Source organism: Pseudomonas sp. JL2 (assembly GCF_031570495.1).
In the GTDB taxonomy this organism is placed as follows: domain Bacteria; phylum Pseudomonadota; class Gammaproteobacteria; order Pseudomonadales; family Pseudomonadaceae; genus Aquipseudomonas; species Aquipseudomonas rhizophila.
Map to the genome: position 1 here is coordinate 56,998 of NZ_JAKUDH010000008.1, position 57,671 is coordinate 114,668.

General features: G+C 61.0%; 50 protein-coding genes (2 of these 50 only partly in view). 28 read left to right on the forward strand and 22 right to left on the reverse strand.

The annotated features are described in order from the left end of the window. The 3 genes from choV to MKS85_RS12870 form a co-directional block, all read right to left on the reverse strand. Positions 1-171: the start of a choline ABC transporter ATP-binding protein gene (gene choV / locus MKS85_RS12860; protein ID WP_047230365.1), read on the reverse strand. Its footprint begins 1,008 nt before the window's first position; 171 of the gene's 1,179 nt are visible here — the first part of the coding sequence; its start codon is at positions 169-171; the stop codon falls past the left edge of the window. Beyond that, on the reverse strand, positions 168-1,013 hold the full coding sequence (choW, locus tag MKS85_RS12865) for a choline ABC transporter permease subunit (protein ID WP_047230366.1): 846 nt from the start codon (positions 1,011-1,013) through the stop codon (positions 168-170). The genes choV and choW overlap by 4 nt, the downstream gene beginning before the upstream one ends. Positions 1,014-1,079: 66 nt before the next feature. After that, complete coding sequence (locus MKS85_RS12870; RefSeq protein WP_047230367.1) at positions 1,080-2,027, reverse strand: choline ABC transporter substrate-binding protein; 948 nt, start codon at positions 2,025-2,027, stop codon at positions 1,080-1,082. Between the two features lie 422 nt (positions 2,028-2,449). On the opposite strand from MKS85_RS12870, the gene MKS85_RS12875 reads away from it, so the two are divergent. Both MKS85_RS12875 and MKS85_RS12880 read left to right on the forward strand, forming a co-directional pair. Then, positions 2,450-3,826 carry an L-serine ammonia-lyase gene (locus MKS85_RS12875; RefSeq protein ID WP_047230368.1) on the forward strand — a complete coding sequence of 459 codons (1,377 nt, stop codon included), beginning with the start codon at positions 2,450-2,452 and terminating at the stop codon, positions 3,824-3,826. 447 nt (positions 3,827-4,273) lie between these two features. Then, positions 4,274-5,377: a GlxA family transcriptional regulator gene (locus MKS85_RS12880; protein WP_047230369.1), complete on the forward strand. Its 1,104-nt coding sequence runs from the start codon at positions 4,274-4,276 to the stop codon at positions 5,375-5,377. Positions 5,378-5,473: 96 nt separating this feature from the next. Here the strand turns inward: MKS85_RS12880 and MKS85_RS12885 are convergent, their stop codons facing one another. The 6 genes from MKS85_RS12885 to choX all read right to left on the reverse strand — a co-directional run bounded on the left by MKS85_RS12885 (position 5,474) and on the right by choX (position 10,952). Continuing rightward, the gene (locus MKS85_RS12885; protein WP_139048980.1) at positions 5,474-5,737 is read right to left on the reverse strand and encodes a hypothetical protein; all 264 of its coding nucleotides are present in this window, start codon (positions 5,735-5,737) and stop codon (positions 5,474-5,476) included. 379 nt (positions 5,738-6,116) lie between these two features. Further along, positions 6,117-7,280, reverse strand: coding sequence for a gamma-butyrobetaine dioxygenase (locus MKS85_RS12890; protein WP_188251831.1), 1,164 nt, complete (start codon positions 7,278-7,280; stop codon positions 6,117-6,119). Between the two features lie 20 nt (positions 7,281-7,300). Beyond that, positions 7,301-7,777, reverse strand: coding sequence for a thioesterase family protein (locus MKS85_RS12895; protein ID WP_047230372.1), 477 nt, complete (start codon positions 7,775-7,777; stop codon positions 7,301-7,303). Positions 7,778-7,939: 162 nt separating this feature from the next. Continuing rightward, positions 7,940-8,905 (reverse strand): L-carnitine dehydrogenase, encoded by a 966-nt coding sequence (locus MKS85_RS12900; RefSeq protein ID WP_188251830.1) that lies wholly within the window; start codon positions 8,903-8,905, stop codon positions 7,940-7,942. Positions 8,906-9,047: 142 nt separating this feature from the next. Then, positions 9,048-9,935 (reverse strand): 3-keto-5-aminohexanoate cleavage protein, encoded by an 888-nt coding sequence (locus MKS85_RS12905; protein ID WP_076383396.1) that lies wholly within the window; start codon positions 9,933-9,935, stop codon positions 9,048-9,050. A gap of 72 nt (positions 9,936-10,007) precedes the next feature. Further along, a complete protein-coding gene (choX, locus tag MKS85_RS12910) occupies positions 10,008-10,952 on the reverse strand; it encodes a choline ABC transporter substrate-binding protein (RefSeq protein ID WP_047230375.1) in 945 nt (314 codons plus the stop codon). A gap of 168 nt (positions 10,953-11,120) precedes the next feature. Here choX and MKS85_RS12915 point away from each other — a divergent pair, with 168 nt between their 5' ends. Next, positions 11,121-12,080, forward strand: coding sequence for a GlxA family transcriptional regulator (locus MKS85_RS12915; protein ID WP_188251829.1), 960 nt, complete (start codon positions 11,121-11,123; stop codon positions 12,078-12,080). A gap of 68 nt (positions 12,081-12,148) precedes the next feature. Continuing rightward, positions 12,149-13,327, forward strand: a complete 1,179-nt coding sequence (locus MKS85_RS12920; RefSeq protein ID WP_139048987.1) for an AAA family ATPase — start codon at positions 12,149-12,151, stop codon at positions 13,325-13,327. Between the two features lie 174 nt (positions 13,328-13,501). Here the strand turns inward: MKS85_RS12920 and MKS85_RS12925 are convergent, their stop codons facing one another. Continuing rightward, positions 13,502-13,918, reverse strand: coding sequence for a DUF3010 family protein (locus MKS85_RS12925; RefSeq protein ID WP_139048988.1), 417 nt, complete (start codon positions 13,916-13,918; stop codon positions 13,502-13,504). Positions 13,919-13,975: 57 nt separating this feature from the next. Beyond that, entirely contained in the window at positions 13,976-14,377 is a 402-nt protein-coding gene (locus MKS85_RS12930) for a lysozyme inhibitor LprI family protein (RefSeq protein WP_139048989.1), read from the reverse strand. A 235-nt stretch (positions 14,378-14,612) separates the two neighbouring features. Here MKS85_RS12930 and MKS85_RS12935 point away from each other — a divergent pair, with 235 nt between their 5' ends. From MKS85_RS12935 to MKS85_RS12980, 10 genes are all read left to right on the forward strand, one after another. Then, positions 14,613-15,590: a dipeptidase gene (locus MKS85_RS12935; protein WP_047230381.1), complete on the forward strand. Its 978-nt coding sequence runs from the start codon at positions 14,613-14,615 to the stop codon at positions 15,588-15,590. A gap of 78 nt (positions 15,591-15,668) precedes the next feature. Continuing rightward, complete coding sequence (locus tag MKS85_RS12940; protein ID WP_030139308.1) at positions 15,669-16,199, forward strand: DUF5943 domain-containing protein; 531 nt, start codon at positions 15,669-15,671, stop codon at positions 16,197-16,199. A gap of 15 nt (positions 16,200-16,214) precedes the next feature. Further along, a complete protein-coding gene (dgcA, locus tag MKS85_RS12945; RefSeq protein WP_047230382.1) occupies positions 16,215-18,275 on the forward strand; it encodes a dimethylglycine demethylation protein DgcA in 2,061 nt (686 codons plus the stop codon). Positions 18,276-18,435: 160 nt separating this feature from the next. Further along, a complete protein-coding gene (gene dgcB, locus MKS85_RS12950) occupies positions 18,436-20,400 on the forward strand; it encodes a dimethylglycine demethylation protein DgcB (protein WP_188251828.1) in 1,965 nt (654 codons plus the stop codon). Then, a complete protein-coding gene (locus MKS85_RS12955; protein WP_188251827.1) occupies positions 20,400-21,620 on the forward strand; it encodes an electron transfer flavoprotein subunit alpha/FixB family protein in 1,221 nt (406 codons plus the stop codon). The genes dgcB and MKS85_RS12955 overlap by 1 nt, the downstream gene beginning before the upstream one ends. 15 nt (positions 21,621-21,635) lie before the next feature. Next, on the forward strand, positions 21,636-22,406 hold the full coding sequence (locus MKS85_RS12960; protein ID WP_047230385.1) for an electron transfer flavoprotein subunit beta: 771 nt from the start codon (positions 21,636-21,638) through the stop codon (positions 22,404-22,406). Between the two features lie 329 nt (positions 22,407-22,735). Further along, the gene (locus MKS85_RS12965; RefSeq protein WP_188251826.1) at positions 22,736-23,302 is read left to right on the forward strand and encodes a GNAT family N-acetyltransferase; all 567 of its coding nucleotides are present in this window, start codon (positions 22,736-22,738) and stop codon (positions 23,300-23,302) included. A gap of 1,287 nt (positions 23,303-24,589) precedes the next feature. Then, positions 24,590-28,042 carry a GMC oxidoreductase gene (locus MKS85_RS12970; protein WP_107323023.1) on the forward strand — a complete coding sequence of 1,151 codons (3,453 nt, stop codon included), beginning with the start codon at positions 24,590-24,592 and terminating at the stop codon, positions 28,040-28,042. A 163-nt stretch (positions 28,043-28,205) separates the two neighbouring features. After that, positions 28,206-30,074, forward strand: a complete 1,869-nt coding sequence (locus MKS85_RS12975; RefSeq protein ID WP_188251825.1) for a hypothetical protein — start codon at positions 28,206-28,208, stop codon at positions 30,072-30,074. A 27-nt stretch (positions 30,075-30,101) separates the two neighbouring features. Beyond that, positions 30,102-31,346: a metallophosphoesterase gene (locus MKS85_RS12980; RefSeq protein ID WP_188251824.1), complete on the forward strand. Its 1,245-nt coding sequence runs from the start codon at positions 30,102-30,104 to the stop codon at positions 31,344-31,346. A 102-nt stretch (positions 31,347-31,448) separates the two neighbouring features. Here MKS85_RS12980 and gbcA read toward each other — a convergent pair whose 3' ends face one another. Then, positions 31,449-32,744 carry a glycine-betaine demethylase subunit GbcA gene (gene gbcA, locus MKS85_RS12985; RefSeq protein ID WP_188251823.1) on the reverse strand — a complete coding sequence of 432 codons (1,296 nt, stop codon included), beginning with the start codon at positions 32,742-32,744 and terminating at the stop codon, positions 31,449-31,451. Positions 32,745-33,026: 282 nt separating this feature from the next. On the opposite strand from gbcA, the gene gbcB reads away from it, so the two are divergent. After that, the gene (gene gbcB / locus MKS85_RS12990) at positions 33,027-34,127 is read left to right on the forward strand and encodes a glycine-betaine demethylase subunit GbcB (RefSeq protein WP_047228148.1); all 1,101 of its coding nucleotides are present in this window, start codon (positions 33,027-33,029) and stop codon (positions 34,125-34,127) included. 172 nt (positions 34,128-34,299) lie between these two features. Here the strand turns inward: gbcB and MKS85_RS12995 are convergent, their stop codons facing one another. Together MKS85_RS12995 and MKS85_RS13000 are read right to left on the reverse strand one after the other, a co-directional pair. Beyond that, positions 34,300-34,833, reverse strand: coding sequence for an REP-associated tyrosine transposase (locus tag MKS85_RS12995; protein ID WP_160894082.1), 534 nt, complete (start codon positions 34,831-34,833; stop codon positions 34,300-34,302). A 236-nt stretch (positions 34,834-35,069) separates the two neighbouring features. After that, positions 35,070-36,110 carry a low specificity L-threonine aldolase gene (locus MKS85_RS13000; RefSeq protein ID WP_047228147.1) on the reverse strand — a complete coding sequence of 347 codons (1,041 nt, stop codon included), beginning with the start codon at positions 36,108-36,110 and terminating at the stop codon, positions 35,070-35,072. 196 nt (positions 36,111-36,306) lie between these two features. Here MKS85_RS13000 and MKS85_RS13005 point away from each other — a divergent pair, with 196 nt between their 5' ends. The 8 genes from MKS85_RS13005 (at position 36,307) to fdhA (ending at position 46,318) form a co-directional block, all read left to right on the forward strand. Further along, on the forward strand, positions 36,307-37,011 hold the full coding sequence (locus MKS85_RS13005) for a TraX family protein (protein WP_188251822.1): 705 nt from the start codon (positions 36,307-36,309) through the stop codon (positions 37,009-37,011). A 217-nt stretch (positions 37,012-37,228) separates the two neighbouring features. Further along, on the forward strand, positions 37,229-38,482 hold the full coding sequence (glyA, locus tag MKS85_RS13010) for a serine hydroxymethyltransferase (protein WP_047228145.1): 1,254 nt from the start codon (positions 37,229-37,231) through the stop codon (positions 38,480-38,482). A gap of 21 nt (positions 38,483-38,503) precedes the next feature. Continuing rightward, positions 38,504-39,754 carry a sarcosine oxidase subunit beta gene (locus tag MKS85_RS13015; RefSeq protein WP_003177603.1) on the forward strand — a complete coding sequence of 417 codons (1,251 nt, stop codon included), beginning with the start codon at positions 38,504-38,506 and terminating at the stop codon, positions 39,752-39,754. 14 nt (positions 39,755-39,768) lie between these two features. After that, positions 39,769-40,098: a sarcosine oxidase subunit delta gene (locus MKS85_RS13020; protein ID WP_003206305.1), complete on the forward strand. Its 330-nt coding sequence runs from the start codon at positions 39,769-39,771 to the stop codon at positions 40,096-40,098. Continuing rightward, positions 40,095-43,112, forward strand: a complete 3,018-nt coding sequence (locus MKS85_RS13025) for a sarcosine oxidase subunit alpha (protein ID WP_047228144.1) — start codon at positions 40,095-40,097, stop codon at positions 43,110-43,112. Before MKS85_RS13020 ends, MKS85_RS13025 begins: the two co-directional genes overlap by 4 nt. A gap of 164 nt (positions 43,113-43,276) precedes the next feature. Further along, complete coding sequence (locus MKS85_RS13030; RefSeq protein WP_076383401.1) at positions 43,277-43,909, forward strand: sarcosine oxidase subunit gamma; 633 nt, start codon at positions 43,277-43,279, stop codon at positions 43,907-43,909. 126 nt (positions 43,910-44,035) lie between these two features. Further along, positions 44,036-44,893, forward strand: a complete 858-nt coding sequence (gene purU / locus MKS85_RS13035; RefSeq protein ID WP_135847526.1) for a formyltetrahydrofolate deformylase — start codon at positions 44,036-44,038, stop codon at positions 44,891-44,893. A 225-nt stretch (positions 44,894-45,118) separates the two neighbouring features. Then, positions 45,119-46,318, forward strand: a complete 1,200-nt coding sequence (fdhA, locus tag MKS85_RS13040) for a formaldehyde dehydrogenase, glutathione-independent (protein ID WP_047228141.1) — start codon at positions 45,119-45,121, stop codon at positions 46,316-46,318. A 93-nt stretch (positions 46,319-46,411) separates the two neighbouring features. Here fdhA and MKS85_RS13045 read toward each other — a convergent pair whose 3' ends face one another. The 3 genes from MKS85_RS13045 to MKS85_RS13055 all read right to left on the reverse strand — a co-directional run bounded on the left by MKS85_RS13045 (position 46,412) and on the right by MKS85_RS13055 (position 47,621). Further along, entirely contained in the window at positions 46,412-46,630 is a 219-nt protein-coding gene (locus tag MKS85_RS13045; protein ID WP_139048996.1) for a hypothetical protein, read from the reverse strand. A 78-nt stretch (positions 46,631-46,708) separates the two neighbouring features. After that, on the reverse strand, positions 46,709-46,912 hold the full coding sequence (locus MKS85_RS13050; protein ID WP_139048997.1) for a cold-shock protein: 204 nt from the start codon (positions 46,910-46,912) through the stop codon (positions 46,709-46,711). Positions 46,913-47,198: 286 nt separating this feature from the next. Then, positions 47,199-47,621: a DUF3757 domain-containing protein gene (locus MKS85_RS13055; protein WP_188251821.1), complete on the reverse strand. Its 423-nt coding sequence runs from the start codon at positions 47,619-47,621 to the stop codon at positions 47,199-47,201. Positions 47,622-47,935: 314 nt separating this feature from the next. Here MKS85_RS13055 and MKS85_RS13060 point away from each other — a divergent pair, with 314 nt between their 5' ends. Next, entirely contained in the window at positions 47,936-48,517 is a 582-nt protein-coding gene (locus MKS85_RS13060) for a DUF2780 domain-containing protein (protein ID WP_310662949.1), read from the forward strand. Here MKS85_RS13060 and MKS85_RS13065 read toward each other — a convergent pair whose 3' ends face one another. Then, on the reverse strand, positions 48,518-49,405 hold the full coding sequence (locus tag MKS85_RS13065; RefSeq protein ID WP_139049000.1) for an acyltransferase: 888 nt from the start codon (positions 49,403-49,405) through the stop codon (positions 48,518-48,520). A gap of 276 nt (positions 49,406-49,681) precedes the next feature. On the opposite strand from MKS85_RS13065, the gene MKS85_RS13070 reads away from it, so the two are divergent. The 4 genes from MKS85_RS13070 to creD all read left to right on the forward strand — a co-directional run bounded on the left by MKS85_RS13070 (position 49,682) and on the right by creD (position 53,954). Further along, positions 49,682-50,185 (forward strand): ATP-dependent zinc protease, encoded by a 504-nt coding sequence (locus MKS85_RS13070; RefSeq protein ID WP_047228137.1) that lies wholly within the window; start codon positions 49,682-49,684, stop codon positions 50,183-50,185. Between the two features lie 69 nt (positions 50,186-50,254). After that, a complete protein-coding gene (creB, locus tag MKS85_RS13075) occupies positions 50,255-50,935 on the forward strand; it encodes a two-component system response regulator CreB (protein WP_076383405.1) in 681 nt (226 codons plus the stop codon). Beyond that, on the forward strand, positions 50,935-52,353 hold the full coding sequence (gene creC / locus MKS85_RS13080; RefSeq protein ID WP_139049001.1) for a two-component system sensor histidine kinase CreC: 1,419 nt from the start codon (positions 50,935-50,937) through the stop codon (positions 52,351-52,353). Before creB ends, creC begins: the two co-directional genes overlap by 1 nt. Before the next feature lie 227 nt (positions 52,354-52,580). Then, positions 52,581-53,954, forward strand: a complete 1,374-nt coding sequence (gene creD / locus MKS85_RS13085; protein ID WP_188251820.1) for a cell envelope integrity protein CreD — start codon at positions 52,581-52,583, stop codon at positions 53,952-53,954. Between the two features lie 183 nt (positions 53,955-54,137). Here creD and MKS85_RS13090 read toward each other — a convergent pair whose 3' ends face one another. From MKS85_RS13090 to MKS85_RS13105, 4 genes are all read right to left on the reverse strand, one after another. Then, positions 54,138-54,767 carry a glutathione S-transferase gene (locus MKS85_RS13090; protein ID WP_076383408.1) on the reverse strand — a complete coding sequence of 210 codons (630 nt, stop codon included), beginning with the start codon at positions 54,765-54,767 and terminating at the stop codon, positions 54,138-54,140. 188 nt (positions 54,768-54,955) lie between these two features. Beyond that, a complete protein-coding gene (locus MKS85_RS13095) occupies positions 54,956-55,135 on the reverse strand; it encodes a hypothetical protein (RefSeq protein ID WP_076383409.1) in 180 nt (59 codons plus the stop codon). Beyond that, the gene (locus MKS85_RS13100) at positions 55,132-56,262 is read right to left on the reverse strand and encodes a PepSY domain-containing protein (protein ID WP_076383410.1); all 1,131 of its coding nucleotides are present in this window, start codon (positions 56,260-56,262) and stop codon (positions 55,132-55,134) included. The genes MKS85_RS13095 and MKS85_RS13100 overlap by 4 nt, the downstream gene beginning before the upstream one ends. Before the next feature lie 63 nt (positions 56,263-56,325). Further along, positions 56,326-57,671, reverse strand: partial view of a TonB-dependent siderophore receptor gene (locus tag MKS85_RS13105; RefSeq protein WP_188251819.1) — the 3' portion only. It continues 1,093 nt past the right edge of the window; 1,346 of the gene's 2,439 nt are visible here — the last part of the coding sequence; its start codon lies off the right edge, out of view; the stop codon is at positions 56,326-56,328.

Sequence of the window (57,671 nt, forward strand, 5' to 3'; positions counted from 1 at the left end):
TACGCAGATTTCGCCTTTTTCAATGTCCAGGCTGGCCTTTTCCACACCGACGATTTGCCCGGTTTTCTTCAGGATTTCGTTGCGTGTCATGCCTTGGTCGAGCAGCTTGAGGGCTTCACGTGGATCTTTGGAGAAGATCACGTCGACCTCTTCGAAGCGGATTATGCTCATGCGTCACCCCCTACTTTGGCGTCGGGTTGCTTGCAGATTCGGTCGAGCATGATTGCCAGCAATACGATCGCCAGGCCTGCTTCGAAGCCCAGGGCGATATCAGCGGTGTTCAGTGCGTTGACCACGGGTTTGCCCAGGCCGTCGGCACCCACCAGCGCGGCGATGACCACCATCGACAACGACAGCATGATGCATTGGGTGATACCGGCCGCGATGCTGGGCATCGCATGGGGCAGTTCGATACGGGACAGCAGTTGGCGACGGGAGCAGCCGAAGGCTTTGCCGGCGTCCATCAGTTCGTCCGGAACGTCGCGGATACCCAGGTAGGTCAAGCGGATGGGCGCGGCAATCGCGAACACTACCGTCGAGATCAGACCGGGGACCACACCCAGCCCGAAAAGGGTCAGGGTAGGAATGAGGTAAACGAAGGTCGGTACGGTCTGCATCAGATCGAGCACCGGACGCATCATGGTGTAGAACAGCGGCTTGTGCGCGGCAACAATGCCCAGCGGCACGCCGATCAAGACACAGACCAGGGTCGCGAACAGCACCTGGGCCAGGGTTTCCATGGTTTCCTGCCAGTAACCCAGGTTCAGGATAAGCAGAAAGGCTGCGATAACGAAGACCGTCAGGCCCCACTTGCGCTGGATAAAATGCGCCAGTAGAGCGATGAGGCCGATCAAGACAAGCGGGTTGAACCAGGTCAGCGCAAACGTCACGCCGTGAATCATCGTTTCCAGTGACAAGGCGATGGCATCGAATGTGTTGGCGCCGTGTTGCGTCAACCAATCGACAAAGCCCGCAATGTACTGGCCCAAGGGTATTTTCTGATCAATCAGCATGGTAGTGAACATCCGCATGCAAGGAATAAACAGCCCGGACGAGCGAACCCGCCCGGCATAAAAGCATTACTGCGCAAGCTTGGCTTTCACGGCTTCCAGGCCGGGTTTACCGTCAATGGTGGTCACGCCAGCGAGCCAGGTATCGAGTACCTGTGGGTTTTTCTTCAGCCAGGCCTTGGCGGCTGCGTCAGGCTTCATCTTGTCGTCAAGCACGTTGCCCATCAGCGTGCTTTCCATGTCCAGGGTGAAGGTCAGGTTTTTCAACAACTGACCTACGTTGCTGCATTCCTGGACGTAGCCTTTGCGGGTATTGGTGTAGATGGTTGCCTGGCCGAAATTCGGACCGAAGTACTCGTCACCACCGGTGAGGTACTTCATTTTGAAGCGGGTGTTCATCGGATGAGGTTCCCAGCCCAGGAACACCACGGCGGTGCTGCGGCGCTCGGCGCGATCGACCTGTGACAACATGCCGGCTTCGCTGGACTCGACGATCTTGAAGCCGGCGTCCTTCAGGCCGAAGGCATTCTTGTCGATCATGCTCTGGATCAGACGGTTGCCGTCGTTACCCGGTTCGATGCCATAGATCTTGCCGTCCAGTTCCTTCTTGAACTTGGCGATGTCGGCGAAATCCTTCAGCCCTTTGTTATAGAGCTCTTCGGGCACCGCCAGGGTGTACTTGGCGTTCTCCAGGTTGGCCCGCACCGTATCCACGGTGCCGGCTTCGCGGTAGGCCTTGATGTCGTTTTCCATCGTCGGCATCCAGTTGCCGAGGAACACATCCATGTTCTTGCCGTCGGCCAGGGACTTGTAGGTCACCGGTACGGAAATCATGGTGGTCTTGGTTTTGTAGCCCAGGGCCTCAAGTACCACGCTGGTGGTGGCGGTGGTCACGGTGATGTCGGTCCAGCCGACATCGGAGAAGTTGACGGTGCTGCACTGCGCGGGTTCAGCAGCGTTGGCCAGCATCGGAAGACTCAGCATGGCGGCCAACAACAACGGCGTGGAACCTTTCATGGGTGGACTCCTGGTGTTTTATCGGCGGTGTCCGGTCAGGACCACCGCGCTTATTGGGGTTGCGGTTGGTGGCGCGTGGGCACTCTTCGACACGCGGCCTTGCAAACGAGCCGTAACCGATCATGTACCAGTGCAAATCTGTCGCCTACAGGGTGCGTCGTATCCAGTACAGGGAGGGTCGCATCCAGTGTCAGTGACGTCGTTTACAGATTTTTTTCACCCTTGGCTGGCCTCTGATACGCAAAAAACGTCGTAAAACCGGGGCAAAGGGCGGGCGACGTCGGTGGGCATGATTGCGTCGGTGTCAGACGTCGAACGCCCTGGCAAAAGCCGGATGATGCGGGCATCCCGGCGTTGAGCGTAGCAGCTCCGCCACCGGGCGCTCCTGCGCCCGGATGTGCCTGTTCTGGAGGTTCTCGGCAATGGCAATCAGCGTGTTCGACCTGTTCAAAATTGGTATCGGCCCGTCCAGTTCCCACACCGTGGGCCCCATGCGCGCTGCGGCGCTGTTCGTTGAAGCGATGCGGGCGAAGTCGCTGCTGCGCGATGTGCGTCGGGTCGAGGTGCAATTGTTCGGTTCGTTGTCAGCAACAGGCATCGGCCATGGCAGTGACAACGCGGTGATCATGGGCTTGATGGGCGAGTGGCCAGACGCAATCGATCCGTCGCAGATTGGCCCGCGCATCGAGTTGTTGCGCCAAACCCAGACCCTGCTGCTGGACGGTCGCCTGCCGGTGCCTTTCGTCTGGTCCCGGGATATGCGCCTGCTTGACGAAAACCTGCCGTTCCACCCCAACGCGATGACGCTGGTGGCCGAGGGTGACCACGGCGAGTTGCACCGCGACACCTATTATTCAGTCGGCGGTGGCTTCGTCGTCGATCAGGCCCAGGCGTCCAGCGGCGTGGTGGATCTGGACGTCACTGAACTGCCTTACGATTTTTCCAGTGCCGAAGAACTGCTCCAGTTGTGTAGCACCCACAACCTTCGGGTGGCCGAGCTCATGATGGCCAACGAAAAGGTCTGGCGCTCGGAGGAGGAGATCCGCAGCGGCCTGATGAAACTCTGGCGGGCGATGCAGGATTGCGTCGAGCAGGGTCTCAAGCATGAGGGCATCTTGCCCGGCGGTTTGAATGTGCGCCGGCGAGCGGCCAAGTTACACCGCAGCCTGCAAGAGCTGAACAAGCCCAATGTCATCGGCTCGACGCTCAGCGCCATGGAATGGGTCAACCTGTTCGCCCTGGCGGTCAATGAAGAAAACGCCGCCGGTGGGCGCATGGTCACGGCCCCGACCAATGGTGCGGCGGGGATCATTCCGGCGGTGCTGCATTACTTCATGAAATTCAGCGAAGCGGTCACCGATGCCAACGTCGTGGATTACTTCCTCGGCGCGGCGGCGGTGGGCATCCTGTGTAAAAAGAACGCCTCTATTTCCGGTGCCGAAGTCGGTTGCCAAGGGGAGGTGGGCTCGGCCTGCGCCATGGCGGCGGCCGGCCTGGCGGAGATCCTCGGTGCGACGCCTGAGCAACTGTGCAACGCGGCGGAAATCGGCCTGGAGCACAACCTTGGCCTGACCTGCGATCCGGTGGGCGGCCTGGTGCAGGTGCCGTGTATCGAGCGCAACGCGATAGCCGCGGTGAAAGCCATCAACGCCGCGCAGATGGCGCTGCGCGGAGACGGCCAGCACTTCATCTCTCTGGACCGGGTGATCCGCACCATGCGCGATACCGGCGCCGACATGCATGACAAATATAAAGAGACCTCGCGCGGTGGACTGGCGGTCAGTGCGGTGGAGTGCTGATCGCCTCCCCCGAGGCGATCGCATATCGCTCACAAAATGCCCACCGATCCACAAACGCGCCACCTTTTAGCGCGTCGCAAACAGACATGACACCGTTTGTCGGACCCACCGCTGTTCGTCCCTCGACCGTTCGTCATTCGCACCTGTGGTGATACCGGTTGCGCAAGTGGCGCAGCCCAGTTCCCACAAGTGCTACCGTTCTGCTCACGGCCAACGGTGGCGGGTGCCTGCCGCCCCTGATGGCACCTATAACCCACACTCATCGCGTGCCTTATTTAGACTGGCCGCGATGTCGTTTTCAGGATTTATTGAACACGCATTCAATTTAGGCATGGCAATTGCTCTATCGATGCAAAGCCCGTCTCTTGCGTAGAGACCGAGGGCAACAACCAATAAAAAGAGCCTCCGCCTGAGGCCATCACTTGCTTTGTGTGAGGAGATACCGCGATGACGACGTCCAACTCAGGGGCTCAACCCCAGAACCGTGCGCCTCAATCCATCGGCTTTTTGCTGCTGGACAATTTCACGCTCATTTCCCTGGCGTCCGCGGTGGAGCCGCTGCGAATGGCCAACCAGCTGTCCGGTCGTGAGCTGTATCGCTGGACCACCCTCACCGTTGATGGCGGCCAGGTCTGGGCCAGTGATGGCTTGCAAATCACGCCGGACGCGGCCATGCACAAAGCGCCGCCCATCGACACCGTCATTGTGTGTGGCGGCGTGGGCATTCAGCGCACCGTCACCCGTGAACACGTGTCATGGCTGCAGAGCCAGGCCCGTCAGTCCCGGCGCCTCGGCGCGGTCTGCACCGGCAGTTGGGCCTTGGCCTGCGCGGGTCTGCTGGATGGCTTCGATTGCAGTGTGCACTGGGAATGTCTGGCGGCAATGCAGGAAGCCTTTCCGCGGGTATCGATGAGCACCCGTCTGTTCACCCTCGACCGCAACCGCTTCACCAGTTCCGGCGGCACCGCGCCACTGGACATGATGCTGCACCTGATCAGCCGCGATCACGGCCGCGAGTTGTCGGCAGCGATCTCCGAAATGTTTGTCTATGAGCGCATTCGCAACGAGCAGGATCACCAGCGCGTGCCACTCAAGCACATGCTGGGCACCAATCAGCCGAAGTTGCAGGAAATCGTCGCGCTGATGGAGGCCAATCTCGAAGAGCCGATCGACCTGGACGAACTGGCGGTGTACGTCGCCGTCTCCCGGCGCCAGTTGGAGCGCTTGTTCCAGAAATACCTGCATTGCTCGCCGTCGCGCTATTACCTCAAGCTGCGGCTGATCCGGGCGCGGCAACTGCTCAAGCAGACGCCGATGTCGATCATCGAAGTGGCGTCGGTGTGCGGTTTCGTTTCCACGCCGCACTTCTCCAAGTGCTACCGCGAATACTTCGGCATTCCACCGCGCGACGAGCGCGTCGGCTCCAACACCGCGCAGCAGGTGGCGATGATGCCGCTGCCACAGGCGCTGGTGCTGTCGCCATTGTCCGGCCCGCTGTCAGCGTTGAGCCAGGCACGTAATGAGTCGACGTTTGCCAGTGTGAGGCTCTAAGACCGAGGCGCCGTCAATCGCGAGCAGGCTCGCTCCCACAGGTTCTGTGATCGACACCGAATCACTGTGGGAGCGAGCCTGCTCGCGATAGGTTTTTCAGACGTTCTGGTTTTTCTGATACTCCGCCAAAGCCGGCAGCAGCTGCAGATCAATCGCCCGACGCACAGCGGGCAGGATGGTGGCGCTGCTGGTGTACATATTCCTGACCATCATGCGCAACTCATTGGCGCGGGCCGTGTCCAGCCCGCGCACCGCACACTCGCAGGCCTGCTCGGCAGTGGAGCCGCTGGGTATTTGCAGCCCCAGGGCCTTGAGCTGGCCCAGCAGGTCTTCCTGGTCGATCAAATCGGCGTGCATCATGACGCTTTTCCTTGTTCAGGGATTGGGGTCGTGACTCGATTCTGGTAGCCGGTCGAAGCGGCGGCAAGGGCAAACTGTCGGCATGGCCCGGATACCTATGAGCAGGTCGTTTTCGGCTAACTCCGGCTGTCCCGGACTGGGCACACTGGCCCCAAGCTGAATCACGACGGTTTGGTCACCCTCGCGCAACAGCTCCTCCAGTAACGCAACTGCCCCGATCCAGTCACGGCTTGATCGGGGATTTTTTTGCCTGGGTGAATCAGAGGGTGATGGGGTGTTGGACAGACCGCTATCGCGAGCAGGCTCGCTCCCACAGGTCTTGTGCACGACACAGAACCCCTGTGGGAGCGAGCCTGCTCGCGATGAACGATGACGCGGTCTACCTTTGCAGTACCAGAATCTTCGACAGCAACTCATCGCGATCCACATAGCACCCTTGGAAATGCCGGGCTCCGGTGGCGGGGTCGAAGGCATTGCGGGCGTGCAGGGTACGGCGGTTGTCGAAACACCACAGTTGGCCGGGTTCAAGCCTTTGCATCAGGCGGAACTGCGGCTCGCGAGTCAGCGCTATGAAGCGGCGGTAGGCACGGTAGAGCCTGGGCATCTGCTCGACCGAGGTGTCGAACGGCCCGCGCAGAAAGTTCGCCATGCGGATCTCCGAGACCTGTCCCAGGGCATCCAGCGCGATAATGGGCGCCAGGCAGCGGTAATCACTGTGGCGGTCCTTGTTGCGAAACTCCACCGGGATTTCACACAGCGCGGCAAAGGCCTCGGGGTCTTCCTGGCGCAGCGCCTCGGCGATGGCGAAACCGTCGACAAATAGGCTCTCGCCGCCGTCGGCGTCATTCACCAGGCAATGCAGAAACTGTAATCCTGGTTGCAGCTCCCGGGTGGGCAGGTCGCTGTGCAGTGGCAGGTTGAAAGCGGTGTAGGCGTTACTGTCGGCATCGGCCTTGGATTGCACGTTGAACAGCACGCCGAAGTTGCTCTGGCGGATGAACGAAATCTGCTGGGCGATCAGTTTCAGCGAGCCGGGTTCGGTGGGTACGCCGCGCACTTGGGTCAGGCCGATGTCGCGCACCGCCAGCAACCATTGCAACAACGTATCGGTGCCGTCCATCAACGCCTGGTAATCGAACACCGGCAGTTGCAGGTCGTGCCGCCAGAGCTGGCGCTTGGGCTTGCTCGCCAGGCGTTCAGCCCTGGACTGATCATCGTAGGCATGGGCACGCAGCCAGCCTGGGTCGAAACGGCTTTGGTGGCCGTCCTGCCAATCCACGCACAGGCAGCCTTCACTGTCGAGGCGGGTCGCGCCGGGGGCCAGGTCTTCAGGTACATCGACGATTTCCAGCACCTGCTCGCGGGTCACGGTGTAGACGCATTGCGGGCAGGGGCAGTTGTCCCGCAGCCACTGATGATGGAAGGGGCTGATCCGACCGTCGGCCCAGGTGACCTGCACCCGGTCGGCCAAGGGCGTCACTGCGGTCAATGCACAGATCAGGGGGTAACGGCGGAAGTCGGCAAAAGCGGCGGCGGTGTTCATGGCGATCTCCTGTTCGGGTTTTATCGGGCCGGCGGCAATGCGATGACCCGGCCGATATAGGCCGGCGGCGACAGGTCGGATTGCTCCGTGAGCAGGGCTTTGAGCTTGCCCAGGGTCTGTTCCGTGAAGGGCGCCGAGCGCGGGCCAGCCAGGTCGACGTGCAGCAGCATCTGCTCGTTTCCGGCCAGTTCCTTATCGCCGCCGACCAGGTGCAGGCTGTGGTAGAGATGCAGGCGTTTGGCGTCGTGGCCGATGATCTGTGTACGCACCTCGACCTGGGCGTCGAGCTTCACTTCGTGCAGGTAGTTCAAGTGCAGTTCGAGGGTGAACAGCGAGTGGCCGCTGGCTTCGCGGTTCTGGCTGTCCATGCCCAGGTGATCCATCAGTGCGTCGGTCGCGTAGCTGAAGATCAACAGGTAATAGGCATCGCGCAGATGGCCGTTGTAATCGACCCATTCGGGGAGGATGCGGGTTTGGTAGGTGGTGAGGGTGGGCATGTTTCTGGTTCCGACAGTTGTGGTGACTGGGCTGGCGTTATCGCGAGCAGGCTCGCTCCCACAATGAACTTCTGGGTGAGACAGATCGCATTCACACCTCAAATCCTGTGGGAGCGAGCCTGCTCGCGATGGGGCCAGACCTGCTGATCCAAAAGCCAAGGTTTACTCGCTGAAGGCCATCCCATGCTTTTCTTTGGTGGTCTTCACCGCTTCCAGCACTGCCAGCAGGCAATCATCACGATAGCGCTCCAGGGCCGAGATGCTGCGGCTGCCCAGTTGTTCGCTCGTGCCGTCCACCACATCGTCGATCAGCTTGTCGGTCAGCTCCGGCGCCGGCAGGTAGGTCCACGGCAACTGCAACGCAGGGCCGAATTGAGCCATGAAATGGCGCATTCCGGCATCGCCACCGGCCAGTGTGTAAGTCAGGAACGTGCCCATGAACGACCAGCGCAAGCCGGCGCCAAAACGGATGGCATCGTCGATTTCGCCGGTGGTAGCCACACCGTCGTTGACCAGGTGCAGGGCTTCGCGCCAGAGCGCTTCGAGCAACCGGTCGGCAATGAAACCGGGCACTTCCTTGCGTACATGCAGTGGGCGCATGCCGAGGGATTCGTACACCTGCATCGCGGCCTGTATCGCTTCGGGCGCGGTGTTTTTGCCGCCGACGACTTCCACCAGCGGCAGCAGGTAGACCGGGTTGAACGGGTGCCCGACCACGCAGCGTTCCGGGTGGGTGGAACCTTCATAGAACTCGCTTGGCAGCAGTCCAGATGTGCTGGAACCAATCAGCGCATTGGGCTTGGCAGCGGCGCTGATCTGGCCGTGTAGCTCGAGCTTCAGCTCCAGGCGCTCGGGGGCGCTTTCCTGGATGAAATCGGCGTCGCGCACGCATTCTTCGATGGTCGCGACAAAGCGCAGCCGATCCTGGGAGGCACCGGGTGCCAGGCCTTGTTTCTCCAGTGCGCCCCAAGCGTTGGCCACGCGTTTGCGCAGCGCTGCCTCGGCACCCGGCGCCGGGTCCCAGGCCACGACGTCCAGGCCATGGGCCAGGGCGCGACTGACCCAGCCGCTGCCGATAACACCGCTGCCCAGGGCGGCGAAGGTCTTGATGTCGGTGATAAAGCTCATGGTGATTTCCTGAAAAGGGTTCGCTGATCTAAATGTGGGAGCGAGCCTGCTCGCGATGGCGCTGTGTCAGTCGGCACATCAGTCGCCTGTTTCACCGCTATCGCGAGCAGGCTCGCTCCCACAGGGGAAGGTGTCGGTGGGTTTAGCCGCGGGTGGTCAGCCCCATCTTCTTGCGCCCCTCAGCCGGCGTGAGCACGCGCGCGCCGAGGCGGCTGAGGATTTCGCTGGCGCGTTCCACCAGTTGGCCATTGGTGGCAAGCACGCCTTTGTCCAGCCACAGGTTGTCTTCCAGGCCGACCCGCACGTTGCCCCCCAGCAGCACCGCCTGGGCGGCCATCGGCATTTGCATGCGGCCGATGCCGAAGCCGGCCCACACCGCGTCCGCCGGCAAGTTGTCGACCATGGCTTTCATGGTGGTGGTGTCGGCCGGCGCTCCCCATGGGATGCCCAGGCAAAGCTGGAACAGCGGGTTGTCCAACAGGCCTTCCTTGATCATCTGCTTGGCGAACCACAGGTGGCCGGTGTCGAAGATCTCCAGCTCGGCCTTGACCCCCAGTTCGGTGATGCGCTTGGCCCCGGCCCGCAGTTGCGCCGGGGTGGAAACGTAAATGGTGTCGCCGTCGCCGAAGTTCAGGGTGCCGCAATCCAGGGTGCAGATTTCCGGCAGCAGCTCCTCGACATGGGCCAGGCGGGTCAGGGGGCCCACCAGGTCGGTATTGGGGCCGAACTCCATGGGATTTTCGCCGCCGCCGATCTCCAGATCACCGCCCATGCCGGCGGTGAGGTTGACGATGATGTCCACGTCCGCCTCGCGGATGCGCTCCATCACTTCGCGGTACAGCGCCACGTCACGGCTGAACTTGCCGGTCTGCGGATCGCGAACGTGGCAGTGGACCACCGTGGCGCCGGCCTTGGCGGCCTCGACGGCAGCCGCGGCGATCTGTTTCGGGGTGACCGGCACGTGTGGGCTTTTGGCGGTCGTGTCGCCAGCACCGGTGAGTGCGCAGGTGATGATGACGTCGTGGTTCATGGTGCAGGTTCCTTACAGGCGTGATGAGTCACTGCGCAGCCGATTGGCGCTGCGCAGATGGATGGCGTTTGTTCAGTTGCTGGTCAGTTTCAGGTTGTCGGCAGCAGGCTTGCCATCGAAGGTGGTGACGCCTTCGAGCCAGCGTTGCTTGTCTTGCGGATTATCCTTGAGCCATTGCTTGGCCGATTCGAGCGGGTCTTTGTGATCCAGCAGTGGCTGCATCATCCGGCTCTCGTCTTCGGCGGTGAACGTCAGGTTGCTCAGCAGACGGCTGACGTTCGGGCATTTTTGCGCGTAGTCCGGCGCGGTGACGGTCCATACGGTGGCCATGCCTTCGTTCGGGCCGAGGGCGTCTTCGCTGCCGGTGAGGTAGGTCATTTGCACGTTGACGTTCATCGGGTGCGGCGCCCAGCCGAAGAACACCACGGCTTCCTTGCGCCGCACGGCGCGGTCCACGGCGGCGAGCATGCCGGCTTCGCTGGATTCCACCAGTTGGAATTTGCCCAGGCCGAACTGGTTCTTGGCGATCATCGCCTTGATCTGGGTGTTGGCGCCGGAACCGGGTTCGATGCCGTAGATCTTGCCGCCCAACTCTTTTTCGAATTTGGCGATGTCGGCGAAAGTCTTCAGGCCCTTGTCGGCCAGATAAGTTGGCACGGCCAGGGTGGCGCGGGCGTCCTTGAGGCTGGGTTGCTCCAGGACCTTGACCTGTTTGGCCTCGACGAACGGGGTGATGGTCTGGGTCATCAGTGGGTTCCAATAGCCCAGGAACATGTCCAGGCGCTGGTCGCGGATGCCGGCGAAAATGATTTGCTGGGAGGCGCTGGTCTGTTTGGTCTTGTAGCCGAGGCCGTCGAGCAACACTTGGGTCATGGCGCTGGTGGCGATGACATCGGTCCAGTTGACCACACCCAGGCGCACGTTCTGGCACGCGGCGGGATCGGCTGCCATCGCAGCGGAACTCAGGAAGGTGGTGGTGCTGAGTGCAAGAACGCAGGAGCTGATCAGTCGTTTCATGTCGGGTTCCTCGGCAGTCTTTGTTATGGGTTCCGGCATCTGCGCGCCGGTGATGCCAAGTTACGCAGCCAGTCCGCCGGCAAAACGCACAGCGGCGACTCGCTCTTGCACTGCAGCGACCTGTGGCGTATCAAGGAGCGCACGCTACCCGCCAACCGAGTGCGCTACATGTCCCAGGATTTCTACTTCTTGTTGATGCCGGGTTTTTCGGCCATCGGTTTCATTTCGGCCATCGAACCGTTGCGGGTCGCCAACCGCTTTCGCGGTGAGTTGTACCGTTGGCATGTGTTGAGCGCCGATGGCGGGGCGGTGCTGGCAAGCAATGGCATGTCGGTCAACGCCGATGCCGCGTTGGAGTCATTGAAGAAAGGCGCGACCCTCTGGGTGGTGGCGGGGTTCGAACCGCTCAAGTTCGTGACCCCGGCGTTGGAGCGCTGGCTGCATAGGCTGGACAACGAGGGCTTCACCCTGGGCGGCATCGACACCGGCAGTGTGGTCCTGGCTGAGGCGGGGCTGCTGGAAGGGCATCGTGTGACCCTGCACTGGGAAGCGATCGAGGCGTTCAAGGAATCTTATCCACAGCTGAGTGTGACCCAGGAACTGTTCGAAATTGACCGCAGGCGCATCACCTGCGCCGGCGGCACCGCGTCCATCGACCTGATGCTGGACCTGATCGGCCAGGCCCATGGCCCGCAACTGGCGATTGAGGTCAGCGAACAATTCGTGCTCGGCCGCATCCGTCCGCGCAAAGACCACCAGCGCATGGAAATTGCCAGCCGCTATGGCATTCGCAACAAGAAATTGGTGCACGTCATCGGCGAGATGGAAACCCACAGTGAACCGCCCCTGAGTACCCTGGCCCTGGCCGAATCCATCAACGTCACCCGCCGCCAGCTCGAACGCCTGTTCCGCCTGCACCTGAACGACACTCCCAGCAACTTCTACCTGCGCCTGCGCCTGGAAAAGGCCCGGCAACTGTTGCGCCAGACCGACATGAGTGTGCTGGAAGTGAGCATCGCCTGCGGTTTCGAGTCACCGTCGTACTTCACCCGCAGTTATCGAGCGAGGTTTGAACGGTGCCCGCGGGAAGATCGGCGGCGCCAGGGGGATGGGCGGGAGGTGGTTTGACAGGCTTTTATACTCAATTATACTCGCGACTATAAATTATACCTGTCGCCATAATTGAGTATAAAACCATGTCCAAGCACCCCGGTTTTGTCTTTCGGCGCCCAGATCTGGCCCGCAATATTGTCGATGGGCTGGTCGGCGCCGGGATCCAGGATTACACCTCAGGCCTGTTCCTGGCCGCTCCGAGACGTACCGGAAAAAGTACCTTCCTGCGCGAAGACTTGATTCCCGAATGCGAGACGCGTGGCTGGCTCGCTGTTTACGTCGACTTGTGGGCCAACAAGGAAAAAGACCCTGCCGACCTGATTGCCTCGGCTATTGCCGCAGCGCTGGTGCCTTATGAAAAGGGCATTCGCAAGCTGGCCAAGTCCATGGGCATCGACAAACTCAGCTTCTTGCGCACGTTGTCCTGGGATTTCAGCCTGCCGCAACTGCCTGAAGGTGCGACGCTGACCCAGGCGCTGGAGTTATTGCACAGCGCTGCCGATAAAACCGTGGTGCTGGTGATCGACGAAGCCCAGCATGCGTTGACCACCGAGGCCGGGGTCAATGCGATGTTCGGCCTCAAGGCCGCCCGCGATCAACTCAACCAGGGGCGTGAAGACGCTACCAGCGGCCTGCGCCTGGTGTTCACCGGCTCCAATCGCGACAAGCTCGCTCATCTGGTACTCAGCCGCAATCAACCCTTCTATGGTTCCAGCATCACGCCATTCCCACTGTTGGGCAAGGAGTTCACCAAAGCCTATGCCGCCCATTTGAACGCTCATCTGGCCCAAACCAACCAGTTCAATGCTGATGACCTCGACCAGGCATTTGAGCTGGTAGGGCGCCGCCCTGAAATGTTACGTAGCGTCATTGGCGAAATTGCCCTGGAGCTGGGGGAGGCGAGTCATTTGGGCGAATTGCTGCGCAGCAGCGCCGAAATGCTGCGCGCCGGCGTCTGGACCGAATTTGAAAGCGCCTGGAATGCCCTGACGGTGCCACAACGGGCCGTGTTGCAGGTCATGGCCGAGCGCTCGCAAAACAACGAACCCTTTGCGCCCTTCACCGATTCAACGTTGGAAGCTGTGGGCAAGGTGCTTAGCAGTATGGGAAGCGAAGTCGTGCCCGGCACTCAAACCATCCAATCCTGCATCGATGCCCTGCGTGACAAGGAACTGGTGTGGAAGTCCAATCGGGGTGGTTATGCGCTGGAGGACAAAGCGTTTGCGGATTGGTTGAAGGGGTATCGCAAGCAGCAGAGCTGATCCTGCTCGGTAAGCTGCCACGCAAAGAACCAGTGGCGAGGGGGAAGTGTGGGAGCAAGGCTTGCCCGCGACGAAAGCGGCGCGGTGCATGGGAGAGCGAGGCACCTGTATCGCGGGCAAGCCTTGCTCCCACACAAAAAACTGCCGCAAGTGCAGTGTTTGGCTGAAAGAGGCTTACTTCTTCACCAGCGCCGAACACGCCGCCTTATAAGCCTCATGCTGATACTTGTTCAGCGTCGCGGGCAATGCGAAGTCGTGTTTCTTGTTCTGCGCATTGATAGTCTGCGGCGACAGCAGCGTCACCTCACAACCCTCAAGCAACTGGAAAACCCCTTCGATCTTGAACGTGGTCGGCCCGCCAGCGAACTCGCCTTTCTTGCTGCGCTTCTTGATGGCGATGCGGTCGATACCGTTATCCACCACGAACGCCCGGACCTGGGCGGCGAACGCCTTGACGTTGGCGGCCTCGTCATCATCGTCCAGGGCGATTTTCTTGGTATTCAGCACGACGTGACTCAACGCCTGTTGATCCAGCGAGGCAACGGCGATGATCGCTTCGCTGCCTTTGATTTCGATGCCGCAGATTTTCATGTGAATTCCTTTGCCAATGATGCAAGCAGCTTACCGCGCTAAACGGCTTCTGAAGCATCACTCCTGCCCAATCGACTCCAAAAACTCCGACCGGTCATCACTCACCTGGGCCATGCAGTCGTTTTCGGCGATTTTGTAGGCTTCGCTGCCGGGTTTGGCCGGGAAGGCGGCGATGGCGCAGTCGGCATCGCGTTGTTTTTGCCACAGTTGTTGGGCAACTCTGATTTTGCTGGTGATGTCGTTGAGCTGGGCCTTGTTGTCGGCGTAGAGGGTTTGCAGGCGCTCAAAGAGGCTCTGCAGGTTGTCGGCGAGCAGTTGTTCGGCGGCGGCTTTGCCGTAGGCCGAACAGGCCAGGGTCTGGACGTCGTTTTCCACGGCGTCGCAGGGGTTGTGTTCGGTGTCTTCGGTCGCGTGGGCGACGGTGCTGATCAGGGCCAAAGCCAGGATGATTGATTTCATTGTGTTGCCGCTCGAGTCCAGTGAAAGCCAGTGATGCGGCGGATTCTGGCGTAAGCCTCGGGTAAAGAACAGACGGGTAGGGTGGCCCGCTCATAGCCCTTTGTCGTGGATTGACGCTTTCGGCAATTCCCCTGTCGTTTTTGCACCCGGTCGCCAATGCACCGAGGCATATGCTGGCCCCAAAGCGCCGGCACACGATTCGGCGCATGAATCGCTGACAAAAGGGGACTGCCTGATGAGCCCAGCCGAATTGCACGCCGACAGCATCGTTATCGACGGGCTGATCATTGCCAAGTGGAACCGTGACCTGTTCGAAGACATGCGCAAGGGCGGCCTGACTGCCGCCAACTGCACGGTGTCGGTGTGGGAAGGTTTTCAGGCCACCATCAACAATATTGTGGCCAGCCAGAAACTGATCCGCGAAAACAGCGATCTGGTGATCCCGGTGAAAACCACCGCCGATATCCAGCGCGCCAAGGCTCAAGGCAAGACCGGCATCATCTTTGGCTTCCAGAACGCCCACGCTTTTGAAGACCAGCTTGGCTACGTCGAGATCTTCAAGCAGCTCGGCGTTGGCGTGGTGCAGATGTGCTACAACACCCAGAACCTGGTGGGCACCGGCTGCTACGAGCGTGACGGCGGCCTGTCGGGCTTCGGTCGTGAAATCGTCGCCGAGATGAATCGGGTCGGCATCATGTGCGACCTGTCCCACGTCGGCTCCAAGACCTCCGAAGAGGTCATCCTCGAATCGAAGAAACCGGTCTGCTACTCCCACTGCCTGCCCTCGGGCCTGAAGGAGCACCCGCGCAACAAATCCGATGAAGAGCTGAAGTTCATCGCCGACCACGGCGGTTTTGTCGGCGTGACCATGTTTGCGCCGTTCCTGGCCAAGGGCATCGATTCGACCATCGACGACTACGCCGAGGCCATCGAATACACCATGAACATCGTCGGTGAGGACGCCATCGGCATCGGCACCGATTTCACTCAGGGTCACGGTCAGGATTTCTTCGAAATGCTGACCCACGACAAAGGCTATGCCCGTCGGCTGACCAGCTTCGGCAAGATCATCAACCCCCTGGGCATCCGCACCGTGGGCGAGTTCCCGAACCTCACCGAGACGCTGCTCAAGCGCGGCCATCCAGAGCGGGTGGTGCGCAAGATCATGGGCGAGAACTGGGTCAACGTCCTGAAAGACGTCTGGGGCGAATAAAGCCGCCGCATCACTGAATCCTTAACCTGCGGCCATTAGCGCCGCAGGCATACCACGAATTTTCGGAGTTAAGTTTCCATGGCCAAAATCGCCCCTCAATTGCCTATCGAAGTCGACAGTGAAACCGGTGTCTGGACCTCTGATGCCCTGCCGATGCTCTACGTGCCGCGGCACTTTTTCGTCAATAACCACATGGGCATCGAAGAAGTGCTGGGCGCCGACGCCTACGCCGAGATTCTCTACAAGGCCGGCTACAAATCCGCCTGGCACTGGTGTGAAAAAGAAGCCGAATGCCATGGCCTGGAAGGCGTCGCGGTATTCGAACACTACATGAAGCGCCTGTCCCAGCGCGGTTGGGGCCTGTTCAAGATCCAGGACATCGACCTGGATAAAGGCACCGCCAGCGTCAAGCTGGAACACTCGGCGTTCGTCTACGTGTACGGCAAGGTCGGGCGCAAGGTCGACTACATGTTCACCGGCTGGTTTGCCGGTGCCATGGACCAGATTCTCGCCGCCCGTGGCAGTTCGATCCGCACTGTGGCCGAGCAGGTCTACGGCGGTTCCGAAGAAGGCCACGACGACGGCCTGTTCATCGTCAAGCCGTTGTAAGTCGAGGATTGCGCCATGGCTTTTGAAGCAATGTTCCAGCCGATCCAGATCGGCAAACTGACCATCCGCAACCGCGTGCTCAGCACCGCTCACGCCGAGGTCTACGCCACTGACGGCGGCATGACCACCGACCGGTACGTGAAGTATTACGAAGAGAAGGCCAAGGGCGGCATCGGCCTGGCGATCTGTGGTGGATCGTCGGTGGTTGCCATCGACAGCCCGCAGGAATGGTGGAGTTCGGTGAACCTGTCCACCGACCGCATTATCCCGCACTTCCAGAACCTGGCCGACGCCATGCACAAGCATGGCGCCAAGATCATGATCCAGATTACCCACATGGGGCGTCGCTCGCGCTGGGACGGCTTCAACTGGCCGACCCTGATGTCGCCGTCCGGCGTGCGCGAGCCGGTGCACCGTGCGACCTGCAAGACCATCGAGCCGGAAGAAATCTGGCGGGTGATCGGTAACTACGCCCAGGCGGCACGGCGTGCCAAGGCCGGTGGCCTGGACGGCGTTGAGCTGTCCGCCGTGCACCAGCACATGATCGACCAGTTCTGGAGCCCGCGGGTTAACAAGCGTACCGACGAATGGGGCGGCAGCTTCGAGGGGCGGATGAAGTTCGGCCTGGAGGTGCTCAAAGCCGTACGCGCCGAAGTGGGCGACGACTTCTGCGTGGGCATGCGCATCTGCGGTGATGAGTTCCACCCGGACGGCCTGTCCCACGAGGACATGAAGCAGATCGCCAAGTACTACGACGACACCGGCATGCTGGATTTCATCGGTGTGGTGGGCTCGGGTTGCGACACCCATAACACCCTGGCCAACGTTATCCCGAACATGAGTTATCCACCGGAGCCATTCCTGCACCTGGCCGCCGGTATCAAGGAAGTGGTCAAGGTTCCGGTGCTGCACGCGCAGAACATCAAGGACCCGAACCAGGCCACGCGGATCCTCGAGGGCGGTTACGTCGACATGGTCGGTATGACCCGTGCCCACATCGCCGACCCGCACCTGATCGCCAAGATCAAGATGGGCCAGATCGACCAGATCAAGCAGTGCGTCGGCGCCAACTACTGCATCGACCGCCAGTACCAGGGCCTGGATGTGCTGTGCATCCAGAACGCTGCGACCTCCCGTGAATACATGGGCGTGCCGCACATCATCGAAAAATCCACCGGGCCCAAGCGCAAAGTGGTCGTCGTCGGTGCCGGCCCGGCCGGGATGGAAGCGGCGCGTGTGGCCGCCGAACGTGGCCACGACGTGACCCTGTTCGAGAAAAAGGAATTCATTGGCGGGCAGATCACCACCGCTTCGAAAGCCCCGCAACGGGACCAGATCGCCGGCATTACCCGCTGGTTCCAGCTGGAACTGGCCCGGCTGAAAGTCGACCTGCGCCTGGGCGTGGCGGCGGACGCGGCGACCATCATGGACCTGCGTCCGGATGTGGTGGTGCTGGCCGTCGGCGGGCATCCATTCCTCGAACAGAACGAACACTGGGGCGCCGCCGAAGGGCTGGTGGTCAGCAGCTGGGACGTGCTCGATGGCAAGGTTGCACCGGGTAAGAACGTACTGGTCTACGACACCATTTGTGAATTCACCGGCATGTCGGTGGCCGACTTCCTCGCCGACAAGGGCAGCCAGGTCGAAATCGTTACCGACGACATCAAGCCGGGCGTGGCCATTGGCGGGACTTCGTTCCCCACTTACTACCGCAGCATGTACCCCAAGGAAGTGATCATGACCGGGGACATGATGCTGGAGAAGGTCTACCGCGAAGGCGACAAGCTGGTGGCGGTGCTGGAGAACGAATACACCGGTGCCAAGGAAGAGCGCGTGGTGGATCAAGTGGTGGTGGAAAACGGCGTGCGGCCGGATGAAGAAATCTACTACGCGCTCAAGGAAGGTTCGCGCAACAAGGGCCAGATTGACGTTGAAGCCTTGTTCGCGATCAAGCCCCAACCGTGCCTGGAGCAGAGCGGCGATGGTTACCTGCTGTTCCGCATCGGCGACTGCGTGGCCCAGCGTAATACCCACGCCGCCATCTACGACGCGCTGCGGTTGTGCAAGGATTTCTAACGGCTTGCACATAGCCCTGTGGGAGCGAGCCTGCTCGCGATGAACGATAACGCGGTCTGCCTGAGGCACCGCGGCGCCTGAATCGCGAGCAGGCTCGCTCCCACAGGAACCGAGTAAGGCATCTCGACCTGCAAGACCTGAGGTCTTTGGGAGCTTCACCATGCTGAACACCCTTCTTCCCATCCTGCTGTTCGCTGCCTTGGGCCTTGCGGTCCTTGGCGCTTTGCGGCGGGTGAACATGTGGCGCCGGGGGCGACCGTCCAAGGTCGACCTGATCGGTGGTCTTTTCGCCATGCCCAAGCGCTACATGGTGGATTTGCACCATGTGGTGGCGCGGGACAAATACATCGCCAACACCCACGTCGCCACAGCGGGTGGTTTTGTGCTGGCGGCGCTGCTGGCGATTCTGGTGCATGGTTTCGGCCTGCAGAACCGCATTCTGGGCTATGCCTTGCTGTTCGCCACGCTGCTGATGTTCAGCGGCGCGATCTTCATTGCCCTGCGTCGTCGCAAACCACCGTCACGGCTGTCCAAAGGGCCGTGGATGCGCTTGCCCAAGAGCCTGTTCGCGTTTTCCATCAGTTTTTTTCTGGTGACCTTGCCGGTCGCCGGGATCTTGCCGGCGGACTTCGGGGGCTGGGTGTTGGTGGCGCTGTTGGGCCTGGGCGTGCTTTGGGGTGTGTCGGAAATGTTCTTCGGCATGACCTGGGGCGGGCCGATGAAACATGCCTTTGCCGGGGCCCTGCACCTGGCCTGGCACCGCCGCGCCGAACGCTTTGGTGGCGGCCGCTCAACCGGTCTCAAACCTTTGGACCTGAACGACCCCGCTGCACCGCTGGGCGTTGAGAAGCCCAAGGATTTCACCTGGAACCAGTTGCTCGGTTTCGACGCTTGCGTGCAGTGCGGCAAGTGCGAAGCCGCGTGCCCGGCCTTTGCCGCCGGCCAGCCGCTGAACCCGAAAAAACTCATCCAGGACATGGTCGTCGGCCTGGCCGGCGGCACCGATGCGAAATTCGCCGGCAGCCCCTACCCATCCCTTGACGGCAGGGGTAAACCGGTGGGCGAACACAGCGGCAATCCACACCAGCCGATCGTCAACGGCCTGGTGGACGCCGAGACGCTGTGGTCCTGCACCACTTGCCGGGCGTGCGTCGAGGAATGCCCGATGATGATCGAGCACGTCGATGCCATCGTCGACATGCGTCGTCACCTGACCCTGGAGAAAGGCGCCACGCCGAACAAGGGCGCTGAAGTACTGGAAAATCTCATCGCCACCGACAACCCTGGCGGCTTCGCCCCGGGCGGGCGGATGAACTGGGCGGCGGACCTGAACCTGAACCTGCTCAGCGAGGTGAAATCCACCGACGTGCTGTTCTGGGTCGGCGACGGTGCCTTCGACATGCGCAACCAACGCACCTTGCGCGCCTTCGTCAAAGTGCTCAAGGCGGCGAACATCGACTTCGCCGTGCTCGGCCTCGAAGAGCGCGACAGCGGCGATGTGGCCCGGCGCCTGGGTGATGAAGCGACCTTCCAGCTGTTGGCCAAGCGCAACATCCAGACCCTGGGCAAATACAGCTTCAACCGGATCGTCACCTGCGACCCTCACAGCTTCCACGTGCTGAAAAACGAATACGGCGCCTTCGATGGCAACTACCGGGTGCAGCACCACAGCACCTACCTGGCAGAAGTCATCGAGGCCGGCGCCCTGAACCTCGGCCAGCACAAGGGCGACAGCGTGACCTATCACGACCCCTGCTACCTGGGCCGTTACAACGGCGAATACGAGGCGCCACGCCAGGTGCTGCGTGCGCTGGGCATCGAGATCAAGGAGATGCAGCGTTCCGGTTTCCGCTCCCGTTGCTGCGGCGGTGGCGGCGGCGCGCCGATCACTGACATTCCGGGCAAGCAGCGTATCCCCGATATGCGCATGGAAGACATCCGCGAAACCGGCGCCGAACTGGTGGCAGTGGGTTGTCCACAGTGCACCGCGATGCTTGAGGGGGTGGTTGAGCCACGCCCGATGATCAAGGACATCGCTGAACTGGTGGCCGACGCTCTGCTCGAAGACGCGGTTGCGAACAAACCAGCGGCTCCGGCCAAACGTGAACCTGCGGAGGTGCACTAATGAGCGACATCATCCGCCGCGACCCTCGCGCCGAGTGGATCGCCCGTAACCGCCTGCACCCACTGCACGCGGCCATGCAACCGGTCCAGCACAGCTGGATGGGTCCCAACGGTGTCATCCGCAAGAACGTTCATGGTGTCGGATTCATCGGCCCCAACGGCATCAAGCGTATCGACCGCAGCGGCGCCCAGCAGGGCGGCGCGACCAAGCGCACCGCGGCAATTGAAGTGCAATTGCCGCTGCATCAGGTGCCGCAACCGGCGTTTTATATCTGCGTGGTGCCAGACATGGTGGGCGGTCGTCTCAGCAGCCACGACCGCGATCTGCTGGGCCTGGCCCATCAATTGGCCGGTGCCGACGGCGCGGTGCTGGCGGTGGTGTTCGGCGAGCACAAGGAAAGCACCTTTGCCACGGCCGGTGTCGACCGCTTGCTGGTACTGGAAGGCGAGGCGTTCAGCGGTTATGCACCGGAACAGCGAGTCCAGGGTCTGCGGGCTGTGGATAACCAATTCAACCCACGCCATTGGCTGCTGCCTGACAGCCGCACCGGTGGCGGCGAACTGGGCCGGCGGATTGCCGCAGCCCTGGGCGAGCGCCCGGCCACACGGGTCTGGCAGGTCAAGGGTGAGGAGTGCATCGGCCGGGCCGGTGCCGGCCTGCAAGATTTGGCGCGGCCTTTGGCGCGGTTGATCCTGGCCGCGGCCGAATGCGCCGAACCGGTGAGCGAAACCCGCCACGAAGCCTTGCCGGTGGAGTTATCCACAAGCGTGGCCCGCAGCTTGTCGCGCATCGAAGACCTGGGCGCGGTGGCGGTGGACCCGGGCGCGATCCCGATGGCCGAAGCCGAATTCATTTTTTCCGGCGGCAACGGGGTCAAGGACTGGGCGCTGTTCCACCAGACCGCTGCGGCCCTGGGCGCCACCGAGGGTGCTTCGCGGGTAGCGGTAGACGATGGCTTCATGGCGCGGGATCGCCAGGTTGGCGCGTCCGGCACCTGGGTTACGGCGCGGGTCTACGTCGCGGTGGGGATTTCCGGGGCTATCCAGCACCTGCAGGGCATCGGCGCCTGCGACAAGGTGGTGGCGATCAACCTCGATCCGGGCTGCGACATGATCAAACGGGCAGACCTGTCGGTGATTGGCGACAGCGCGGCGATTCTCCAGGCCTTGATCGCGGCGGTAGAGGCGTACCGCAACGAAGCCAAGCGCGATGCGGCTTAAGCTAAGGATTCAACCATGAGTACTCAAGTGATCAGCCTGGTGTCCATCGGCGCCCACCCCACCTCCGGTCGGCCCCGGCGCGCCGAGCAGGATGCGCGGGCCGTGGAACTGGGCCTGCAACTGGCCGGCAACGACCTGCAAGTGCTGCACGCAGGCGACGTGGCTGAACCGGCCCTGCGCGCCTATCTGGGCATGGGTCTGGACGAACTCTACGTACTGGATAACCCCGCAGGCGCCGACGCACTGCCGGCCCTGACCGACTATCTGCGTGACGCGGGAGCCCAAGTGGTGCTCACCGGCAGTCAGGCGGAAACCGGCGAGGGTTCCGGCATGTTGCCGTTCCTGCTGGCAGAAAATCTCGGCTGGCCGCTGGTGGTGGGGTTGGCCCAGGTCGAATCCATCGACAGTGGCGTAGCCTTGGTGCTGCAAGCCTTGCCCCGCGGCCAGCGGCGACGTCTCAAAGTGCGCCTGCCGTTCCTCGCCACGGTGGATAACGCGGCCCCCAAACCCCGGCAAAGCGCCTACGGCCCGGCCCGACGCGGGGCGTTGCACGCTGAAGAAGTCGAGGTGATCGACGACGCCCTGTTGGCGGTGGCGACCCTGCAACCGGCCAAACCACGGCCCAAACGCCTGAAAGTGATCAAGGCCAAGAGCGGCGCCGACCGCATGAAAGCCGCCACGGCCAAGGCCAGCGGCGGAGGTGGGCAGGTGCTCAAAGGCGTGAGCCCGGAGGCGGGCGCCGAGGCGATTCTCAAGTTGCTGATTGAGGAAGGGGTGGTTCGCTAAATCCAGGCTCACCTTGTCCCTTGTGGGAGCGAGCCTGCTCGCGATAGCGGTCTTCCATTCACCTCCAGGTTGACTGACATGGCCCCATCGCGAGCAGGCTCGCTCCCACAAGGGCTGAGGTTTACCCACAATCCCTGTGCGCGCCTCTGTGGATAACCTGTTCGATCCTATCCGGACACCGCGCAAATCAGGCCTTTCAAGCCTTCGCTCAAAAAACGTCCAATCTGACCCGCTGCAACATCCAGCCATAAAACCGCTGCCCTGGCATGTTGTCGTGACTCAAACTTGCGCCTAAAAAAAGCTGTTTGACAGCTAATGGAGCCACATCAATGGAAGTTGAATTTCGTCCGGCGTTGCCCACGGATACACGGGAGATCGCTCGTCTGTTCCGGATTTCCTCAGAGGGCGCGTCGGATTACATCTGGAGCCAGCTGGCGGAGCCCGGGCAGGATCTGCTGGAGGTCGGGGCTGCTCGCTATGCCCGTGAGGATGTCGATTTTTCCTACCAGAACTGCCTTATTGCAGAAGCCGGCGGACAGGTCATCGGCATGATGCATTGTTACGTGACGCGTGAGGATCCGCAGGCGACTCCCGTCACTGATCCGATCCTGGCGCCCTACGCCGACATGGAAGTCCCCGATACCCTCTATATATCGAGCCTGGCCCTGCATGAAGGGTGGCGTAACAAGGGGCTCGGCGTGCGTTTTCTCGAGCGGGCGCAACAACGTGCCGATCAACTGGCGCTCAAAGGCCTCAGCTTGATCGACTACGCAGCGAACACCGGCGCCCGGCGCTTTTATGAGCGCCACGGTTTTGGCATCGTCAAAACCTGCCAGGTCGTCCCGCATCCGCTGATTCGGGTGACGGGGGAGGCGTATTTGATGCATCGGCCTTAACCATTACGACGGCCTCACCAGACACCCTTGTGGGAGCGAGCCTGCTCGCGATAGCGGTCTTCCATTCACCTCCATGTTGACTGGCATGGCCTTATCGCGAGCAGGCTCGCTCCCACAAGGGGCTGAGGTTTACCCACAATCCCTGTGCGCGCCTCTGTGGATAACCTGTTCGCCCCTCGCCACACCCCACGCAGATCAAGCTCCCCAAGCGTGCGCTTAAAAAACAACCAGCCTAACTCCCGGTTTTTTCTCGATTTTGTTTGTGAATAAGCATGATCGCAAGACGCTACTTGCCCCCAATCTCTGTTGGCGCTTCTGTGGATAAGATGTTCGCTACCCTCTNCCCCTCGCCACACCCCACGCAGATCAAGCTCCCCAAGCGTGCGCTTAAAAAACAACCAGCCTAACTCCCGGTTTTTTCTCGATTTTGTTTGTGAATAAGCATGATCGCAAGACGCTACTTGCCCCCAATCTCTGTTGGCGCTTCTGTGGATAAGATGTTCGCTACCCTCTACAAGCCATACGGAACGGGGCCTTCATGGGATTGATCATAAAATGATCAATTCGTCGTTTTTATCCGGAAAGCTCCGCTAAAACCTCGATTTACCGGCCGTAGCCGCGGTTTTCCACAGAACCGTCAGAATTACCCCCAAACACTGTTGGCGCTTCTGTGGATAAGGTGTTCGCTCTCCTTCAGAAGCCAGGACAGACAAGGCTTTCAGGTGGTTGATCAGTTTTTGACCTATATGGAAAGGAAACGCTCTTTGTTCATAAGTCACGGTTTTTCTTTAGCTTTTACTTAAAAAAATCAGTCGCAATGAGGCACTTGTCCCCATTAGCTGTGGGTGGACATGTGGATAACTTGTTTGCGAAAGTGTAAGAGCCACGGCGGGTATAGGCCCAGACGCTATAGATCAAATTTCATACAGTTCTAAGGATCCACCTTGACGTGGCCCTGGCAGCTGTCTTCACTCATGGCACAAGGACACCGCCACTTTATCCACATCTGGTTCAGGGAGAACGCATGATGGATAGCAAGCCCCCCTGCTGGTACCCGATCTCTGCTGCGACCTGTACTCCGACCCCTCCCACCCGGTTACCCAAACGCAGACGTCGTCGTGCCACCAATCAGCGTGCGCGTCTATAGCGCCTTGTTGAGCCCTGAGTTTCCCCTGTAACACCGTTGACTGCCGCTCCAACCCGTACGGGATAGTGGCCAGGCGTTCGTGCGCCTGTCGATTTGCAGGCAACCGCAGAGTTGCCCCATCTGCCTGAGAGGACTTGAACATGACACGGATCTCGACCCCCATTAGCGAAATCAAGGAGCATTACGACGTTATCGTCATTGGTTCCGGCTACGGCGGTGGCATTGCTGCGTCACGCCTGTCCCGGGCTGGGCGCAAGGTTTGTCTGCTGGAGCGGGGCCGGGAGATCCAGCCCGGCGAATACCCCAACACCATGCTTGCGGCCACCGAAGAGTTGCAGGTGCATGACCCGGACGGTCACATCGGGTCGCGCACCGGACTGTTCGACCTGCACGTCAACGCCCAGCAGAACGTGGTGGTCGGTTGCGGCCTGGGCGGCACTTCGCTGATCAACGCCAACGTTTCGCTGGAGCCGGAGCCCGGTGTGTTCGAGGACTCGCGCTGGCCGCAGGCGGTGCGTGACCATTGCGACACGCTGCTCAAGGACGGTTATGCGCGGGCTCGGGAAATGCTCAAGCCCAACCCTTACCCAGATGCGTCGCCGAACCTGCCCAAGCTCGACGCCAACCGCAAGTCGGCGAGTTATCTCAAGCAGGACGCACATTTCTACAAACCGCCCATCAACGTGACATTCGACAAGTTGCCCAACAACCTGAACCACGTCGGCGTCGAGCAGTTGCCGTGCAACGGCTGTGGGGATTGCGTCTCGGGCTGTAACAACAAGGCCAAGAACACCACGCTGATGAATTACCTGCCGGATGCCTGGAACCATGGTGCGGAGATTTTCTGTCAGGCCCAGGTGCGGCACCTGGAGCGCGACGGCGACGGCTGGATCGTGCATTTCCAGTACCTGGACAGCGGCCGAGAGCTGTTCTCGGCGCCAACCCTGTTCGTGCGCGCCGACATCGTCGTGGTGTCCGCCGGCACCCTGGGCTCTACCGAGATCATGCTGCGTTCTCGGGACAAAGGCCTGTCGATGTCCAGTCAACTGGGCGAGAACATGAGCGGCAACGGCGACATCCTCGGGTTTGGCCACAACTGCGACCAGACCATCAACGGTATCGGTTTCGGCGCCCACTCGGCCAAGGAGCTGGAGCCGGTGGGACCGTGCATCACCTCGATCATCGACATGCGTACCGAGGGTGACTGGCGCAGCCGCATGGTCATCGAGGAAGGCTCGATCCCCGGCGCACTCGGTCGGCCCATGGTGCCGAGCATGGCGGCGTTCGCCGGGATGATCGGCGTGCCCACCGACACGGGCCTGGGTGCCAGCCTCAAGTACAAGGCCCGGGAAGCCGAGAGCTTTCTGCGCGGCCCGTACTACGGCGCGCTGCATAACATGCAGACGTACCTGATCATGAGTCACGACAACGGCAAGGGGCGCATGGTGCTCGACAACAAGGACCAGTTGCGCATCGACTGGCCCGGCGTCGGCGAGCAGGAAAACGTGACCCTGGGCAATGAGCGTTTGCACCAGAGCACCAAGGCGTTGGGCGGGATCTGGGTCGAGAATCCGATCTGGACCAAGCTGCTCAAGCACAGCATCGTTTCGGTCCATCCCTTGGGCGGCTGCGTGATGGGGGAAGACGCGACGCAAGGCGTGGTCAACCACAAGGGCCAGGTGTTCAGTGGTGCCAGCGGGACGGATGTCTATCCCGGTCTGTACGTGACGGACGGTGCGGTGATCCCGACTTCCCTGGCGGTGAACCCGTTGTTGACCATCTCGGCGGTGAGCGAGCGCAACATGGGGCTGCTGGCGGCCGATCGTGGCTGGATCATCGACTACACCCTGCCTTCGGCCCCGCGCAAACCGGTGGCGGCGCCGACCCTTGGCGTGCAGTTCACTGAAACCATGAAGGGCTACTTTTCCACAGCCTTCACCCAGCCTCAGGGCACTGATCTTTCGCTTTACGAAGCCGCGGCCAAGCGCGGCAAAGCCGATAACTCGCCCATCGAATTCACCCTGACCATCACTGCCGCCGATCTCAATCGCCTGATCAAGGAACCGGAACACGCCGCCACCCTGGTGGGTACGCTGGATGCGCCGATGCTTTCGCCCAAGCCGCTGGTCGCCAGCAACGGAGTGTTCAACCTGTTCGAGCAATACCAGGAACAGGTGGATGTGCGGCACATGAACTACGACATGAAACTGACCGCCGAGGATGGCAGCGATTATTACTTCAGCGCCTTCAAGACCGTGCCCGAGGACAACGGGGTACTGAACATCTGGCATGACACCAGCACGCTCTATGTCACTCTGTATCGCGGGCCGGACAAGAGCGGCGAGGTCATCGGCTCGGGGGTGATGCACATTCTGCCGGCCGACTTCGCCAAGCAGATGACCACCATGAAAGTGCTCAACGCACGTAACGAGCGTGAGCGAGTGGAAGCGTTGGCCCGCTTCGGCAAGTTCTTCGCCGGCATTTTGTGGGAGAGCTACGGCGGGGTGTTCGCTGGCGATGTGTACTTCAATCCGGACGCGCCGCCTCGCAGCAAGCGGCCGCTGGACGCACCGGCGCCGACCGTGCATTTCTTCCAGACCGAGGACAACGTCGAGCTACGCCTGACTCGCTATCAAGCGGGCAGCAAAGGCCCGGTGATGCTGGTGCATGGCCTGGGGGTGGGGTCGAATATTTTCTCCACCGACACCATCCAGACCAACTTGCTGGAGTACCTGTGCAAGCACGAGTACGACGTCTGGTTGCTGGACTTGCGGGTGAGCATCCTGCTGCCGGCCAGCAAGCATGAATGGAACGGCGACCAGGTGGCCCAGTACGACTTCAAGGCTGCTATCGAGCAGATCCAGCAGGCCACGCTGGCCCGTGACGTGCAGTGCGTGGTGCATTGCTACGGTGCGACGACGTTCTTCATGTCGATGCTGGCGGGGCTGCAAGGGGTGCGCTCGGTGGTCTGCTCGCAGATCGCCGCCGACACGGTGGTCGCCACCGCCACCGGACTGAAGGCCGGTTTGCATTTGCCGGGGATGCTCGATGCCATCGGCATCAAGTCCCTCACGGCCTACGCCGACACCAAGGAAAGCTGGTTCAACAAACTCTACGACAAGGCCCTCAACGGTTATGCCCGGATCGAGGCCCAGGGCTATTGCACCAACCCGGTCTGCCACCGCATCACGTTCATGTATGCGTCGCTGTACCGCCACGACACCCTCAACGAAACCCTGCACGACAACCTGCATGAATTGTTCGGTGAGTCGAACATCCAGACCTTCGAGCACCTGGCGCTGATCGTGCGCAAGGGGCACCTGGTGGACTTCAAGGGCAACGACGTCTACATGCCGCATTTCGATCGGTTGAAATTGCCGATCTGCTTCATCAGCGGCGCCGAGAACCAGTGCTACCTCCCTCAAAGCACCCTCAAGACCTACGAGCGACTGTGCGATATGCACGGCCCGCAACTGTTCAGTCGTCACGAAGTGCCGGGCTACGGCCACATCGACTGCATTTTTGGCAAGGACGCGGTGGTGGATGTGTACCCGATCATCCTTGAACACCTGGAGAAGACCGCGCTCGGTTGACGCAAGACCGAGTCGACTGCATCGCGAGCGAGCTCGCTCCCACAGGGGGCTATGCGCCGCTGAATTCGTGCACGCCACATATCCAGTGTGGGAGCGAGCTTGCTCGCGATGGCGGTCGCCAGAGCGCCGCATCTCGAGGGTCAAGAATAAGGAAAAGGATGCCATGAACACTTACATCCGTTGGTTCCAACGCATCATCTGGGTGGGCATTGTGATGAACATGGTCTTCGCGATTCCGGCGCTGTTCGCGCCGGCGTTGCTGACGTCCATGCTCGGCCTGCCGCCCGTGCTGTCCGATCCCTGGCTGGAAAACACCGGCATGTTGCTGGTGGGGATCAGCCTGTTCTACATGCCCTCGGGGTTCAACGCGCCGCGTTTCGTGGTGCATTCGTGGTTGTGCGTGCTGTCGCGGCTGGTGGCGGTGGTGTTCTGGATCTACCTGATCAACACTAACAACCAGGGTCAGTTGTTCGTGCCGATGTTGATGGGCGACTTGAGCATGTTCCTGATTCTGGGCGTGCTGCTGTACCTGGGCAGCCCGGTGGCCCATCGTCCACTGGCCTTGCTCTGCGCCGGTTGGCGGGAGTGGCGCGCCGGCTGGGCGCGGCGCTGGCAGAGCCATAGTTTCAAGGTTGGCATGCTGGTGATGCTGCTGGTGCTGGGTTTTATCGGCTACCAGACCTGGTACCAGATGATCCGAGAGGTGCCGCAACCGGATTTTGCCTCCGACGAAGACCATTACAAATACGCCGCCATCGGCCTGGGCATCGAAGCGCGGATCCCTTATTACCTGTTCGCCGTGCTGCCGCAGATGTGCCCGGAAAAACTGCCCAAGCCCGGCGGTTACGAGGTGTTCGGGTTTCTCTATGAGAACGGCAACGACCTGCCGATTGGCATGGCCAAGCGGCAACTGGGCTACCCCACCGTGGAGCCGAACTGCGCGCTGTGCCACACCGGCTCGTACCGGGCCAATGCCAGTGACATAGCGGTTCCGGTCGCCAGCGCGCCGGCCAACACCCTGCAACTGCAGGCCTTCCAGTGGTTTGCCTACGATTGTGCCAGCGACCCGAAATTCACCCCAGATGCGGTCATGGCGGCGATCAACAGCAAGTTCCAGCTCGGTTTTTTCGAAAAACTGTACAACCGTTACCTGATCATCCCGATGGCCAAGAGCGCGCTACTCAAGCAGAAGCAGGCCTACGCCTGGCAGAAACTGCGCCCGGCCCAAGGTCCGGGGCGGACCGATACCTTCAACCCGACCAAAATGGTGGTGTTCGGCTTCCCGGATGACTCCACCATCGGCACCGTGGACTTGCCGCAGGTCTGGAACCAGAAACCCCGTGAGTCGATGTATCTGCATTGGGACGGCAATAACAACAAGATTCACGAACGCAACTACGCGGCGGCCATGGCCGTGGGCGCGACACCGCAATCGGTGCTGCCGCCGAGTTTCAACCGGGTGACCAATTGGCTGCTGGGCCACAAGGCGCCGGCCTGGCCGTTCGCCCTGGACCAGGCGAAAGTCGCCCAGGGCAAACCGATCTGGGAGCAGAACTGTGCCGCTTGCCACGACTTCGGCCGTGCCGACACAGGACAGGTCACTACCAACATCGACCAGTTGGGCACCGATCCCCATCGCCTGAACTCCTTCACCGTCGGGCTGGTGACGGCGTTCCACGGCTTCAAGAAACCGCCGTTCGACTTCGGCGCGTACCGCAAGACCCAGAGCTACAGCAACACCCCCACCGACGGCATCTGGCTAAGGGCGCCGTACCTGCACAACGGCTCGGTGCCGACCCTGTGGGACTTGTTGCAACCGCCCGAGTTGCGGCCGCAAGTGTTCTACACCGGCTCCGATATCTACGACCAGGAGAAGGTCGGCTTCATCACCAGCGGCGCGCAGATGAAGGCGTCGGCGGATTTCAAATACGACACCCGCCTGGAAGGCAACCACAACGGCGGCCACCTGTATGGCACGCAGTTGTCGGATGTCGACAAACGGGCCCTGATCGAATTCATGAAAACCCTGTAGCCCAGGGCACTGCGAAGGAGCGTTCACATGTCATTACTGCACCATTGGGAACATGAGTTCGACAAGGTCAAAGTCCGCCTGCACGGGTTGGTCACGCGGCTGGAGATGTCCTGGAAAAAACTCGTCAACGACCTGGAGCCCGAAGAGTTCGAGGCCATCGTCAAGCTGCTCCAGCGTGGCCACGATCAGGCCCGGCACGTCATCGATCACGGCGACCTGCCGGATGACGAACCGGCCGTGCCGTGGGAGCTGGCCCACGGTCTTTCGATCCTGAAGATTGGCAATGCCAGCGCCTTGCCGCAAACCGAGGACGAGCTGCCGACCCGCGTGCTCAAGGACGGCACCTTGCTCGGTTGCCGCAAATGGGAGTTGCTCGACCTGTTGTGGAGTGAGGCGTTGCTCAAGTGGATCGAGAACCTGCGCCATCACGCGCCGTTCGCCACTAACCCGGCACTGGTGAAAATGGACAGCGACGTGGTGTTGGCGATTGCCGGCGACTGGGGCACCGGACCGTTCGACAGTCATGCTCCGGCCGTGGCTGTCGCCAATCAGATGCAACTGGCCGAGGCTGACTTCACCATCCATCTGGGCGATGTGTATTACGCCGGCACCCATTCCCAGGAGGACGTCGACATGGTCGGCTGGCCCCAGGGCAAGCACGGCTCGTTCACGCTCAATTCCAACCACGAGATGTACAGCGGCGCCCACGGTTATTTCAAGGAGCTGGCCAAGCGTTTCCCGGTGCAACAGGGCACCAGTTACTTTGCCCTGTACAACGACGATTGGCTGGTGGTCGGCCTCGACAGTGCCTACGCCTCGGACGCGATGAATCTGTACATGGATGGCACCCTCAACGCGCAACAGATCGACTGGATGAAAAACCTGCCCAAGCGCAAAAAGCTGATGGTGCTCAGTCATCACCAGGGCTTCGATATTTCCGGGCACCACAAGACCGCGCTTTACCAACCGGTCTGCGATGCACTGGGGCGTGAGCCGGACTACTGGTATTGGGGGCATCTGCACAATGGCATCTGCTACGCGCCCCAAGGCGGGCTGCACGCACGCTGTGCCGGGCACGGAGCGATTCCCTACGGCACCACCAGCGAGTTGAACGGACATGCCGGGGTGTTGTGGTCGGAAACGCAACTGGCGGGGGATGAGGCGTACCCGGAACGGGTGTTGAACGGGTATGTGAAGGTGCGGCTGGTGGGGGAGGAGATTGTCGAGACGTTTTATGGGGAGGATGGCAGTGTGCGGTGGTCTTCCCGGTAGTCGGTGAATGTCAGGCCGCTATCGCGAGCAAGCTCGCTCCCACAGGTTTTGTGAACGACACAGAACCCCTGTGGGAGCGAGCTTGCTCGCGATGCTTTTGACTTAGCCCTGGACCGGAACGCCCTTGAGGTACGGCGCAGGTTCCGCCCCCAGGTTGTTGAGCATGCGCTCGCTGTACCAGTCGACGAAGTTCACCACGCCGAACTCATAAGTCTTGGAGTACGGGCCTGGCTGGTAGGCGGTGGAGTTGATGCCGCGCTGGTTTTCTTCGGCCAGGCGACGGTCCTGGTCGTTGGTGGCGTCCCAGACCTGGCGCATGCGTGCCACGTCGTAGTCCACGCCTTCGACCGCGTCCTTGTGTACGATCCACTTGGTGGTGACCATGGTCTCCTGGGCGCTGATCGGCCACACGGTGAACACGATGATGTGGTCGCCCATGCAGTGGTTCCACGAGTGGGGCAGGTGCAGGATACGCATCGAGCCCAGGTCCGGGTTCTTGATGCGGCCCATCAGTTTGGCGCAGCCCTGCTTGCCGTCCATGGTCATCGACACGGTGCCCTTGAGCAGCGGCATGCGCACGATACGGTTGCGCAGGCCGAAACTGGCGTGGGCGTAAGGGATTTTCTCGGCGTCCCAGGCTGCGGCGGAGGCCGCTACATGGTCCTTGAATGCCTGGTCGGCCCGTGGGTCGGTGACGTCGTCCCATTCCAGCAGGGTCTTGAGCAGTTCCGGGTGCGCGCCGCCGCAGTGGTAGCACTCGCGGTTGTTTTCCAGCACCAGCTTCCAGTTGGCCTTTTCCATCAAGGTGGTTTGCACCGCCACCTTGGTGTTTTCCATGTCATAGGGTTCCATGTAATGGGTCAAGGTCGCCAGGAAGTCGTCGATGGCCGGTGGGTTCTCCGCCAGGCTGATGAAGATGTAGCCACCGGCGGTCTTCACGTTCACTGGCTTCAAGCCGTACTGGTTCATGTCGAAATCGGCGCCCATTTCGGTGCCGGCGAACAATAGGCGACCGTCCAGCTCGTAGGTCCACTGGTGGTAATGGCAGACCAGCTTGGCGACCTTGCCCTTTTCGCTGGTGCACAGCCGCGAGCCACGGTGCCGGCAGACGTTGTGGAACGCATGCACCACGCCGTCGGCGCCGCGAATCACGATGATCGGGTTCTTGCCAACCTGCAGGGTCAGGTAGTTGCCCTTTGTCGGAATTTCGCAGGTCATGCCGGCGATCAACCATTCCTTCTGGAAGATTTCCTGCATGTCGATATCAAACAGGCGCTCATCGGAGTAGAACGGCTGCGGCAGCGAGAAAGTGCGCTCGCGTTCCTGCAGCATTTGCGCGGTGGCCTTGCGTGCGGGTTCCAGCGGATCGCCCAGGCTCAGGGTTGCGGTGACGTCCATCGTTTTATCCTCATGGCCCTCTACGTGGCCGGCGAAAGTGGCTAATCAAATGTGCTACGCAAGGCAGAAAATATTATTTATCTGTTGGGGCGAGTGTGGGGCCGCGCAGGGGGCGAACCTTATCCATGGGCGACATGGCCCAATCTGTTCCCGACGCGCAAGGTCCGGTCGTTGGGGGCTGGTCGCGGTAAGCATGTGAATGTCGCAGATAGGTAAATGGGCGATTCGCGCTATACGCAGAATCGCCTCATAAGAGGCCGACAGTCGGCCGTGGAGATCAGCATGTCCAACAGCTTCCTGAACCCGGTAACCACCCAGACCTGGGCCAATGGTCGTCACATTGTCCGTTGTGTCAAAGTCATCCAGGAAACCTGGGATGTGCGCACCTTTTGTTTCATGGCTGATCAGCCGATTCTGTTCTTTTTCAAGCCGGGGCAATTCGTCACCCTGGAGCTGGAAATCGAAGGTCAGCCGATCATGCGCTCCTACACCATCTCCAGCTCGCCGTCGGTGCCCTACAGTTTTTCGGTGACCATCAAGCGCGTACCGGGGGGCAAGGTTTCCAACTGGCTGCACGACACCCTGCACGAAGGCCAGGAGCTGGCGGTGCACGGGCCGGTCGGCCTGTTCAATGCCATCGACTTCTCGAACCCCAAGGTGCTTTACCTCAGTGGCGGTGTCGGCATCACGCCGGTGATGTCCATGGCGCGCTGGTACTACGACACCAATGCCAACGTCGACATGGTGTTTATCCACAGCGCCCGCTCGCCCAAGGACATCATCTATCACCGCGAGCTGGAACACATGGCGTCGCGGATCGATAACTTCAACCTGCACCTGATCTGCGAAAAACATGGGCTGGGCGAGCCTTGGGCCGGGTATCGCGGCTATCTGAACCACAAGATGCTGGAGCTGATGGCGCCGGACTTCCTTGAGCGCGAAGTGTTTTGCTGTGGCCCGACGCCCTACATGAACGCGGTCAAGCGCCTGCTGGAAGCCGCTGGCTTCGACATGACGCGTTACCACGAGGAGTCCTTCGGCGCCACGCCACCGGAAGCCCGCGCCGACGCGGTGGAACAGGCCGAACAGGCTGCCGACGCCCCGGAAGTCGATGTGGCGGACCTACATCTGGTGGAGTTCACCGCCTCTGGCAAGAGTATTCGCGTGGGGCCGGGAGAAACCGTCCACGCCGCCGCCGCCAAGCTCGGCATGATGATTCCCAAGGCCTGCGGTATGGGCATCTGCGGCACCTGCAAGGTTTTGAAACTGGGCGGGGAAGTGGAGATGGACCACAACGGCGGTATCACCGAAGACGACGAGGCCGAAGGTTACATCCTGTCGTGCTGCAGCGTGCCGAAGGGGGATGTGCGGATCGAGTTCTGACACATGCTCGGCGCAAGGGGAGCGCGGAGCGTCCCGGGCTGCATTCCCACGCAGAGCGTGAGGAACGATCGATTTCACAACCATCGCGACCTGATCGTTCCCACGCTCCTGCGTGGGAATGCAACCAGGGGCGCTCTGCGTCCCAGCTTCGTCGCAGTCTGCTGTCTATGGGCTAATACCACCGCTGAATCTCAATCAACCCTTCCATTCCCGCATAATTACGCGCACTGGAATAGCGCCAATGTTCCGGTAATTCCACATATCCACGTTTCACCGGGTTGAAATGGATGTAGTCCAGCTTCTGGCGCATTACCGTTTCGCTATAAATCTGCTCCGCGTGTGAGCCTTCTTGCCAGAGCTGATAAACCCTGTCCTGCTTATGGGCTCGTTTGCTGAACCGCAGGCGTTGCAAAGCCCGCTCAGCGCCTTTGCTTTGCAGGTCGTCGATAATCTGGCGTGCCGTAAAGGATTTGAACTGACGCAGACACTTGCTCAGGTTCGGAGCCTGGGCAACGAAATGCAGATGGTTTTCCAGAACGACATAGCCGAACAGTTGCAAATTCTGATGGGTTTGCTGATAGCGCCAGCACCCGAGCAAGTGATCGACGAGGTAGGGGCGAATGAACAGCGGCAGCCATTCCATCAATGTGCAGGTGAGAAAGTGGGGCTTGTCGGGTTCGGTGATGACGTAGCGGCTCCGGCCCATGGGATGCATTCCTTTGCTGCGGGGAATGACCATGTTGCAGTCTTCGAGACGTTTGGCGATAGACGAAGAGGGCACGAGGCGGGTGGGAATAGTCCGCACACCCTCGATGATCATTCCCACGCTCCTGCGTGGGAATGCAGCCAGGGACGCTCTGCGTCCCCAAGAGCCGAACGCGGAGCGTCCGTAGAGGCGTTCCCACGCAGAGCGTGGGAACGATCATCATGTCAGTTGTTGCCTCAGGCGCTCATCACTTCCCGAATATCCACCGCCAATTCCCGCACCCGCGCTTCTTCGGTGTCCCACGAGCACATGAACCGCGCGCCGCCCTTGCCGATGAAGGTGTAGAAGCGCCAGCCCTTGGCGGTCAGCGCGGCGATGGCCGGTTCCGAGAGTTGCAGGAATACGCCGTTGGCCTGGACCGGGAACATCAGTTCCACGCCTGGGATGTCGCTCACTAGTTGCGCCAGCAGTTGGGCGCAGTGGTTGGCGTGCCGGGCGTGCTTGAGCCAGGCGTCGTTTTGCAGCAGGCCGACCCAGGGCGCCGAGAGAAAGCGCATCTTCGAGGCCAGTTGCCCGGCCTGTTTGCAGCGATAGTCGAAGTCTTCTGCCAGGTCGTGGTTGAAGAACAGGATCGCTTCACCCACCGCCATGCCGTTTTTCGTCCCGCCAAAGCACAGTACATCCACCCCGGCTTTCCAGGTCAGGTCTGCCGGTGAGCAGCCGAGGAAGGCGCAGGCGTTGGAGAATCGTGCGCCGTCCATATGCAGGTTCAGCCCCAGCTCCTTGCAGGTGGCGCTGATGGCGCGGATTTCTTCCGGGGTATAGACGCTGCCGACTTCCGTGGCCTGGGTCAGGGTCACAACGCGAGGCTTGGGGTAGTGGATGTCTTGGCGCTTGAGGGCGATCTCGCGGATCGAGTCCGGGGTCAGCTTGCCATTTTCGGTGCGCGCCACCAGCAGCTTGGAACCATTGGAAAAGAACTCCGGCGCGCCGCATTCGTCAGTTTCGACGTGGGCGGTTTCCGAGCAGATCACGCTGTGGTAACTCTGGCACAGCGAGGACAGCGCCAGGGAGTTGGCCGCGGTGCCGTTGAACGCGAAGAATACTTCGCAGTCGGTTTCGAACAAGGCACGGAAATCATCCGCCGCGCGGTGGGTCCACTCGTCATCGCCGTAAGCCCGCTGATGACCCTGGTTGGCTTCTTCCATGGCCGCCCAGGCTTCGGGGCAAATGCCGGAATAGTTGTCGCTGGCGAATTGTTGACTCTTGTCGGTCATGGCCTTGCTCCTGAAATAGAGAGTCCTGGGTAAGAGATCCCTGACAGAATTCCCGGATGGAGAATTCCGTGGTCCGGCGTGCTTTGAGTCCGGCACGCGGTGGTCGATAGTGGTGCGCACTTTACCCAAGATTCGCGGGGGAACACACTGGATGTTTCTGTCAGAAACTCACAAAACCGCTAGGGCGGCTGTACCCATGAACCGACGCGACGGAGCCTTGGACCTGCTCAAGTGGTTGGCTCTGTTGGCGATGGTGCTCGATCATCTGCGATATGTCGGTTACTCCGCCGATTGGTTGTATGTGCCGGGACGTCTGGCGTTCCCCTGTTTCTGTCTGGCGATGGCGGCGAACCTAGCGCGCAACGGGGCCAGTGCGAGCTCATGGCGTTACCTGGGCTGGCTGTTGCTGTTCAGCTCAGTGAGCGAAATTCCTTATCGGTTGTTTGTTCCTGTGCCGGCTACCTTGAACGTGCTGCCGACCCTGACCCTCGGGTTGCTGGTGGCGCGTAGTTGGCAAACCCATACGCTGGAAGCGCGTTTGCTGGCGGCGGGGGCGTTGCTGCTGGCGGCGCTGTTTTCCTCGCGGCTGATGTTCGGTTTTTTCGGCGTCCTGCTGCCGCTGGCGATGTTGCTGGTATTTCGCCGGCCCTGGTATTTCGCGTTGTTGCCAGGCTTGGTGTGCCTGGCGGCCAACCAGTGGCGGGTGCTGTATGGCGCGGCCTGGCTGGGGGATGCGGTGGCGATCGGCGGGTTGGTGGCGTGTCTGTTTGCGCCATGGCTTGGGCTGGTGCTTTTGCGACACGCTGGTCGTTTTCATCCTCCGCCCATGCGGCGCTGGGCCTACGGTCTGTATCCCGCGCATTTCCTGCTGTTGCTCGCGGTTCGCCAGATCGCCGCATAGCCCTATGGGAGCAAGGCCTTTGGGATAACACAGTGCTATCCCACAGGCCTTGCTCCCCGACTCTTTGAACGCATGTCGTAAACGCACCTTTGCGTGGCGTCCATAGGCATTTGACCTGCCTGCGCCGGCCATACCATCGCTTCCAAAGGGCACGACCGAACGGTGGTCAGTGCCTCACCGAGACGAAAGGCGCACCGCCGCCGCTGGGAGAGACGCGATGTTCAGCAAGCAAGACCAGATCCAGGGTTACGACGATGCACTGCTGGCGGCGATGAATGCCGAGGAGCAACGCCAGGAAGATCACATCGAGCTGATCGCGTCAGAGAACTACACCAGCAAACGTGTGATGCAGGCCCAGGGCAGCGGCCTGACCAACAAATACGCCGAAGGTTATCCGGGCAAGCGTTACTACGGTGGCTGCGAGCACGTCGACAAAGTCGAGGCCCTGGCTATCGAGCGCGCCAAGCAGTTGTTCGGTGCCGATTACGCCAACGTCCAGCCGCACTCCGGTTCTTCGGCCAACAGCGCCGTGTACCTGGCCTTGCTACAGGCCGGCGATACCATCCTGGGCATGAGCCTGGCCCACGGCGGTCACCTGACCCACGGTGCCAAGGTGTCGTCTTCGGGCAAGCTCTACAACGCGGTTCAGTACGGCATCGACACCACCACCGGCCTGATCGACTACGACGAAGTCGAGCGCCTGGCGGTCGAGCACAAGCCGAAGATGATCGTCGCCGGCTTCTCGGCCTACTCCAAGACCCTGGATTTCCCACGTTTCCGCCAGATCGCCGACAAGGTCGGTGCCCTGCTGTTCGTCGACATGGCCCACGTTGCCGGTCTGGTCGCTGCCGGTCTTTATCCAAACCCGCTGCCTTACGCCGACGTGGTCACCACCACCACTCACAAGACCCTGCGCGGTCCGCGTGGCGGCCTGATCCTGGCCAAGGCCAACGAAGAGATCGAGAAGAAGCTCAACGCTGCGGTATTCCCCGGTGCCCAGGGCGGCCCGCTGATGCACGTCATCGCCGGCAAGGCGGTGTGCTTCAAGGAAGCGGCGGAGCCAGGTTTCAAGGCCTACCAGCAGCAAGTGATCGATAACGCCCAGGCCATGGCTGGCGTGTTCATCAAGCGCGGCTACGATGTAGTGTCCGGCGGTACCGATAACCACCTGTTCCTGGTCAGCCTGATTCGTCAGGGCCTGACCGGCAAGGACGCCGACGCCGCCCTGGGCCGCGCGCACATCACCGTCAACAAGAATGCCGTGCCGAACGACCCGCAATCGCCGTTCGTGACCTCGGGCCTGCGCATCGGCACCCCGGCGGTGACCACGCGCGGCTTCAAGGTCACCCAGTGCGTGACGCTGGCCGGCTGGATCTGCGACATCCTCGACAACCTCGGCGATGCCGATGTCGAGGCCAATGTTGCCCAGCAAGTGGCGGCCCTGTGCGCGGACTTCCCGGTTTATCGCTGAGTCGGTTTTGGAGTAATGACTATGCAACGCTATTCGGGCTTCGGCCTCTTCAAACACTCTCTCAGCCATCATGAAAACTGGCAGCGGATGTGGCGCACGCCGACCCCGAAAAAGGTCTACGACGTGGTCATTGTCGGCGGTGGCGGGCATGGTCTGGCGACCGCCTACTACCTGGCCAAGGAACACGGCATCACCAACGTGGCCGTGGTCGAGAAGGGCTGGCTGGGCGGCGGTAACACCGCGCGCAACACCACCATCGTGCGCTCCAACTACCTGTGGGACGAATCGGCCCACCTGTACGAACATGCGATGAAACTCTGGGAAGGCCTGTCCCAGGACCTGAACTACAACGTGATGTTCTCCCAGCGTGGCGTCTACAACCTGTGCCATACCCTGCAGGACATTCGTGATTCCGAGCGTCGCGTCAGTGCCAACCGCCTCAACGGCGTGGACGGCGAGCTGCTCAACGCCAAACAAGTGGCCGACGAGATTCCGTACCTGGACTGCTCGAAAAACACCCGCTACCCGGTGATGGGCGCCACCGTCCAGCGTCGCGGCGGCGTGGCCCGTCACGATGCCGTGGCCTGGGGCTTTGCCCGGGCGGCGGACGCGTTGGGCGTGGACCTGATCCAGCAGACCGAAGTGATCGGTTTCCGCAAGGAAAACGGCGTGTGCATCGGTGTGGAAACCAACAAGGGCTTCATCGGCGCCAAGCGCGTCGGTGTGGTCACCGCCGGTAACTCCGGACACATGGCCAAGCTCGCGGGCTTCCGCCTGCCGATCGAATCCCACCCGCTGCAAGCGCTGGTGTCCGAGCCGATCAAGCCGATTATCGACAGCGTGATCATGTCCAACGCGGTGCACGGCTACATCAGCCAGTCCGACAAGGGCGACCTGGTGATCGGTGCCGGTATCGACGGCTACAACGGCTACGGCCAGCGTGGCTCGTACCCGGTGATCGAACACACGGTCCAGGCCATCGTCGAGATGTTCCCGGTGTTGTCCCGCGTACGCATGAACCGCCAATGGGGCGGCATTGTTGACACCACGCCGGACGCCTGCCCGATCATTTCCAAGACCCCGGTGCCGAACATGTTCTTCAACTGCGGTTGGGGCACTGGCGGCTTCAAGGCCACCCCGGGCTCGGGCAACGTCTTCGCTGCAAGCCTGGCCAAGGGTGAAATGCACCCGCTGGCCGCGCCGTTTTCCATCGACCGTTTCCACAACGGTGCACTGATCGACGAACACGGCGCTGCTGCCGTCGCCCACTAACAGGAGAAATCCCTATGTTGCACATCTTCTGTCCTCACTGCGGCGAACTGCGCTCCGAAGAGGAATTCCATGCATCCGGCCAGGCGCACATCCCGCGTCCGCTGGATCCGAATGCCTGCACCGACGAGCAGTGGGGCGACTACATGTTCTTTCGTGACAACCCGCGCGGGTTGCACCATGAGCTGTGGGACCACGTCGCCGGCTGCCGCCAGTATTTCAACGTGACCCGTGACACCGTGACCTACGAGATTCTGGAAACCTACAAGATCGGCCAAAAGCCGCAATTCACCGACAAGGCTGACAGTCCGAAAGCGGCCGCGCAGGCTCTGGGAGAGAAGGTATGAGCCAGATCAATCGCCTGTCCAACGGCGGACGGATCGACCGCAACAAAGTGCTGAGCTTCACCTTCAACGGTCAGACCTATAAAGGCTTCGAGGGCGATTCCCTGGCCGCTGCACTGCTGGCCAACGGCGTCGACATCATCGGCCGCAGCTTCAAGTATTCCCGTCCGCGTGGCATCTTTGCCGCCGGCGCCGAAGAGCCGAACGCGGTACTGCAGATCGGCGCCACCGAAGCCACGCAGATCCCTAACGTGCGCGCCACGCAACAGGCGCTGTATCAAGGGTTGGTCGCCACCAGTACCAACGGCTGGCCGAACGTGAACAACGACATGATGGGTATTCTCGGCAAGGTCGGCGGCAAGCTGATGCCGCCGGGCTTCTACTACAAAACCTTCATGTACCCGCAATCGTTCTGGATGACTTACGAAAAGTACATCCGCAAGGCCGCGGGCCTGGGTCGCTCGCCGACCGAGAACGACCCGGACACCTACGACTACATGAACCGTCATTGCGACGTGCTGGTTGTCGGCGCCGGCCCTGCTGGCCTGGCTGCCGCATTGGCCGCGGCCCGCAGCGGTGCACGGGTGATCCTGGCCGACGAGCAGGAAGAGTTCGGCGGTAGCCTGCTCGATTCCCGCGAGAGCCTGGATGGCAAACCAGCGACCGAATGGGTGGCTGCTGTTGTGGCTGAGCTCAAGTCGATGCCAGATGTGGTGCTGTTGCCGCGCGCCACGGTGAACGGTTACCACGACCATAACTTCCTGACCATCCACGAGCGCCTCACCGACCACCTGGGTGATCGCGCGCCAATCGGCCAGGTCCGCCAGCGCATCAACCGGGTCCGCGCCAAGCGCGTGGTGCTGGCGACTGGTGCCTGCGAACGGCCGCTGGTCTACGGCAACAACGACGTACCGGGCAACATGCTGGCCGGCGCGGTCTCCACCTACGTGCGCCGCTATGGCGTGGCACCGGGCAAGAAACTGGTACTGAGCACCAACAACGACCACGCCTATCGCGTGGCGCTGGACTGGCTCGACGCCAGCCTGCAAGTGGTGGCCATCGCCGACGCCCGCAGCAACCCGCGTGGTGCGCTGGTGGAAGAGGCGCGTGCCAAAGGCATCCGCATCCTCACCGGCAGCGCCGTGATCGAGGCTCGTGGCAGCAAGCGCGTCACCGGGGCCCGCATCGCCGCCATCGACGTCAAGGCGCACAAGGTCACCAGTCCCGGCGAATGGCTGGACTGCGACCTGGTGGCCAGCTCCGGCGGCTACAGCCCAGTGGTTCACCTGGCTTCGCACCTGGGCGGCAAGCCGATCTGGCGCGAAGACATCCTTGGTTTCGTACCGGGCGAAGCACCGCAGAAGCGCGTGTGCGTCGGCGGCGTGAATGGCGTCTACAGCCTGGGTGACACCTTGGCCGATGGTTTCGAAGGTGGCGTGCGCGCGGCCAACGAAGCCGGTTTCAAAGCGGTGGAGGGTGTGTTGCCCAAAGCCCTGAGCCGCCAGGAAGAACCGACCCTGGCGTTGTTCCAGGTGCCGCATGAAAAATCCACTGCACGGGCGCCGAAGCAATTCGTCGACCTGCAGAACGACGTCACTGCCGCCGCCATCGAACTCGCCACCCGCGAAGGCTTCGAGTCGGTCGAACACGTCAAGCGCTACACCGCACTGGGCTTTGGTACTGACCAGGGCAAGCTGGGCAACGTCAACGGCCTGGCCATCGCGGCTCGCTCGCTGAACGTGAGCATCCCGCAGATGGGCACCACCATGTTCCGCCCGAACTACACGCCGGTGACCTTCGGCGCGATAGCCGGGCGGCACTGCGGGCACATCTTCGAACCGGTACGCTTCACCGCGCTGCATGCCTGGCATGTGAAAAACGGTGCTGAATTCGAAGACGTCGGCCAGTGGAAGCGCCCTTGGTACTTCCCGAAGAACGGCGAAGACATGCACGCTGCGGTCAAGCGCGAATGCAAAGCCGTGCGCGATAGCGTCGGCCTGCTGGATGCCTCGACTCTGGGCAAGATCGATATCCAGGGCCCGGACGCCCGCGAGTTCCTTAACCGCGTGTACACCAACGCCTGGACCAAGCTCGACGTGGGCAAGGCCCGCTACGGTTTGATGTGCAAGGAAGACGGCATGGTCTTCGACGATGGCGTGACGGCCTGTCTGGCGGACAACCATTTCGTGATGACCACCACCACTGGCGGCGCGGCGCGCGTGCTGCAATGGCTGGAGATCTATCACCAGACCGAATGGCCGGACCTGAAGGTGTACTTCACTTCGGTTACCGACCACTGGGCGACCATGACCCTGTCGGGCCCCAACAGCCGCAAGCTGCTGAGCGAAGTCACCGACATCGACCTGGACAAGGACGCTTTCCCGTTCATGACCTGGAAAGAAGGCCTGGTGGGTGGTGTACCGGCGCGGGTGTTCCGTATCTCGTTCACCGGCGAACTGTCGTACGAAGTCAACGTGCAGGCCGACTACGCCATGGGCGTGCTCGAGCAGATCGTCGAGGCCGGGAAGAAATACAACCTGACCCCGTATGGCACCGAGACCATGCACGTATTGCGGGCCGAGAAGGGCTTTATCATTGTCGGTCAGGACACTGACAGCTCGATGACCCCGGACGACCTGAACATGGGCTGGTGCGTAGGCCGGACCAAACCGTTCTCGTGGATCGGCTGGCGTGGCATGAATCGCGAAGACTGTGTGCGTGAGGACCGCAAGCAACTGGTGGGCCTCAAGCCGATCGACCCGAATGTCTGGCTGCCGGAAGGTGCGCAACTGGTGTTCAACACCAAGCAGGCGATCCCGATGACCATGGTCGGTCATGTGACGTCCAGCTACGCCCACAACTCCCTGGGTTACTCATTTGCCATGGGCGTGGTCAAGGGCGGCCTCAAGCGGATGGGCGAACGCGTGTTCGCGCCATTGGCCGACGGCAGCGTGATCGAGGCAGAGATTGTTTCTTCGGTGTTCTTCGATCCGAAGGGGGATCGGCAGAATATCTAATGACCTTCAGGTCTGTGGTGAGCAGCTGCTACGCGTTGTCCGCATCGCGAGCAGGCTCGCTCCCACAGGAGATCGCATGACCCTTGTGGGAGCGAGCCTGCTCGCGATGGCGGTAGAACAGCCACCACAAGGGCCTGAATCAGAATTCAAGACAGGTGCTCCATATGACCGCAGTCAACGTGTACCAACAACGCCCAACCACCGGGGCCAAGGCCGAGTCGTCGCTGCACCATGCCGACCTCGCCAGCCTGGTGGGCAAGGGTCGCAAGAACGCCGGCGTGACCGTGCGCGAGAAGAAACTCCTGGGCCACTTGACCATCCGTGGCGATGGTCATGACCCTGCGTTCGCTGCTGGCGTGCACAAGGCCCTGGGCCTGGAGCTGCCGGGCGCGCTGACCGTCATCGTCAAGGGCGAAACCAGCCTGCAATGGCTCGGCCCGGACGAGTGGCTGCTGGTGGTGCCCAGTGGCGAAGAATTTGCCGCCGAGAAAAACCTGCGCGAAGCCCTGGGCGATCTGCATATCCAGATCGTCAACGTCAGTGGCGGCCAGCAGATCCTCGAACTGTCAGGCCCGAATGTGCGCGACGTGCTGATGAAATCCACCAGCTATGACGTACACCCAAGCAATTTCCCGGTGGGCAAGGCCGTGGGCACGGTGTTCGCCAAGTCGCAACTGGTGATCCGCCACACGGGCGAAGACACCTGGGAACTGGTGATTCGCCGCAGCTTCTCCGATTACTGGTGGCTGTGGTTGCAGGATGCCGCGGCTGAGTATGGGTTGAGCGTGCAGGCATAACCATGATCGTTCCCACGCTCTGCGTGGGAATGCATCCCGGGACGCTCTGCGTCCCAAAAGCGGACGCAGAGCGTCCATGGCGGCATTCCCACGCAGAGCATGGGAACGATCAGAGGAGTATCACGAATGAGCCGCGCCCCAGACACATGGATCTTGACTGCCGACTGCCCCAGCGTGCTCGGCACGGTGGACGCGGTGACCCGCTTTCTGTTCGAGCAGGGCTGCTACGTCACCGAGCACCATTCCTTCGACGATCGGCTTTCGGCGCGTTTCTTCATTCGTGTGGAATTTCGCCAGCCGGATGGCTTTGACGAGCAGAGCTTTCGCAGCGGCCTGGCCGAACGTGCGCAAGCCTTTGGCATGGTCTTCGAACTGACGCCACCCAACTACCGGCCCAAAGTGGTGATCATGGTCTCCAAGGCCGATCACTGCCTCAACGACCTGCTCTACCGTCAGCGCATCGGCCAGTTGTCCATGGACGTCGTGGCCGTGGTGTCCAACCACCCGGACCTCAAGCCGCTGGCCGACTGGCACCAGATTCCGTACTACCATTTCCCCCTGGACCCGAACGACAAACCGTCCCAGGAGCGGCAGGTGTGGCAGGTGATCGAAGACACCGGCGCCGAGCTGGTGATTCTCGCCCGCTACATGCAAGTGCTGTCGCCGGAGCTGTGTCGCAAGCTCGACGGCAAGGCGATCAACATCCATCACTCGCTGCTGCCGGGCTTCAAGGGCGCCAAGCCGTATCACCAGGCCTACAACAAAGGCGTGAAACTGGTCGGCGCCACGGCGCACTACATCAACAACGACCTGGACGAAGGCCCGATCATCGCTCAGGGCGTGGAAGTGGTGGACCACAGCCACTATCCCGAAGACCTGATCGCCAAGGGCCGGGACATCGAAGGGCTGACCCTGGCCCGGGCCGTGGGGTATCACATCGAGCGAAGGGTGTTTCTCAACGCCAACAGAACTGTCGTTCTTTAGATTTTTGGGGCCGCTTCGCAGCCCATTCGCGAGCAAGCTCGCTCCCACAGGATCTGCGTCGTTATACAGATTCTGATGACACCCACAATCCACTGTGGGAGCGAGCTTGCTCGCGATGAGGCCCTTACAGACAACAAAGAAACAAGACACAAGCACTACCCGAGCAATCAACGCGCTGCCTGCCTGGGCAACGCAGTTTCATAAAAACAACAGCGAGGTGAAAGCATGTCTGGCAATCGTGGTGTCGTGTATCTCGGCAACGGCAAGGTCGAAGTACAGAAAATCGACTATCCAAAAATGCAGGACCCGCGTGGCAGGAAGATCGAGCACGGCGTCATCCTGCGCGTGGTATCCACCAACATCTGCGGCTCCGACCAGCACATGGTGCGCGGCCGCACCACCGCTCAGACCGGCCTGGTCCTGGGCCACGAAATCACCGGTGAAGTGATCGAAAAGGGCAACGACGTCGAAAACCTGAAGATTGGCGATCTGGTGTCTGTTCCGTTCAACGTGGCTTGCGGGCGCTGCCGTTCCTGCAAAGAACAACACACCGGCGTCTGCCTGACCGTCAACCCGGCCCGTGCCGGCGGTGCCTACGGTTATGTGGACATGGGTGACTGGACCGGCGGTCAGGCCGAATACGTGCTGGTGCCGTACGCGGATTTCAACCTGTTGAAGCTGCCGGACCGCGACAAGGCCATGGAGAAAATCCGCGACCTGACCTGCCTGTCCGACATCCTGCCGACCGGTTACCACGGCGCCGTCACCGCCGGCGTTGGTCCTGGCAGCTCCGTCTACATCGCGGGTGCCGGTCCGGTTGGCCTGGCGGCTGCCGCTTCCGCCCGCCTGCTGGGTGCCGCTGTGGTCATTATCGGTGACGTCAACCCGATCCGCCTGGCCCACGCCAAGGCCCAGGGTTTTGAAATCGCCGACCTGTCCAAAGACACCCCGCTGCACGAACAGATCGCCGCGCTGCTGGGCGAACCGGAAGTCGACTGCGCCGTTGACGCGGTGGGCTTCGAAGCCCGTGGTCACGGCCATGAAGGCGTCAAGCACGAAGCTCCGGCCACCGTGCTCAACTCGTTGATGGGTGTGGTTCGCGTAGCCGGCAAGATCGGCATCCCCGGCCTCTACGTCACCGAAGACCCGGGCGCGGTCGATGCCGCGGCAAAAATGGGTAGCCTGAGCATCCGTTTCGGTCTGGGCTGGGCCAAGTCCCACAGCTTCCACACCGGCCAGACCCCGGTGATGAAGTACAACCGCCAACTGATGCAAGCCATCATGTGGGATCGCATCAACATCGCAGAAATCGTCGGCGTACAGGTCATCAGCCTGGACGACGCGCCTAAAGGCTACGGCGAGTTCGATGCAGGCGTACCGAAGAAGTTTGTGATCGATCCGCACAAGATGTTCAGTGCGGCCTAAGCGGTAGGCAAGACGGACAAAGGGCGACAGCGATGTCGCCCTTTTTATTCGGCACAGCGCAAGCAGCAGCTTGTAGTACTGAAGCGACTGGGCTTACTCGTCGTCGCTGATGACCTGAAGATTGATCGCGTAATATTGCCCATCGTCGCCCAACATCAACTCGTACGCCACTTTCTGTCCGGGTTTTATGACCGGCCCGCCTTCTTCGACTGGAGGGACCCTGAAGAAGATGTTTTGCCCATTTGCATGGGACGGCGTTAATCCAATGCCGCCTTCAGCGGAGTCATGACGCTTTACAGGCTGCTTTTCCATGGCAAAACTCCTATCAAAAGAGTTTGGGCCTGCGGTCCGGAGTGCGAGCTGTCGAAACATACCCGCACCGCGACCAACTTATGCAGGTTGAACGTTGTCGGCTTGCATGCCTTTTTGCCCTTTGGCAGCCTCATAGGTCACTTTTTGTCCTTCTTTCAAGGTCTTGAAACCGTCGCCTTTTATAGCTTTGAAATGGACGAAGAGATCATCACCGCCGTCATCCGGTGTGATAAAACCATAGCCCTTTTCATCGTTGAACCACTTTACTGTTCCGTTACTCATGTTCTTCTCGCCTGGATGAAGGGTTTGGTGCGGGTAAGCGATGGGGGTCGCTTGTATCTCGTTGATGCGTGATTGAGCTTAACTCAGTGAAAAGGGTTGCCTACTGTCAGAGTTGACAGTAGGCGAGGGCTTTATGGAATAACTGCTCGTCTTGTTATGTCCAGCAGAGCAGCGCCTGGCGGTTCGCCGACATGGGGTCGTTCCCTGAATAGGCTGGTATTTATTCCGGCGTCACTCTGGTGGCCTGCATGCCCTTGCTATATTCAGATGAATTATGACTTAACAATCAAAAGCTAAGGTTGAAGTAGTCGGCGGTTATCAGCTTGCAGGCCTTAGTGTCCAAGCTCTCGCAGCGATTGTCTTCCCATGGCGAAAATCCCGGTTCCACAACCTGGAGATACTCCAGCGTCAAGTTTATTTCGCCGTATTTGCACGTGATGGTCATCCTTGTGGGCGTCTGCTCGGCGTCGTCGGGCTCATCAATAGCGTATTCGGCACCGTTGAATTGCAGCAGAGCCGGATCGACCACGTCCACCAGGCTTTGGCTCTGCCACTCGCGATCATCCTGTACTTCGACTGAATAGATATCTTCCACGGATTCAATTTTTCTGTGGATGTCAGTGACGGCGGGACAGGTTATTTCATTGGCCTGGACATGGCCGACAAACAGCATCAGTAATCCCGCCCCTTTCGCCAGTGTGTTTTGCATGTGTCGGGTTCCCAGGTTTGGTTGGTTGCTATGGTTTGCGGCTTTTTTCCGGCGGGCTACTGTCAGTGTTGACAGTTGTTCATACCCATTTTGAATAACAAACATGTACCTATTGAGTCTTGGCAATAACACTTCAACTGTTTTTGTTTATATAAGCGGTCGCCTGCGTCTGACGCGGGGCACTGGGACAATGAATGGCGTGCCGGGCATACGGCGTGTGTGGGGGAACAATCCTCGCCCGCCCCAGTCAAACGCACGATTTTGCGCCGCCCCTTTAGTGGGCGGCTTTTTCATGGCTCAAGAGGATGTCCCGGATGAAGGTTTCACGAGGTTTTGCACTGTCTTGCCTGCTCGCGCTGGCAAGCAGCCCGGCCTTCGCGCAGTTCAGCCTCAGTGATGCGGCCAATGCGGTGGCGGCGATGCCGGGCGATCAGCCGGGGGAGGGCGCGGTGGCAGCTGCGCCGCAAGCCGCCGGGTTGCTCAATACCCTGGGCTCGGAGCTCAAGATCACCCCGGAACAGGCCATCGGCGGTGCTGGTGCGATGCTGGGGTTGGCGAAGAACCGACTCAGTGAGCCGCAGTTTTCCGAATTGAGCAAAAGCGTGCCGGGCCTCGATCAGATCGCTGGCAACAACGCTATCGGTGGGCTGAATGGCTTGGGTGGCCTGGGCGGCTTGCTCGGTGGCGGGTCGGACAAGAACGCCTTGCTCGACGGCCTGCTGGGTAACGTCAAGGACACCCACGACCTGAACAATGCCTTCAGCGCGCTGGGCATGGACAGCGGCATGATCGGCCAGTTTGCCCCGGTGATCCTTGAATACCTCGGCCAGCAGGGCGTGGCCAGTTCGCTGCTGCAGAACCTGGGTGGCATCTGGGGAGCCGGCGCGGGTATCTGATCAGCCGCGCTCGCTGCGCAAGGCGGCGATGCGCTGATCTTTTTCGATCCAGAGCTGGTTCACCCAGTTCTGGACATGCTGGCGAAACACCGGATCGTTTTCGTAATCGCCCTGCCACAGCGCCGGGTCCAGCTCGCGGGTCTGGATGTCGATAATGACCTTCGGCACCGCACCGCTGATCAAATCCCAGAACCCCGGCGTCCGTTCCTGGGGGTACACCACCGTCACGTCCAGCACCGCGTCCAGTTGCTCGCCCAGCGCTGCCAGCACGAATGCCACGCCACCGGCCTTGGGTTTGAGCAGGTGGGTGAAGGGAGACTGTTGCTGTTGGCTCTTGGCGGCGGTGAAGCGTGTGCCTTCGAGGTAATTCACCACGGTGACTCGTTGGCGCTTGAACAGCTCGCAGGCCTGACGGGTGATTTCCAGGTCTTTGCCTGCCAGCTCCGGATTTTTTGCCAGGAAGGCCTTGGTGTAGCGTTTCATGAACGGGTAATCCAGCGCCCACCAGGCCAGGCCCAGGAACGGTACCCAGATCAGCTCTTTCTTGAGGAAAAACTTGAAGAACGGCGTACGCCGGTTGAGGGCCTGGATCAGCGCGGGGATGTCGACCCAGGACTGGTGATTGCTGATGACCAGATAAGAGGTGTCGCGGCGCAAGTCGCCACCGCCGCGTATTTCCCAGCGGGTGGGGATGCACAGGGCAAAGATCAGTTTGTCGATTTCGGCCCAGGTTTCGGCGATCCACATCACTGCCCACGAGGCGCAGTCGCGAAGACGCCCGGGCAGGACCAGTTTGAGCAGCGCGAACACCATCAACGGCCCGAACAGCACCAGGGTGTTGAGTAACAGCAGCAGGGTGACAAAACAGCCGGTGAGCAGGCGGCGCATACATGACTCTTGCAAACAGGTGGGCGGGCCATGATAAGCAGCTTCGGGCGGCAGGCCAAATCGAGGTGAAACGAGCGAAGTGATCTGTGGGAGCAAAGCTTGCTCGCGATGAACGTAACGCCATTTCTCTGGAAAACCGTGATGCCCGTATCGCAAGCAGGCTTTGCTCCCACAGACCCTCTTTCCCCGGCAGAGATGTTCTTGACGCCAACCGAACGAATTCACAGCCCACGGTCTAAAATCCCGCTGCCCACCCATACAAAGGAAGTCCATTACGTGAAATCCCTTCTCGCTCTGCTTTCCCTGGTGGCCCTTCCAGTGCTGGCCGCCGAACCGACCCTGTACGGGCGCTACGAATACATCGCACTGCCGGAAATCGGCGGTGAGGTGCTCAAGGCCAAGATGGACACCGGCGCCCTGACGGCCTCGCTGTCGGCCAAGGACATCGAAACCTTTACCCGCGACGGCGAGGACTGGGTACGGTTCCGCCTGGCGACCAAAGGCGCGAGCAACAAGCTCTTTGAGCACAAGGTCGCACGCATCAGCAAGATCAAGACCCGTTCGGAAGAAGATGAAGACGACGAATCGGCTGCCCCCAGCAAACGTCCGGTGGTGGAGCTTGAAATGTGCCTAGGTGATGTCAAGCGGACCGTTGAGGTCAACCTGACGGACCGCAGCAGCTTCAACTACCCGCTGCTGATCGGCGCCAAGGCCCTGCGCGAGTTTGATGCGGCGGTGAACCCGGCCCGACGTTTTACCGCTGACAAGCCCGACTGCTGATTTCCCTGATTGACGTGCCCCCGGGGTTGGGGCACCGTTCCGGCAACTTTACTGTCGGGCGCGGACGCCATGCCTCACATTCTGATTGTCGAAGACGAAGCCGCCATTGCCGATACGCTGGTGTTTGCCCTGCAAGGGGAGGGTTTCGGCACCACCTGGCTGAGCCTTGGCGCGGCTGCGCTTGAGCATCAGAAAAGCACCCCGGCGGACCTGATCATCCTCGACGTGGGCCTGCCGGATATCAGTGGATTCGAGACGTGCAAAAATCTCAGACGTTTCAGCGATGTTCCGGTCATCTTTCTTACAGCCCGTGATGCTGAGATCGACCGGGTAGTGGGGCTGGAGATCGGGGCCGACGATTATGTGGTCAAACCGTTCAGCCCTCGGGAAGTGGCGGCGAGGGTCCGCGCCATCCTCAAGCGCGTCGCGCCGCGACCGCCCACGGATCTGGGCGCTGGGCTATTTCAGGTCGACACCGAGCGGGTGCAGATCCACTATCGTGGCAGACCGCTGAACCTCACCCGTCACGAATTCCGCCTGTTGAACTGTCTGCTGGAGCAACCCGAGCGAGTGTTCAGCCGCGAACAACTGCTCGACGCCCTGGGAGTGGCCAGTGATGCCGGCTACGAGCGCAGCATCGACAGCCACATCAAGAGCGTGCGCGCCAAATTGCGCCTGGTCAGGGCCGAGGCTGAACCGATCCAGACTCACCGTGGCCTCGGCTACAGCTACAGCCCGGGACATAGCTGATGTCGCTGGGCATCCGGATTTTCCTGGTGTATGTGCTGTTCATCGGTTTGACCGGGTATTTCGTCCTCAACACAGTGATGGAAGAAATACGCCCCGGCGTGCGCCAGTCCACCGAAGAAACCCTGGTGGACACCGCTAACCTGATGGCCGAGATCCTGCGGGACGATTTCAAGGCCGGCACCCTCAATCAGAACCGCTGGCCGCAACTGCTCAAGGCTTACGGTGAGCGCCAGCCTGCAGCATCGATCTGGGGGTTGCCAAAGAACCAGGTCAACCATCGCATCTACGTCACGGACGCCAAGGGGATTGTGGTGCTCGACTCCAGCGGTGTGGCGGTGGGCCAGGATTATTCGCGCTGGAACGACGTCTACCTGACCCTGCGCGGGCAATACGGCGCACGCTCGACCCGCAGCGTTGCCGATGATCCGACGTCTTCGGTGATGCACGTTGGCGCGCCGATTCGCGACAACGGCCGGATTATCGGCGTGGTCACCGTGGCCAAGCCCAACAGTTCGCTGCAACCCTATGTCGACCGCACCGAGCGGCGCCTGTTGGCTTACGGCGCCGGGTTGATCGGCCTGGGGCTGCTGTTGGGCGCCTTGTTGTCGTGGTGGCTGAGCGCGGCGCTACGGCGTTTGACTGTTTATGCCGAGGCCGTCAGCCAAGGGCAACGGGTAGAAGTGCCGCATTATCGCGGTGGCGAGTTCGAGCAACTGGCCGGTGCGGTGGAACACATGCGCACCCAACTGGAAGGCAAGGCTTACGTCGAGCGCTACGTGCACACCCTGACTCACGAACTCAAGAGCCCGCTGGCGGCAATCCGTGGTGCCGCCGAGTTGCTGCAGAGCGACATGCCGACGGCCCAGCGTCAGCGTTTCGTCAGCAACATCGACAACGAAAGCGTGCGCATGCAGCAGTTGATCGAGCGTTTGCTCAACCTGGCCCAGGTCGAGCAGCGACAGGGACTGGAAGAAGAGATTGCCGTGCCGCTGGCGGCATTGATGGACGAGCTGCTGGAGGCCCGCAGTGGCTGGATCGAAAGCCGGCAGTTGCAGATCGAGCGGCACATTGCCGTGGACCTGACATTGACGGGGGAGCCGTTTCTGTTGCGTCAGGCCCTGGGCAATCTGCTGGAAAACGCCCTGGACTTCACGCCCGTCAACGGGCTGTTGCGCATGAGTGCCGAGCGTGTCGGCAACCGCGTCGAGATCCGGCTGTTCAATCAGGCCGAACCGATTCCCGCCTACGCCCTGCCGCGTCTGAGTGAACGCTTCTACTCCCTGCCGCGCCCTGACAGCGGTCGCAAGAGCACCGGGTTGGGCCTCAACTTTGTGGAGGAAGTGGTGCAGTTGCATGCCGGGGAGTTCAGTATTGGCAATGTCGAGGGTGGGGTTGAGGTGGTTTTGCGGTTGCCTTGAAAACCGCCTCTGCCGCCTGACAGAACACAACCCTGTGGGAGCGAGCCTGCTCGCGATAGCAGTGGCTCAGCTTGCACGGGTGTTGCTTGACAGTCAGCTATCGCGAGCAGGCTCGCTCCCACAGTTCGTTTGCCTTGGGCAGTCTCCACACAATCTCCACAATCTCTCCATAACCCCAGCACACAGCCGGCTCAAGCTCTCCCTCATTCGAACAGGGAGAGCCCCACATGAACCGCAGCCTCGCCGTAAAACTGGGCATGATTGCCCTATTGATCCTCCTGCTGATGATCCCGTTGTTGATGATCAACGGCCTCATCGACGAGCGTCAGGAACTGCGCGACGGTGTACTGCAGGACATCGCCCGCAGTTCCAGTCACAGCCAGCAACTCATCGGGCCGATGATCGTGGTGCCGTTTCGCAAGGATGTGCGGGTCTGGAATACCAACGAGAAGACCGGCGCGCGGTTCCTGGAAACCGTCGAGCAAAGCGGTGAGTTGTATTTTCTGCCGGAGCAATTGGACGTCGACGGCCAGATCCGCACAGAAACCCGTGCACGCGGGATCTACGAGGCGCGGTTGTTTCATGCCGACAACCGGATCGACGGCCACTTCAAGGTGCCTGAGCGTTTCGGCGTGGCCACCAAGGATTTTGCCGACTACCGCTTTGACGAGCCCTATCTGAGCGTGGGCATCAGCGACATCCGCGGTATCGAGAATGCACTGACCCTGAAGCTCAACCAGCAGACCGTCGATTTCCTGCCCGGCTCGCGGATCGGCTGGCTGGGGCAGGGCGTGCATGTGCCGCTGCCAATGGTCACGGCCCAGAGCAGCACTGAGCTGACCTTCGGTTTCGACCTGCGGCTGCAAGGTACCGGTCAGTTACAGATTCTGCCGGTAGGTAAATCCACCCAAGTGCACCTGTCGGCCGACTGGCCGCACCCAAGCTTCATCGGCAACTACCTGCCGACCCAGCGCGACATCAATGAGCAGGGCTTCAGTGCCGACTGGCAGACCTCGTTTTTCTCTACCAACCTGCTGGAAACCTTGCAAGCCTGCGAGCCAAGCGATGGCTGTGAAGCGTTTCGCAGCCGTGCCTTTGGTGTGAGTTTCATCGACCCGGTGGACCAATACCTCAAGAGCGACCGGGCGATCAAATATGCACTGCTGTTCATAGCGCTGACGTTTGCCGGGTTCTTTCTCTTCGAAGTGCTCAAGAGCCTGGCGGTGCATCCGGTCCAGTACGCCTTGGTGGGCGTGGCGCTGGCGTTCTTTTACCTGTTGCTGCTGTCCCTGTCGGAACACATCGGTTTTGCCCTGGCGTATTTGCTGTCGGCCAGCGCCTGTGTGCTGCTGATCGGGTTCTATGTCTGCCATGTGTTGCGCAGCGTGAGCCATGGCCTGGGGTTTTCGGCGGGGTTGGCGGGCTTGTACGGTTTGCTCTATGGATTGTTGAGTGCCGAGGACTACGCCTTGCTGATGGGCTCGCTGTTGCTGTTCGGTCTGCTCGGTGTGTTCATGGTATTGACCCGTAAGCTGGACTGGTACCGGGTGGGAGCGAAGCCGGCGGCTGCGATGACGTTCGATCTGGGAGAGGTGAAATGAGCCGGTCGCTGGGGTTGCGCGAGGACCGGCAATGGCGAGCAGTGCTGGTGACGCGCATAGGGCAGTTGTTTCCCTTGGATCCGCTGCGCTGCCATCGCGGGCAAGCCTTGCTCCCACAGGCGGAGCAAGGTCTATGTGGGAGCAAGGCTTGCCCGCGACAAGGCCAGTATGGCTAACGCAGGGCTAGATTCTAGGCACTGTCTCGACCATCGAAGGCCGCAAGCTCACTTCGGCAAACCACGCTGCCAATTGTGGATTGGCCTTGCGCCATTCCAGATCGGGATGGCGCAGGTCCAGGTAACCCAGGGCGCAGGCCACGCTGATGGACGCAATGTCGAAATGGCAGGCCAGTTCGGCGATTGCCTCGGCTTCGAGCATGCCCAGGGCGCGGCGGATCTTGTCTCGTTGCGCATCGAGCCACTCGGCCCAGTGTTTTTCGACGGGGCGCAGGGCGGTTTCGTAGCGAATCATCACCGCGGCATCCATGATTCCGTCAGCCAGGGACGCCAGGGTCAGGCGTCGCCACCGGGCTGCGCCGTCGCGGGGGATCAGCGGATTGCCGACGTGCTGGTGGTCGAGGTAATCAAGAATGACGCGACTGTCGTGGAGCACATTGCCATTGGCCAGGCGCAAGGCCGGGATCTTGCTCAGGGGGTTGTCATCAATGAGTGCCTGGTCCGGCCTGACCGGCGTGAGCTGGCTGAGCTGCAACGCCACGCGGTCTTGCTGGCCGGTTTCGTGCAGCAGCACCAGGACCTTGCGCACGAAAGGCGAAGCGGGGTTGTGGAACAACGTCATGCTGGGGGCCGACATGCAGGTATCCTCGATTAACGGGCAAGGGCTTAGCCTAGACAGTTCCAAGTCGGCTGGCGAGGCCGATTGGAAGCCAGTGTGGGAGCGAGCCTGCTCGCGATAGCGCAGTGTCAGTCGATATCAATGTGACTGGTTCACCGCCATCGCGAGCAGGCTCGCTTCCACATTGGGTCCGCGTCGGGCTGAAGTTATCTGCGTTTGATCAGCCCCCAGGTTCCCAGCACCGTCGGCACGCCCAAACCCACCCAACTCACGGCATCCCAGGCCCCATCGCCGAGCAATGCCGAAAACAACCCCGCCGCGCTCAGCACGCCGATTGCCACGGGAATACCAAACACTTTCCAGAAACTCGACTGCCGGGGCCTCACGAGACCACCTGCGCCGCGACCGCTGCGCGTTTGGCCGCTTTTCGCCGCACGAGCCACAGGTAGACGCCGCTGCCGAGGACGATGATGGTCAGCACGTCCAGGGTCGCCCAGAAAATCTGCATCGGCCGACCGCCGTAGTCGCCGAAGTGCAGCGGCAGGGACAGGCTCATCATATCCATGTACCACGGCCGTTCAGCCACGGCGGTGACGTCCAGGGTGCTGGCGTCGATCAATACGGGTGTCAGCAGATGGGAGGTCAGGTGGGTGTCACCTTTCATGAATACGCTGTAGTGGTGTTCGCTGGAAAACAGCGTACCGGGGAAGGCGATGAAGCTGGGTTCCATGCCCGGCGCAACTTCTTTGGCGATGTCCAGCAAGCGGGTCGCCGGGGCCAGTTGCGTCAGCGGCGGGGCGTCGCGATAGGGCTCGACCATGGCGCTGAGGCTGTCATTGCGCCAGGCGGCGATGATCAGGTCGGCGCACGCCGCGATGACGCCGGTCACGCCCACCGTCAGCGCCCAGACCAGCGTGACCACGCCGATCAGGTTGTGCAAATCGAGCCAGCGCAGGCGCGTGGATTTGTCCTGGCGCACCGTGGCGAATTTCAGGCGGCGCATGAACGGCAGGTACAACACCACACCGGAAACGATGGCGATCACGAACAATAGGCCCATGAACGCCAACAGCAACTTGCCAGGCAAGCCGGCGAACATGTCCACATGCAGGCGCAGCATCACCATCATGAAACCGCCGTTGGCCGAGGGCATTTCCAGGGCCTCGCCGGTGCGGGCATCGAGCATGAACGTGTGGGAGGAATTGGGTTCGGTGCCCGGCGTCGGCGCCATGATGGTGATGACACCGTTGGGATCATCCTCGTCCCAGCCAAAATACTGGACCACCTCACCGGGGCGATGGGCCTTGGCTTTTTCCACCAGTTGCGCAAGGTCCAATGGCGGTGTGTCGGCCGGCATTTCGCGAAGCTCGGGGGCGTCGCCCAGCAGATGCTCGATTTCGTGATGAAAAATCAACGGCAGCCCGGTGATCGCCAGCATCAGCAGAAATACCGTGCAGATCAGGCTGGTCCAGGTGTGGACGAAGGACCAGCGACGGATGGTTTTGCTTTTCATGATTGATCCGAATGCAAAAAGGGCCACAGGTGGCCCTTCAAAAGGTTTACAAATGCTAACCGTTTACCATTTGTAATTCACGCTGGCGACGACGCTGCGTTGATCGCCGTAGTAGCAGTAGAAACCGTCACACGTGGACAGGTAGTCCTTGTTGAAGACGTTTTTTGCATCCACCGCCACCGATACCCCTTTGAGCGAGTTGTTCAGGCGACCCAGGTCGTAATGGGCCGAGGCGTCATATACGGTATAGGAACCGACATGGCCCCAGTCGGTGTTGGTGGTGTTGCCATAGGTGTCGCCGACGTAACGCACACCCGCACCGACACCAAAGCCGTCCAGCGGGCCGTTGTGCCAGGTGTAGTCCGCCCAGGCGGTGGCTTGGTTACGCGGCACCTGGGCCATGCGCTTGCCTTTTTCCGCCGTCGTGCCTTTGGTGATTTCACTGTCGTTGTAGGTGTAGGAGCCGATGAGCTTCAGGTTGTCGGTCACGTCGCCCGAGGCCTCCAACTCCAGGCCACGTACCTGTACTTCACCCACTTGGCGGGTGACGTTGTTTTCGGTGACAGAGTTGTTTTTCTGGGTCAGGTCGAACACCGCCGCCGTTAGCAGGGTTTTGGTGCCGGGTGGCTGGTACTTGATGCCCGCTTCGTACTGTTCGCCTTCGGTCGGCTTGAATGCATCGGTGCTGTTGACGTTGGCACCGGCCGCTGCCTGGAAGGACTGGGCGAAAGAAATGTACGGCGTCACGCCATTGTCGAAGACGTAGCTCAGCGCCGCGTTACCGCTGAATTTCTTGTCGCGCTGGGTGTTGGTCGCGCCGGCCTGGTTGTGGAACTCGGTGCCGGTGTGGATCCAGTCTTCACGACCACCCAGGGTCAGACGCCAGTTGTCCAGGGCGATCTGGTCCTGGATGTAGAGACCGGTTTGCTGGGTCTTCTGGTTGTAGTCGTACATGGTGAAGTACTGGACGTTGGAGAAATCCTGTCCGTAGGTCGGGTTGTGGATGTTGCTGGTCGGCACGCCAGTCGAACCCCAATCCCAGCGTGAATTGCTGTTGGAGCGCTGGTGATCCAGGCCCAGCAACAGGGTGTGGCTGAGGGCGCCGGTCTGGAAGTCGGCCTGGAAGTTGTTGTCCACGGCGAACTGGCTGATGTCTTCGTTGATGACGCTGGCGCTGCGCTTGACGTTGCCGTTGGCATCCACGGATTGGTCGGGGCCGTCTGGCCAGAATTGGCCACCTGCGGAGATGCCTTGGGTTTCCAGGTCGCTCTTGGTATAGCGCAGGTTCTGGCGGAACTGCCAAGTGTCGTTCAGACGATGTTCAAACGCATAGCCGAGGGCGTAGTAGGTGCGGTCGTAGAATTCCCAGTCCGGGTCACCCAGGTTTTTGTGGTGGGAAATCTTGCCGG

Coding starts and splice junctions, on each gene's coding strand:
- choW (WP_047230366.1), bottom strand. CDS start 1,013: ATGCTGATTGATCAGAAAATACCCTTGGGCCAGTACATTGCGGGCTTT.
- MKS85_RS12870 (WP_047230367.1), bottom strand. CDS start 2,027: ATGAAAGGTTCCACGCCGTTGTTGTTGGCCGCCATGCTGAGTCTTCCG.
- MKS85_RS12875 (WP_047230368.1), top strand. CDS start 2,450: ATGGCAATCAGCGTGTTCGACCTGTTCAAAATTGGTATCGGCCCGTCC.
- MKS85_RS12880 (WP_047230369.1), top strand. CDS start 4,274: ATGACGACGTCCAACTCAGGGGCTCAACCCCAGAACCGTGCGCCTCAA.
- MKS85_RS12885 (WP_139048980.1), bottom strand. CDS start 5,737: ATGATGCACGCCGATTTGATCGACCAGGAAGACCTGCTGGGCCAGCTC.
- MKS85_RS12890 (WP_188251831.1), bottom strand. CDS start 7,280: ATGAACACCGCCGCCGCTTTTGCCGACTTCCGCCGTTACCCCCTGATC.
- MKS85_RS12895 (WP_047230372.1), bottom strand. CDS start 7,777: ATGCCCACCCTCACCACCTACCAAACCCGCATCCTCCCCGAATGGGTC.
- MKS85_RS12900 (WP_188251830.1), bottom strand. CDS start 8,905: ATGAGCTTTATCACCGACATCAAGACCTTCGCCGCCCTGGGCAGCGGT.
- MKS85_RS12905 (WP_076383396.1), bottom strand. CDS start 9,935: ATGAACCACGACGTCATCATCACCTGCGCACTCACCGGTGCTGGCGAC.
- choX (WP_047230375.1), bottom strand. CDS start 10,952: ATGAAACGACTGATCAGCTCCTGCGTTCTTGCACTCAGCACCACCACC.
- MKS85_RS12915 (WP_188251829.1), top strand. CDS start 11,121: ATGTCCCAGGATTTCTACTTCTTGTTGATGCCGGGTTTTTCGGCCATC.
- MKS85_RS12920 (WP_139048987.1), top strand. CDS start 12,149: ATGTCCAAGCACCCCGGTTTTGTCTTTCGGCGCCCAGATCTGGCCCGC.
- MKS85_RS12925 (WP_139048988.1), bottom strand. CDS start 13,918: ATGAAAATCTGCGGCATCGAAATCAAAGGCAGCGAAGCGATCATCGCC.
- MKS85_RS12930 (WP_139048989.1), bottom strand. CDS start 14,377: ATGAAATCAATCATCCTGGCTTTGGCCCTGATCAGCACCGTCGCCCAC.
- MKS85_RS12935 (WP_047230381.1), top strand. CDS start 14,613: ATGAGCCCAGCCGAATTGCACGCCGACAGCATCGTTATCGACGGGCTG.
- MKS85_RS12940 (WP_030139308.1), top strand. CDS start 15,669: ATGGCCAAAATCGCCCCTCAATTGCCTATCGAAGTCGACAGTGAAACC.
- dgcA (WP_047230382.1), top strand. CDS start 16,215: ATGGCTTTTGAAGCAATGTTCCAGCCGATCCAGATCGGCAAACTGACC.
- dgcB (WP_188251828.1), top strand. CDS start 18,436: ATGCTGAACACCCTTCTTCCCATCCTGCTGTTCGCTGCCTTGGGCCTT.
- MKS85_RS12955 (WP_188251827.1), top strand. CDS start 20,400: ATGAGCGACATCATCCGCCGCGACCCTCGCGCCGAGTGGATCGCCCGT.
- MKS85_RS12960 (WP_047230385.1), top strand. CDS start 21,636: ATGAGTACTCAAGTGATCAGCCTGGTGTCCATCGGCGCCCACCCCACC.
- MKS85_RS12965 (WP_188251826.1), top strand. CDS start 22,736: ATGGAAGTTGAATTTCGTCCGGCGTTGCCCACGGATACACGGGAGATC.
- MKS85_RS12970 (WP_107323023.1), top strand. CDS start 24,590: ATGACACGGATCTCGACCCCCATTAGCGAAATCAAGGAGCATTACGAC.
- MKS85_RS12975 (WP_188251825.1), top strand. CDS start 28,206: ATGAACACTTACATCCGTTGGTTCCAACGCATCATCTGGGTGGGCATT.
- MKS85_RS12980 (WP_188251824.1), top strand. CDS start 30,102: ATGTCATTACTGCACCATTGGGAACATGAGTTCGACAAGGTCAAAGTC.
- gbcA (WP_188251823.1), bottom strand. CDS start 32,744: ATGGACGTCACCGCAACCCTGAGCCTGGGCGATCCGCTGGAACCCGCA.
- gbcB (WP_047228148.1), top strand. CDS start 33,027: ATGTCCAACAGCTTCCTGAACCCGGTAACCACCCAGACCTGGGCCAAT.
- MKS85_RS12995 (WP_160894082.1), bottom strand. CDS start 34,833: ATGGGCCGGAGCCGCTACGTCATCACCGAACCCGACAAGCCCCACTTT.
- MKS85_RS13000 (WP_047228147.1), bottom strand. CDS start 36,110: ATGACCGACAAGAGTCAACAATTCGCCAGCGACAACTATTCCGGCATT.
- MKS85_RS13005 (WP_188251822.1), top strand. CDS start 36,307: ATGAACCGACGCGACGGAGCCTTGGACCTGCTCAAGTGGTTGGCTCTG.
- glyA (WP_047228145.1), top strand. CDS start 37,229: ATGTTCAGCAAGCAAGACCAGATCCAGGGTTACGACGATGCACTGCTG.
- MKS85_RS13015 (WP_003177603.1), top strand. CDS start 38,504: ATGCAACGCTATTCGGGCTTCGGCCTCTTCAAACACTCTCTCAGCCAT.
- MKS85_RS13020 (WP_003206305.1), top strand. CDS start 39,769: ATGTTGCACATCTTCTGTCCTCACTGCGGCGAACTGCGCTCCGAAGAG.
- MKS85_RS13025 (WP_047228144.1), top strand. CDS start 40,095: ATGAGCCAGATCAATCGCCTGTCCAACGGCGGACGGATCGACCGCAAC.
- MKS85_RS13030 (WP_076383401.1), top strand. CDS start 43,277: ATGACCGCAGTCAACGTGTACCAACAACGCCCAACCACCGGGGCCAAG.
- purU (WP_135847526.1), top strand. CDS start 44,036: ATGAGCCGCGCCCCAGACACATGGATCTTGACTGCCGACTGCCCCAGC.
- fdhA (WP_047228141.1), top strand. CDS start 45,119: ATGTCTGGCAATCGTGGTGTCGTGTATCTCGGCAACGGCAAGGTCGAA.
- MKS85_RS13045 (WP_139048996.1), bottom strand. CDS start 46,630: ATGGAAAAGCAGCCTGTAAAGCGTCATGACTCCGCTGAAGGCGGCATT.
- MKS85_RS13050 (WP_139048997.1), bottom strand. CDS start 46,912: ATGAGTAACGGAACAGTAAAGTGGTTCAACGATGAAAAGGGCTATGGT.
- MKS85_RS13055 (WP_188251821.1), bottom strand. CDS start 47,621: ATGCAAAACACACTGGCGAAAGGGGCGGGATTACTGATGCTGTTTGTC.
- MKS85_RS13060 (WP_310662949.1), top strand. CDS start 47,936: ATGAAGGTTTCACGAGGTTTTGCACTGTCTTGCCTGCTCGCGCTGGCA.
- MKS85_RS13065 (WP_139049000.1), bottom strand. CDS start 49,405: ATGCGCCGCCTGCTCACCGGCTGTTTTGTCACCCTGCTGCTGTTACTC.
- creB (WP_076383405.1), top strand. CDS start 50,255: ATGCCTCACATTCTGATTGTCGAAGACGAAGCCGCCATTGCCGATACG.
- creC (WP_139049001.1), top strand. CDS start 50,935: ATGTCGCTGGGCATCCGGATTTTCCTGGTGTATGTGCTGTTCATCGGT.
- creD (WP_188251820.1), top strand. CDS start 52,581: ATGAACCGCAGCCTCGCCGTAAAACTGGGCATGATTGCCCTATTGATC.
- MKS85_RS13090 (WP_076383408.1), bottom strand. CDS start 54,767: ATGTCGGCCCCCAGCATGACGTTGTTCCACAACCCCGCTTCGCCTTTC.
- MKS85_RS13100 (WP_076383410.1), bottom strand. CDS start 56,262: ATGAAAAGCAAAACCATCCGTCGCTGGTCCTTCGTCCACACCTGGACC.